Source organism: Snodgrassella sp. CFCC 13594 (genome assembly GCF_001590725.1).
Lineage (GTDB): Bacteria > Pseudomonadota > Gammaproteobacteria > Burkholderiales > Neisseriaceae > Snodgrassella.
This window is the reverse complement of record NZ_LQXR01000001.1, coordinates 288358-346028: the sequence shown is the minus strand read 5'-3', so window position 1 is coordinate 346028 and position 57671 is coordinate 288358. Positions and strand designations below refer to the sequence as shown.

48 protein-coding genes and 5 pseudogenes (2 of these 53 only partly in view) are annotated in these 57671 nt (G+C 49.1%); 35 read left to right on the top strand and 18 right to left on the bottom strand.

The window, feature by feature from the left end:
• The 4 genes and pseudogenes from argA to ppk1 form a co-directional block, all read left to right on the top strand.
• A pseudogene (gene argA / locus A2F46_RS01625) lies at positions 1-664 on the top strand (amino-acid N-acetyltransferase) (it extends 664 nt beyond the left edge of the window).
• A 67-nt stretch (positions 665-731) separates the two neighbouring features.
• Positions 732-1001 (top strand): oxidative damage protection protein, encoded by a 270-nt coding sequence (locus A2F46_RS01620; protein ID WP_066565825.1) that lies wholly within the window; start codon positions 732-734, stop codon positions 999-1001.
• A 64-nt stretch (positions 1002-1065) separates the two neighbouring features.
• The gene (locus tag A2F46_RS01615; RefSeq protein ID WP_066565823.1) at positions 1066-1617 is read left to right on the top strand and encodes a serine acetyltransferase; all 552 of its coding nucleotides are present in this window, start codon (positions 1066-1068) and stop codon (positions 1615-1617) included.
• A 70-nt stretch (positions 1618-1687) separates the two neighbouring features.
• Complete coding sequence (gene ppk1, locus A2F46_RS01610) at positions 1688-3751, top strand: polyphosphate kinase 1 (RefSeq protein ID WP_066565919.1); 2064 nt, start codon at positions 1688-1690, stop codon at positions 3749-3751.
• Between the two features lie 74 nt (positions 3752-3825).
• Here the strand turns inward: ppk1 and A2F46_RS01605 are convergent, their stop codons facing one another.
• A complete protein-coding gene (locus A2F46_RS01605) occupies positions 3826-4683 on the bottom strand; it encodes a YicC/YloC family endoribonuclease (RefSeq protein WP_082783535.1) in 858 nt (285 codons plus the stop codon).
• A gap of 161 nt (positions 4684-4844) precedes the next feature.
• Here A2F46_RS01605 and rph point away from each other — a divergent pair, with 161 nt between their 5' ends.
• Both rph and A2F46_RS01595 read left to right on the top strand, forming a co-directional pair.
• Positions 4845-5591, top strand: coding sequence for a ribonuclease PH (gene rph, locus A2F46_RS01600; RefSeq protein ID WP_066565819.1), 747 nt, complete (start codon positions 4845-4847; stop codon positions 5589-5591).
• Positions 5592-5789: 198 nt separating this feature from the next.
• Positions 5790-7028 (top strand): aspartate kinase, encoded by a 1239-nt coding sequence (locus tag A2F46_RS01595; protein ID WP_066565813.1) that lies wholly within the window; start codon positions 5790-5792, stop codon positions 7026-7028.
• 75 nt (positions 7029-7103) lie between these two features.
• Here the strand turns inward: A2F46_RS01595 and A2F46_RS01590 are convergent, their stop codons facing one another.
• A complete protein-coding gene (locus tag A2F46_RS01590) occupies positions 7104-7493 on the bottom strand; it encodes a hypothetical protein (RefSeq protein WP_197457514.1) in 390 nt (129 codons plus the stop codon).
• Positions 7494-7596: 103 nt separating this feature from the next.
• Between A2F46_RS01590 and A2F46_RS01585 the strand changes: the two genes are divergently transcribed.
• The 8 genes and pseudogenes from A2F46_RS01585 (at position 7597) to A2F46_RS01550 (ending at position 13119) form a co-directional block, all read left to right on the top strand.
• Complete coding sequence (locus A2F46_RS01585) at positions 7597-8451, top strand: 23S rRNA (adenine(2030)-N(6))-methyltransferase RlmJ (RefSeq protein ID WP_066565811.1); 855 nt, start codon at positions 7597-7599, stop codon at positions 8449-8451.
• Between the two features lie 27 nt (positions 8452-8478).
• Positions 8479-8871: a pyrimidine dimer DNA glycosylase/endonuclease V gene (locus A2F46_RS01580; RefSeq protein WP_066565810.1), complete on the top strand. Its 393-nt coding sequence runs from the start codon at positions 8479-8481 to the stop codon at positions 8869-8871.
• A 64-nt stretch (positions 8872-8935) separates the two neighbouring features.
• A complete protein-coding gene (locus A2F46_RS01575) occupies positions 8936-9913 on the top strand; it encodes a class 1 fructose-bisphosphatase (protein ID WP_066565809.1) in 978 nt (325 codons plus the stop codon).
• 176 nt (positions 9914-10089) lie between these two features.
• Positions 10090-10562, top strand: a pseudogene (locus A2F46_RS01570) (peptidylprolyl isomerase).
• Positions 10563-10606: 44 nt separating this feature from the next.
• On the top strand, positions 10607-11098 hold the full coding sequence (locus tag A2F46_RS01565; protein WP_066565808.1) for a peptidylprolyl isomerase: 492 nt from the start codon (positions 10607-10609) through the stop codon (positions 11096-11098).
• A gap of 146 nt (positions 11099-11244) precedes the next feature.
• Positions 11245-11700, top strand: coding sequence for an SsrA-binding protein SmpB (gene smpB / locus A2F46_RS01560; RefSeq protein WP_304437929.1), 456 nt, complete (start codon positions 11245-11247; stop codon positions 11698-11700).
• A gap of 365 nt (positions 11701-12065) precedes the next feature.
• Entirely contained in the window at positions 12066-12419 is a 354-nt protein-coding gene (locus A2F46_RS01555; RefSeq protein WP_066565806.1) for a hypothetical protein, read from the top strand.
• A 25-nt stretch (positions 12420-12444) separates the two neighbouring features.
• A complete protein-coding gene (locus A2F46_RS01550; protein WP_156471521.1) occupies positions 12445-13119 on the top strand; it encodes a hypothetical protein in 675 nt (224 codons plus the stop codon).
• A 318-nt stretch (positions 13120-13437) separates the two neighbouring features.
• On the opposite strand, the gene A2F46_RS01545 is transcribed toward A2F46_RS01550, so the two are convergent.
• Positions 13438-14004 carry a cytochrome b gene (locus A2F46_RS01545; RefSeq protein WP_066565803.1) on the bottom strand — a complete coding sequence of 189 codons (567 nt, stop codon included), beginning with the start codon at positions 14002-14004 and terminating at the stop codon, positions 13438-13440.
• A 248-nt stretch (positions 14005-14252) separates the two neighbouring features.
• Here A2F46_RS01545 and guaA point away from each other — a divergent pair, with 248 nt between their 5' ends.
• The 10 genes and pseudogenes from guaA to A2F46_RS01490 all read left to right on the top strand — a co-directional run bounded on the left by guaA (position 14253) and on the right by A2F46_RS01490 (position 23457).
• On the top strand, positions 14253-15818 hold the full coding sequence (guaA, locus tag A2F46_RS01540; protein ID WP_066565802.1) for a glutamine-hydrolyzing GMP synthase: 1566 nt from the start codon (positions 14253-14255) through the stop codon (positions 15816-15818).
• Positions 15819-16113: 295 nt separating this feature from the next.
• Positions 16114-17318 (top strand): annotated as a pseudogene (locus A2F46_RS01530) (tyrosine-type recombinase/integrase).
• A gap of 73 nt (positions 17319-17391) precedes the next feature.
• Entirely contained in the window at positions 17392-17817 is a 426-nt protein-coding gene (locus A2F46_RS01525) for a replication initiator protein A (protein ID WP_082783532.1), read from the top strand.
• A gap of 549 nt (positions 17818-18366) precedes the next feature.
• A complete protein-coding gene (locus A2F46_RS01520; protein WP_066565796.1) occupies positions 18367-19317 on the top strand; it encodes an IS481 family transposase in 951 nt (316 codons plus the stop codon).
• A 525-nt stretch (positions 19318-19842) separates the two neighbouring features.
• Positions 19843-20220 carry a CopG family transcriptional regulator gene (locus A2F46_RS01515; RefSeq protein ID WP_066565793.1) on the top strand — a complete coding sequence of 126 codons (378 nt, stop codon included), beginning with the start codon at positions 19843-19845 and terminating at the stop codon, positions 20218-20220.
• Positions 20221-20245: 25 nt separating this feature from the next.
• Positions 20246-20491 carry a HigA family addiction module antitoxin gene (locus A2F46_RS01510; protein WP_197457513.1) on the top strand — a complete coding sequence of 82 codons (246 nt, stop codon included), beginning with the start codon at positions 20246-20248 and terminating at the stop codon, positions 20489-20491.
• Between the two features lie 237 nt (positions 20492-20728).
• On the top strand, positions 20729-21064 hold the full coding sequence (locus A2F46_RS01505) for a helix-turn-helix domain-containing protein (RefSeq protein ID WP_197457512.1): 336 nt from the start codon (positions 20729-20731) through the stop codon (positions 21062-21064).
• Positions 21065-21158: 94 nt separating this feature from the next.
• Positions 21159-21728: a DarT ssDNA thymidine ADP-ribosyltransferase family protein gene (locus A2F46_RS01500; protein WP_066565787.1), complete on the top strand. Its 570-nt coding sequence runs from the start codon at positions 21159-21161 to the stop codon at positions 21726-21728.
• On the top strand, positions 21728-22372 hold the full coding sequence (locus tag A2F46_RS01495; RefSeq protein WP_066565786.1) for a DUF4433 domain-containing protein: 645 nt from the start codon (positions 21728-21730) through the stop codon (positions 22370-22372). Before A2F46_RS01500 ends, A2F46_RS01495 begins: the two co-directional genes overlap by 1 nt.
• On the top strand, positions 22372-23457 hold the full coding sequence (locus A2F46_RS01490; RefSeq protein ID WP_066565785.1) for a macro domain-containing protein: 1086 nt from the start codon (positions 22372-22374) through the stop codon (positions 23455-23457). Before A2F46_RS01495 ends, A2F46_RS01490 begins: the two co-directional genes overlap by 1 nt.
• Here the strand turns inward: A2F46_RS01490 and A2F46_RS12005 are convergent.
• From A2F46_RS12005 to A2F46_RS01450, 6 genes and pseudogenes are all read right to left on the bottom strand, one after another.
• A protein-coding gene (locus A2F46_RS12005) for an IS5 family transposase (RefSeq protein WP_156471531.1) occupies positions 23454-24256 on the bottom strand; the annotation gives its coding sequence in 2 pieces (ribosomal slippage) (positions 23454-23929 and positions 23929-24256; 804 coding nt in all). The two genes, A2F46_RS01490 and A2F46_RS12005, sit on opposite strands and share 4 nt — an antisense overlap.
• Before the next feature lie 747 nt (positions 24257-25003).
• Complete coding sequence (locus tag A2F46_RS01470) at positions 25004-25435, bottom strand: MliC family protein (RefSeq protein ID WP_231867670.1); 432 nt, start codon at positions 25433-25435, stop codon at positions 25004-25006.
• Positions 25436-25789: 354 nt separating this feature from the next.
• A complete protein-coding gene (locus A2F46_RS01465) occupies positions 25790-26533 on the bottom strand; it encodes a peptidase (RefSeq protein WP_066565777.1) in 744 nt (247 codons plus the stop codon).
• A 130-nt stretch (positions 26534-26663) separates the two neighbouring features.
• On the bottom strand, positions 26664-27452 hold the full coding sequence (locus A2F46_RS01460) for a transglutaminase family protein (RefSeq protein WP_066565775.1): 789 nt from the start codon (positions 27450-27452) through the stop codon (positions 26664-26666).
• Complete coding sequence (locus A2F46_RS01455; RefSeq protein WP_066565773.1) at positions 27449-28051, bottom strand: hypothetical protein; 603 nt, start codon at positions 28049-28051, stop codon at positions 27449-27451. The genes A2F46_RS01460 and A2F46_RS01455 overlap by 4 nt, the downstream gene beginning before the upstream one ends.
• Positions 28048-29501 (bottom strand): annotated as a pseudogene (locus A2F46_RS01450) (circularly permuted type 2 ATP-grasp protein). The gene A2F46_RS01455 and the pseudogene A2F46_RS01450 overlap by 4 nt, the downstream one beginning before the upstream one ends.
• 520 nt (positions 29502-30021) lie before the next feature.
• Here A2F46_RS01450 and A2F46_RS01445 point away from each other — a divergent pair.
• The 3 genes and pseudogenes from A2F46_RS01445 (at position 30022) to mfd (ending at position 37378) form a co-directional block, all read left to right on the top strand.
• Positions 30022-31260 (top strand): multifunctional CCA addition/repair protein, encoded by a 1239-nt coding sequence (locus tag A2F46_RS01445; RefSeq protein ID WP_066565770.1) that lies wholly within the window; start codon positions 30022-30024, stop codon positions 31258-31260.
• 118 nt (positions 31261-31378) lie between these two features.
• Positions 31379-33829, top strand: coding sequence for a [protein-PII] uridylyltransferase (gene glnD, locus A2F46_RS01440; RefSeq protein WP_231867668.1), 2451 nt, complete (start codon positions 31379-31381; stop codon positions 33827-33829).
• A 146-nt stretch (positions 33830-33975) separates the two neighbouring features.
• Positions 33976-37378, top strand: a pseudogene (mfd, locus tag A2F46_RS01435) (transcription-repair coupling factor).
• A 184-nt stretch (positions 37379-37562) separates the two neighbouring features.
• Here the strand turns inward: mfd and A2F46_RS01430 are convergent.
• The 3 genes from A2F46_RS01430 to argB form a co-directional block, all read right to left on the bottom strand.
• Positions 37563-38870 (bottom strand): NAD(P)/FAD-dependent oxidoreductase, encoded by a 1308-nt coding sequence (locus A2F46_RS01430; protein ID WP_066565765.1) that lies wholly within the window; start codon positions 38868-38870, stop codon positions 37563-37565.
• A 92-nt stretch (positions 38871-38962) separates the two neighbouring features.
• A complete protein-coding gene (locus A2F46_RS01425; protein WP_066565763.1) occupies positions 38963-39544 on the bottom strand; it encodes a pseudouridine synthase in 582 nt (193 codons plus the stop codon).
• Positions 39545-39635: 91 nt separating this feature from the next.
• Positions 39636-40544, bottom strand: coding sequence for an acetylglutamate kinase (gene argB, locus A2F46_RS01420; protein ID WP_066565761.1), 909 nt, complete (start codon positions 40542-40544; stop codon positions 39636-39638).
• A 220-nt stretch (positions 40545-40764) separates the two neighbouring features.
• Between argB and A2F46_RS01415 the strand changes: the two genes are divergently transcribed.
• Positions 40765-42084, top strand: a complete 1320-nt coding sequence (locus A2F46_RS01415) for a threonine/serine exporter ThrE family protein (RefSeq protein WP_197457511.1) — start codon at positions 40765-40767, stop codon at positions 42082-42084.
• Between the two features lie 83 nt (positions 42085-42167).
• Positions 42168-43994 (top strand): autotransporter outer membrane beta-barrel domain-containing protein, encoded by a 1827-nt coding sequence (locus tag A2F46_RS01410; RefSeq protein ID WP_066565757.1) that lies wholly within the window; start codon positions 42168-42170, stop codon positions 43992-43994.
• Positions 43995-44138: 144 nt separating this feature from the next.
• On the opposite strand, the gene A2F46_RS01405 is transcribed toward A2F46_RS01410, so the two are convergent.
• Positions 44139-45011: an ABC transporter substrate-binding protein gene (locus tag A2F46_RS01405; RefSeq protein ID WP_197457510.1), complete on the bottom strand. Its 873-nt coding sequence runs from the start codon at positions 45009-45011 to the stop codon at positions 44139-44141.
• Positions 45012-45209: 198 nt separating this feature from the next.
• On the opposite strand from A2F46_RS01405, the gene A2F46_RS01395 reads away from it, so the two are divergent.
• A complete protein-coding gene (locus tag A2F46_RS01395; protein ID WP_066565754.1) occupies positions 45210-46034 on the top strand; it encodes a phytanoyl-CoA dioxygenase family protein in 825 nt (274 codons plus the stop codon).
• 324 nt (positions 46035-46358) lie between these two features.
• On the opposite strand, the gene A2F46_RS12425 is transcribed toward A2F46_RS01395, so the two are convergent.
• A complete protein-coding gene (locus A2F46_RS12425; protein ID WP_066565752.1) occupies positions 46359-47303 on the bottom strand; it encodes a lysozyme inhibitor LprI family protein in 945 nt (314 codons plus the stop codon).
• A 464-nt stretch (positions 47304-47767) separates the two neighbouring features.
• Here A2F46_RS12425 and A2F46_RS01385 point away from each other — a divergent pair, with 464 nt between their 5' ends.
• Positions 47768-48019 (top strand): DUF333 domain-containing protein, encoded by a 252-nt coding sequence (locus A2F46_RS01385; protein WP_066565750.1) that lies wholly within the window; start codon positions 47768-47770, stop codon positions 48017-48019.
• Between the two features lie 192 nt (positions 48020-48211).
• Entirely contained in the window at positions 48212-48730 is a 519-nt protein-coding gene (locus A2F46_RS01380) for a ClbS/DfsB family four-helix bundle protein (protein ID WP_066565748.1), read from the top strand.
• A gap of 100 nt (positions 48731-48830) precedes the next feature.
• Here the strand turns inward: A2F46_RS01380 and A2F46_RS01375 are convergent, their stop codons facing one another.
• The 3 genes from A2F46_RS01375 to ettA form a co-directional block, all read right to left on the bottom strand.
• Positions 48831-49697: a LysR substrate-binding domain-containing protein gene (locus A2F46_RS01375; protein WP_197457509.1), complete on the bottom strand. Its 867-nt coding sequence runs from the start codon at positions 49695-49697 to the stop codon at positions 48831-48833.
• Positions 49698-49716: 19 nt separating this feature from the next.
• Positions 49717-50535: a D-serine ammonia-lyase gene (locus A2F46_RS13335; protein WP_304437928.1), complete on the bottom strand. Its 819-nt coding sequence runs from the start codon at positions 50533-50535 to the stop codon at positions 49717-49719.
• A gap of 897 nt (positions 50536-51432) precedes the next feature.
• Positions 51433-53103: an energy-dependent translational throttle protein EttA gene (gene ettA / locus A2F46_RS01365; protein ID WP_156471529.1), complete on the bottom strand. Its 1671-nt coding sequence runs from the start codon at positions 53101-53103 to the stop codon at positions 51433-51435.
• A gap of 191 nt (positions 53104-53294) precedes the next feature.
• On the opposite strand from ettA, the gene A2F46_RS01360 reads away from it, so the two are divergent.
• The 3 genes from A2F46_RS01360 to A2F46_RS01350 all read left to right on the top strand — a co-directional run bounded on the left by A2F46_RS01360 (position 53295) and on the right by A2F46_RS01350 (position 57253).
• Positions 53295-53936 (top strand): DedA family protein, encoded by a 642-nt coding sequence (locus A2F46_RS01360; protein ID WP_066565909.1) that lies wholly within the window; start codon positions 53295-53297, stop codon positions 53934-53936.
• A 110-nt stretch (positions 53937-54046) separates the two neighbouring features.
• Positions 54047-55960, top strand: a complete 1914-nt coding sequence (gene mutL / locus A2F46_RS01355) for a DNA mismatch repair endonuclease MutL (RefSeq protein WP_066565746.1) — start codon at positions 54047-54049, stop codon at positions 55958-55960.
• Positions 55961-56143: 183 nt separating this feature from the next.
• On the top strand, positions 56144-57253 hold the full coding sequence (locus A2F46_RS01350) for an aminotransferase class I/II-fold pyridoxal phosphate-dependent enzyme (protein WP_066565742.1): 1110 nt from the start codon (positions 56144-56146) through the stop codon (positions 57251-57253).
• 161 nt (positions 57254-57414) lie between these two features.
• Here the strand turns inward: A2F46_RS01350 and A2F46_RS01345 are convergent, their stop codons facing one another.
• Positions 57415-57671 carry the end of a dioxygenase gene (locus tag A2F46_RS01345; RefSeq protein ID WP_066565741.1) on the bottom strand. Its footprint extends 553 nt past the window's final position, so the window shows 257 of its 810 coding nt (coding positions 554-810); its start codon lies beyond the right edge, outside the window — the gene reads right to left on this strand; it ends in the stop codon at positions 57415-57417.

Below are 57671 nucleotides of genomic sequence, written 5' to 3'. Positions count from 1 at the left end.
TTAGCCAAATGACTTCTGCTGAGGCAGAGACTTTGTTGCAAACCGTGCCCCAGAAAGCCGATGTCACACGCATGCTTAAGGCAGCCGTATACGTATTGGAGCATGGCGTACGCAGAGCACATATCGTTTCAGGCTGAATGACGGCAGCCTGATTCAGGAATTGTTTACCCGTCAGGGCCGCGGCACGGCATTGGCCCAAAATCCATTTATGCGTGTGCGCGCCGCAGACAATCATGATATTGGCGACATCATCCGCTTGATTACCCCATTGGAAGATGCGGGTATCCTATTGCCTCGCAGCCGCGAATATTTGGAAGATCACATTGGCGAGTTTTCGGTGTTGGAACAAGACTGTCACGTGTATGGTTGCGTGGCGCTCAAATTATTTGCTGATAGGCAAGTGGGCGAATTGGCCTGTTTGGTGGTCTCCCCAGACGCCCAAGATGGCGGCTATGGCGAGTTATTGCTGGACCATGTGATTGCACAAGCACAAAACAAAGGCATGCACACACTGTTTGCACTCAGCACCAACACCGGCGCTTGGTTTGATGAGCGTGGCTTTCAGGCAGCCTCGTTTGACGATTTACCACAAGAGCGCCAGCGCCAATACCTACAAAACCAACGTCGCTCACAAATTTACTGTCTGCCGTTAGCAGCGCCATAACTGGGCGTTAACAGCAAAATCTTTTACAATAAAACCATTTAACCTCATCACACCATAAGGAATCACCATGACGCACATGGTTCATTGCGTAAAACTCGGCAAAGAAGCACCGGGCCTAAAATTTCCGCCATTACCCAACGACTTGGGTAAACGTATTTTTGACAATGTCTCACAAGAAGCATGGGAAGGCTGGTTACGTTACCAAACCATGCTCATCAATGAAAACCGCCTGAGTTTGGCCGACTCCAGAGCTCGCCAATACATCGCCCAGCAAATGGAAAATTATTTTTTTGGCGACGGCGCCGACAACGTGAGCGGATTTACCCCGCAAGCCTAATATTCAGGCAGCCTCATGGCTGCCTTTGTGTTTGATTTCACGCCCCACACGATGATCTTAGCGTATGCACACATTCACCTATATCAAAAGCGATTTATATCGCTACAGCGGCCGACTGAATTGGGTCGCCTTCACCAAAAACTATGTATTCAACCGAGGTTTTAATTTTTCGGTTTGGTTGCGCTTAACAGCCGGTGGTGGTTTGGTGGGTATACTGGCATACCCCATCTATGCATGGAAAAAACGGCGTTACGGCATCAGCATCAGCCATAAAACACGCATAGGTTATGGCCTGTATATCGGCCATGGTGGGCCATTGATCATCAATACCAGCGCCATCATCGGGCACAACGTTAATCTATCTCCCTACACCGTTATTGGCGCCAATGAGGGTCAGGCCGCACACATCGGCAACGGCGTCTATATCGGCCCTAACTGCTGTATTGTTGAACAAGTGCGCATCGGTGACGACGCCACTATTGGGGCCGGCAGCGTGGTCACCAAAGACATTCCAGCGCAAGCCACAGCCGCAGGCAACTATGCCCGGGTCTTAAATCTCCACCAACCTGGGCGCTATATTGGGCATCGATGGCCAATAGAAGACCAAGCTTCTTAGTTCGTCACACCTTTGTCACACTATTTTGCGATAACCTTTCCTCATCCTTATTTTGAAAACCGCCGACACCATGTCTGACACACAACCTCACTTACTTTGCCGTGAATTAAGCTTATTGGCTTTTAACCGACGCGTTTTGGCACAAGCACAAGACCACCGCATTCCGCTGTTGGAACGCCTGAAATTTTTGTGCATTGTTTCATCCAATTTGGATGAGTTTTTTGAAGTGCGTATGGCTTGGCTGCGGCGCACATGTGTATTGTCACCCCATACTCCGCTGGCCAACGGCGATCTACCCGCCACTGTGGTGGCCAATGTAACCGCAGAAGCGCACAGCATCATTGCCGAACAGTACCGTCTATTCAATGAGGAGTTGATTCCGGCTTTGCGTGAGGAAGGTATTTACTTTTACCCACGCCGCGACTGGAGCGCCGAACAACAACAATGGGTAGCGGATTATTTCAAACGTGAGCTTCTGCCCATTCTGACCCCCATCGGCTTGGATCCTTCACACCCATTTCCGCGCCTGCTCAATAAGTCACTCAACTTCGCTGTCGAACTGGAAGGCAAAGATGCCTTTGGCCGCACTGGCGGCATGGCAATTGTGCAAGCACCAAGAATCCTGCCACGGGTATTGAAAATGCCTAAAGAATTGTGTGAGGGTCATGACGGTTTTGTGTTTTTATCATCCATACTGCACGCTCATGCCCACACGCTATTTACAGGCATGACGGTAAAAGGATGTTATCAATTCCGACTCACGCGCAACAGCGACTTGAGTGTGGAAGAAGAAGACGTAAAAAATTTACGCACCGCCATCGTTGGTGAATTGCGTGACCGCCAATATGGCGAAGGCGTGCGCTTGGAGGTAGCCGACAATTGCCCAGCTCATGTTTATGATTTTCTGCTCAGCCAATTCCAGCTTGGCCATGATGAGCTTTACCGTGTTAATGGCCCCGTAAACTTGGTACGCTTGATGGCGGTACCCGACATGGCGGATCGTGCGGATTTGAAATTTTCACCGTATTACCCCAGCATTCCCAAAATACTCAATAAAAATCGGGTTTTGTTTGATGTCATTCGCAAGCAAGATGTCTTGCTCTACCACCCCTACCAATCGTTCGAGCCTACCGTTCGCTTGATTCAGCAAGCCGCAAAAGATCCTCAGGTGGTGGCCATTAAAATGACCATTTATCGCACCGGTAGTAATTCCGATTTGGTTAAGGCGTTGATGACCGCCGCCGTGGCTGGCAAGCAAGTCACCGTTGTGGTGGAATTGATGGCGCGCTTCGATGAGGAAACCAATGTCAATTGGGCAAGCCAACTGGAAGCCGCTGGTGCACATGTGGTTTACGGCGTGTTTGGCTACAAAATACACGCCAAAATGGCGCTGATTGTGCGACGAGAAGAAGGCATACTCAAACGCTATGCGCATTTGGGCACCGGCAATTACCACCAAGGCACCTCCCGCCTCTATACTGACTTAGGGTTAATGACCTGTGACGAAGCCATTACAGCTGACGTCAACACCGTATTTATGGAAATCACCGGCTTAGGCCAACCCAATCATCTGCGCAAAATCGCACAAAGCCCTTTTACCTTACATAAAATGCTGCTCGACAGCATTGAGCGCGAACAGACAGCAGCCTTGGCAGGCAAACCTGCACGCATCATCGCTAAAATGAATGCACTGGTAGAACCAACGATTGTTGACGCGCTTTATGCTGCCAGCCAAGCCGGCGTGTCGATTGATTTGATTGTGCGCGGGATTTGCGTCTTGCGCCCAGGCGTACCTGGGCTCTCTGAAAACATTCGCGTGCGCTCAATTGTGGGCCGTTTATTGGAACATGCTCGGGTATTTTATTTTGAACATGGCGGCGAGCCCAAAGTATGGATTTCCAGTGCTGATTGGATGGGCCGAAACTTATTTCGCCGTGTAGAAACGTGCACGCCAGTTGAAAACCCGCAAATCAAAGATCGCATCATTCGAGAAACATTGTTACTGGCTTTGGCCGATAACCAGCGATCTTGGCTCATGCAAGCCGATGGCAGTTATGTGCGCGCGCCAATCATTGACGGGGAAGATGTCGTCAATATGCAGGAAATACTGCTCCAAGAATACGCCAGTCATTAAGCAATATTCTAAAAACAGGCTGCCTGAATGGTTTCAGGCAGCCTGTTGGTATGTGGTGAAACCAAGTACCGTCTTTACTCAATGTTTTGCACTTGTTCACGCATTTGTTCAATCAATACTTTCAACCCTACCGAGGCTTGTGTACATTCGGTGGCAATGGCTTTGCTGCCCAAAGTATTGGCTTCGCGGTTGAGCTCCTGCATCAAAAAATCCAAGCGTTTACCTACACTGCCCTTGTGTTCGGTCACCAAACGGCGCACTTCAACCAAGTGTGTTTGCAAGCGGTTTAATTCTTCATCCACATCGGCTTTCTGCATAAACAGGACAAATTCCTGTTTCAATTTGTCTTCATCCACTTGGCCCACTGCTTCGCGCAAACGCGTTTCGGCCTTGTCAATGTGCTGCTGTAATAAGTGGGGAAATAATTGCATGACTGCCTGAACAATATCGGTCATGTCATCCAGTCGCGCCAGTAAATGCTGTTGCAATTTTTCGCCTTCTCGCGTGCGCGCCGCATTGAATTCGGTTAGCGCCTTGGCTAGCAAAGTATTAACACCGTCAGCCAATATCGCTTCGTCTTCGGCGGGAGCTGACAGAACACCGGGGAAATGCAAAATATCTGCAATACCCAATTTGGCCAAACCCTTATATTGTTTGCGCAACAATTCATTGGCCTCAGCCAATTGGGCGACCAGCGCATGATTGATTTGCAAAGTCTCTTGTGTGCTGTGCACATTTTGTACCTGAATGCGGCATTCCAATTTTCCTCGGGCCACCTGCGCTCCAATGATTTCACGCAAACGCCCTTCCAAATAACGCAAATCATCGGGCATGCGAAATTGCAAGTCCAAATAGCGGTGGTTGACTGCGCGCAATTCCAAACTGATCTGGCGATGGCCAAATTGGCCGGATGCATTACCATAGCCTGTCATGCTGTGCATGGTATCTCCTTTAATCATGGGTGAATTTATTGATAGGGTGTCGGCACAAATGGATGTTTTGCCAACTTGGCTATGGTACGTCAAACATTGCGTACGGGCAAAATACACGCGCGCCAGTGCTATAATGGCAACCTGAAAAATAAGGACTCATTATGGCCCATCTACAACACTACCAACGCGCAGGCCGCGCTGCGGATGCATTGCGCAACGTACACATCACTCCTCATTTTCTGCCTCATGCGGATGGCTCTTGCCTGATTGAATGTGGCGGCACCAAAGTGATTTGCACTGCCACCATCGACGAGCACGTACCACCCTTTTTGCGGGGTCAAGGGCAAGGCTGGGTTACCGCCGAATACGGCATGCTGCCTGCATCCACTGCAGGGCGCATGCGCCGTGAAGCGGCCGCAGGCAAGCAATCGGGCCGAACCCAAGAAATTCAGCGCTTAATCGGTCGTGCATTGCGCGCAGTAGTAGACATGACGCAATTGGGCGAGCGCCAAATTCTGATTGACTGCGATGTCATCCAAGCCGATGGCGGCACGCGCACGGCCAGCATTACAGGCGCTTTTGTGGCGTTAACCATGGCAGTTGAAAAATTGCGCGATGCTGACATGATCATCAACAACCCCATTCGTGAAGCCGTGGCTGCGGTATCGGTGGGTATGGTGGCGGGTGTGCCTTTATTGGATCTGGATTACCCAGAAGACTCTGGCTGCGATTCTGACATCAATGTGGTTATGACTGCAGCAAGCAAACTGATTGAAATTCAAGGCACGGCAGAAGGGGCGCCATTTAGCCTGAATGACTTACAAGATTTGATTTCGCTGGCACAAAAAGGCATCAGCGAATTGCTGCATGCACAACAGGCGGCCTTGCAACAACTCCGAGCCGACTGAGCGCATTTAGCCTATCGTAACCATGCTTCAGCCGATGCTCCTTTGATTTTTGTGGCATCGGCTTGTTTTTGGCGCATAAAAATGCTAAAAATAGACGTTTTGCTTTACTGGCAGCGGCCATTGTGATGCTCTGTTTCAGGCAGCCTGCATGCCGCACCATTTTGATTCTCCATTCCAACCAGAAAGTTTGCAGCAATCATGGCGTTAATTGTACAAAAATATGGCGGCACCTCAGTCGGCTCGGTAGAACGCATCAAAAATGTGGCGCGCCGTGTGGCCAAAACGCGCGCCGCAGGGCATGAAGTGGTGGTGGTGGTATCGGCCATGAGCGGTGAAACCAACCGTTTGGTGGCACTGGCCCACGATATTCAAGAATACCCGGACCCACGTGAAATGGACGTGGTGCTCTCTACCGGCGAGCAAGTCACCATTGGCCTTTTGGCCATGGCCTTGAAAAGCATAGGCGTGGATGCCAAAGCTTATACAGGCTGGCAAGTCCCAGTGAAAACCGATTCCGCGCACACCAAAGCGCGCATTGACCATATTGAAGACACCAATATGCGGGCTGATTTGGATGCAGGCCGTGTAGTGATTGTGGCTGGCTTTCAAGGGGTTGACGAGCACAACGACATCACTACCTTGGGGCGTGGCGGTTCTGATACCTCAGCCGTGGCGTTGGCTGCGGCGCTAAAGGCTGATGAATGCCAGATTTACACCGATGTCGATGGCGTGTACACCACCGATCCGCGTGTGGTTCCTGAAGCACGCCGGTTGTCGACGATCTCTTTTGAAGAGATGCTGGAATTGGCCAGCCTGGGCAGCAAGGTTTTGCAGATTCGCTCAGTCGAGTTTGCAGGCAAATACAAAGTGCGCTTGCGTGTATTGAGCAGCTTGCAAGAAGAAGGCGAAGGCACCTTAATTACTTTTGAAGAGGATCACCACATGATGGAAGAAGCCGTTGTAGCCGGCATTGCTTTTGATAAAAACCAAGCTCGGGTGAATGTACGCGGCGTCCCCGATAAACCGGGTATTGCGTATCAAATCCTCGGTGCGGTGGCAGATGCCAATATTGAAGTCGACATGATCATCCAGAATGTGGGCGCAGAAGGCACCACCGATTTCTCATTCACGGTGCCGCGCGGTGATTACCACCATACTTTAAATATTCTGCACGAAGTGCAGAAAAATATTGGCGCCACTGAAGTAGATGGTGATGACACGGTATGCAAAGTGTCCATCGTTGGTATGGGCATGCGCTCACACGTGGGCATCGCTTCCACCATGTTCCGCACATTGGCAGAAGAAGGCATCAACATCCAGATGATTTCCACCTCCGAAATCAAGGTTTCCGTATTGATAGACGAAAAATACTTGGAATTGGCCACGCGGGTTTTGCATAAAGCGTTCCATTTGGATCAAGAACCAGTGAAAGCTTGATTTCAGGCAACCTGAATCAGAAAACCGCCTGCGTACACAGGCGGTTTTTCAATGTTTAGACCCAAATGGCTCAGCTTACATAAACCAGCCATCTGGGGTTACCGATTTATTATCAATGAGCTTGACGATGCCCACCACCATACGGAATATGTACCACACATACACCAAAGCCAATATCACCAAGCCGATACCGACCACCGACAAAATCATGCCCACGATGCCACCCACCAGCGTTCCCCAAAAAGTTTTGATGAGAAAACGCATGTGGTCATAATAAAGAGTACCTTGCATTTCATCGCGTTTAACATAAGCCAAAATCACGCCAACCAGCAAAGTTAACCCCACAAACAGAGCTGAAGCATACAAAGCATAAGTAACATACATGTAGTTTTTTTGTGAAGAATCAGGCAACTGGTTGCTTGAAGCATCAATGATGGTGGGGCGGGTAAAATCTTGCTCGGCCATATACTTTCCTTTTTTCTGCGTTTGCATGCCCATCATGGGGTGCAAATGAGTACAATATAGCGGCTTCCCTTTCACCATCGCAAGGCCATTTACAGGGCTTCACATGCTTAGCTATCGACATGCTTTCCATGCCGGCAACCATGCCGACATATTGAAACACTTCATCTTGTATTACGTGCTGTCTTATTTCAACCGCAAAGACAAGCCGTATTGGTACATCGATACCCATGCCGGAGCGGGCTTATACGATTTAAGCAGCCATGAAGCACAAAAAGTGGGTGAGTTTCGAGAAGGCATACACCGTTTGCGTATCGGCTCGCAACTGCCGGAGACCTTGACGGCATTTCGCCAAACACTGGATGCAAGTCTGCCCGGCCAGCACAAAGACATCCATTACTGTGGATCACCTTGGCTGGCTCAGGCCTTAATGCGCCCGCAAGATCGATTGCGCCTGTTTGAATTGCACCCCACTGATGCAGAGCGCTTGCGCCTCAATATGCGCAGCATTGCTGAAAGCCATCGCGCGCAAGTATTTTGTGATGATGGTTTCAAAGGCCTATTGGCCATGTTGCCGCCGCCCAGCCGCCGGGCAGTGATACTGATTGACCCGCCTTACGAGCAAAAACACGATTATCAACAAGTCATTGAAACATTGAAATCAGCTTTGAAAAAATTCGCTACTGGCTGCTATTTGGTGTGGTATCCGTGTTTAAGCCGAGCAGAAAGTTTAAAGCTGCCTGAAAATCTCATCAAATTGATGCCCAATAATTACCTTCAAGCTGAGCTTTACGTCCACCACCCTCGTGCAGATGGCTTTGGCATGCATGGGAGCGGCATGTTTGTGATCAACCCACCTTATGACTTAGTCAGCATATTGCAAAACACCCTACCTGAATTGGTGACACTATTGAGCCAAGATGATGGTGCACGCAGCGTACTACAAAGTCAAATTGCTTAATTCACCCACACAATTACCTTGAACACCATGACCCGCATCAATCTGGTTCCCCCGCAAGAATTATGCGACCAACATTTATTGGCCGAGCATCGAGAGCTCACTCGCATCCCCAATGCCGTCGCCCGTGGCCGTTTCCATCTGGCTGGCCAACCAACAGACTACAAATTGGGCACCGGACATGTGCGCTTTTTCTTTAACAAATTGCGCTTTTTGCAGCAGCGTTATGCCGGATTACATGCTGAATGCTTGGCACGGGGGTTCCGTGTACACAACATTTGGCCAGCTGACTTACCTAATGACCCTGAGCTGTGGCTAGACTACCAACCCACTACAACGGCATTGGCCCTTAACCGCGAACGCATTCAGGAGCGCATGCCTGCCAAGCCACGTTTTACACCTCATGTCCACGCTGCTTCATAAACACCAAGCGTGCCCTATCCGATGACTGCTTTGCTATAATAAGCGCAAAACCAAGGATTGAATCATGACCGTTTTACTCAACGATTACTTGCAACAGCAATTGCAACAACACGGGCTGCCTGAAAAATTAGGCAGCGTTATCAGTAGCATCAGCAATGCCTGTCTCAACATCAACCATGAAGTGCGCTTAGGGGCGCTAGACAACATACTGGGCAGTGCCCACACTGGCAACATTCAAGGTGAAGAGCAGAAAAAATTGGATGTTTTATCCAACCAATTGATGATCAATGCTTTGCGCGCCAACCCGGCAGTAGCTGGATTGGCCAGTGAAGAAGAAGAAACATACGTGGCGGCGCATGAGGAAGGTGAATATTTGGTGCTGTTTGATCCATTGGATGGGTCATCCAATATTGACGTGAATATCTCCATCGGCACCATATTTTCAGTGTTGCAGAAACCGGCAGGTGAGCTTAGTACCCAAAGCTTTTTGCAACCAGGTAAGGACCAAGTAGCCAGCGGTTATGTTTTGTATGGGCCTCAAACCATTTTAGTACTGACATTAAAACACGGCATTGCCCTGTTTACCCTCAACGAAGACAACCAGTTTGTGCAAACCGCCCGCGATCCGAAAATACCGGCGGATACACAAGAATTTGCCATTAACATGTCGAATCAACGTCATTGGGAAACGCCAATGCAAGCCTATATTGCCGAATTATTGGCAGGCAAAACAGGACCGCGCAACAAAGATTACAACATGCGCTGGGTGGCTTCCATGGTGGCTGAAGTCCATCGCATTTTAGTTCGAGGCGGCGTTTTCACCTACCCCAAAGACCACCGCGATGCACAAAAGCCCGGTAAATTGCGCCTAATGTATGAGGCCAATCCCATGAGTTTATTAATGGCCCAAGCAGGTGGCGCTGCCACCAATGCTCATCAAAATATATTGGACATTCAACCAGAAGGTCTACACCAGCGCGTGGCCGTCATTTTGGGCAGCCGCAACGAAGTGGCCTATGCTACCGCCAAGCATCAAGCTTAACTCGCGCTTGAAATGGCTGTTGTTGCCTATACATCTGTGTGTTCTGCTGCCATGAAGCAAAGGCACACGAAAAAATGGATGGTTATGACCCGATTTATTGCTTTTGGTTTGGCCTTGTTGCTGGCTATGTACCTTTATTTGCAGCCGCTGCGCCACGCGCGGTAGTGGACACCAATATGGGTAAAATCATCTTGGAATTAAATGAGCGCCAAGCGCCGCAAACCGTGGCCAATTTTGTGCAATACGCCAAACAAGGGTTTTATAACAACACGTTGTTTCATCGCGTGATTAATGGATTCATGATTCAAGCAGGTGGCCTAACCACGCAAATGGCGCTCAAAGCCACCAATAAGGCCATTAATAATGAAGCCAATAATGGATTAAGTAATCAGCCTACACCGTCGCCATGGCCCGCGGTGGCAACCCCAACTCTGCTACCAGCCAATTTTTCATTAATCTTGCCGACAATATCCATTTAAATCATCGCGCCAATACCGCGGCTGGCTGGGGCTATGCTGTATTCGGGCGCGTTATCGGCGGGATAGATGTGGTGCAGCGCATTGCACGCCAAACCACGCACGACTGGGGCATTTACCAAAACGTACCCGTCAAACCAGTCATCATCAACCAAATCACCATCCTGAATTGATTCAGGCTACCTGAAATACTCAACCCCTATATCAAAGGACAACCATGATTAAATTAACCACCAATTACGGCACTATCGGTATTGAGCTGGATCACGAACACGCACCCAAAAGTGCAGCCAACTTTGAACGTTATGTCAAAGAAGGCTTCTATGATGGCACCATTTTCCACCGCGTCATCAATGGTTTCATGATTCAAGGCGGCGGCTTCGACCAAGACATGAAACAAAAGGATACCCACGAACCCATCGACAATGAAGCCGATAATGGTTTGAAAAACGATAAATACACCGTGGCCATGGCGCGTACCATGCAGCCTCATTCTGCCACAGCCCAATTCTTCATCAATGTTAAAGACAATGACTTCCTAAACTTCACTCAACCCAACCTGCATGGCTGGGGTTATGCGGTATTTGGTAAGGTCACCGAAGGCCAAGATGTGGTCGACAAGATCACCGAAGTAACTACGGGCAACCATGGCCCGCATCAAGATGTGCCAACCGAAGCCGTGGTGATTGAAAAAGCAGAAATCGTTTAAGCATTCTGCCTTCTGATTGCAGAGGTACTCAAAGCCACACAGGCTGCCTGAATGGTTTCAGGCAGCCTATATTTATTGCATTTATCAAGTATTGGGCGTACAGCCCTTTAATGCGGTTTCTGTTAGAATAGGCGCATTCACAGGAAATCACGGTCATGAGCATCACCCAAAACAAAAAAGCCTTTCACGATTATTTTGTCGAAGAACAAATCGAAGCCGGTATTGTATTGGATGGTTGGGAAGTCAAAGCCATCCGCGCCGGCCACGTGCAGCTCAAAGAAAGCTATATCCGCTGGAAACACGGCGCTTTTTATCTGATTGGCAGCCACATCACCGCCCTGCCCACCGCATCTACCCATGTCAAACCTGACCCCACGCGCGAACGAAAACTTTTGCTCAACCAGACTGAAATCAATAAGCTGATTGGCAAAGTGGAGCGCAGTGGCTATACCTTGGTGCCCATTAATTTGCACTTCAAACGTGGCTACATCAAACTGGATATGGGTTTGGCTAAAGGTAAAAAATTACACGACAAACGCCAAAGCAGTAAAGAAAAAGACTGGGCACGTGAAAAACAACGTTTGATGAAACAAACCCGCTAACTGATCAGCGCAACAATATTTTTACTCAGCAATCTACATGGGCAATGGCAAAAATAGTTTGGGCTATAAAGCGCCTATTTATTCTGTGGATTACCCAAACATATTGGCTACCACCAAACTGATCATCAATACTGCTTATAACAGCATGCGGACAGTACGATATAAATACACGGTGATAAACAAAAAATGCCTTGGCTGAGTCAATTCACAGGCTTCAGGTGATTTCATGGTTGCTCAATTACTGAGGGTAGCATCCAATCATTTAATTATTCGATTACATCAATGCCAAGACAGCAACCATGCATCACCTTGTGCTGCGCTTGCTGATTCGTTGGCTATTTTTATCGCTCATCTCAGGCTCGCTTATGAAAACACCTTCATTGACATTCCCCTTGTTGCTCATCATTATCGGAGCTTTGTGGCTTCTCAAGAGTACCGACATTTTACCTGCCACCACGACATTAGTAGCGGCAGGATTGGTGGTTGCAGGAGTGGCGGTATTGGTATTGGATGGCATCAACCGTCAATCCGTAGTTTCTGGGCCCATGCTGATGTATGTGGGCGCAGCCACCTATGCTAAAAGCGAAGGCTGGTTGGGCTACTCCCCATTAATGGCTCTGGGCATGGTGGTATTAGGCTGTTTATTGCTGCTTGCACGCAGCGCCTTCGTCCACAGTAAACACGCTCAGGCAGCAGCATCAATCAAAACTGAACAGTAACTATTCAGTCAATTTATGCCCATTATTGGCCAATTACCCAGAAATTAATCCATTACATATGAACCATTATTATTCCACTTCTCTACAATGGGCTTACCTAGCCTGTTTATTTTTTTTGACCGCCACCTGTATTATTTTCATACAATCCATTCCTTTGTTTTTATTCGATGAAAATGGTTGGGTAGAAAATTTGCAAATTGTGATCTTGTGCTTTGGCGCCATTATCTGCTGGCATACGGCCCTTCATCAAAACAATTCTTCTGATAAACACCTTTGGTATGGTTTTATATTGATGTTTTGTCTAATGATTGTGCGAGAATTAAACGCTTTTCGTGGATTATTGTATGCGGAAAACAGCATGCTATTAGGACTATCAAACCGTACATACAGCCGATTGATTATGTCTGCCATCGGCTTATTAATTTTATATTTATTCTCTAAGAATCATATTGAAAAATTGATACACAGCCAACCTCTACCTTGGCAAGCTGGATTATTATGTTTGTTTTATATCGGTTTACAATACCTAGGGGAGCATGGTTTGTTTACTTTAGGTGAACGCGGTGTCATTATTGAAGAGATAAGCGAAACATTCATCTATTTGACGGCTGTACTCACTATGCACACCTACGCCATAGCCTGCACACATCGAGAAAATCCAAAGTCTGCGGCTGCTTTGTTGGCCCACCCACAGCGATAATACTGAAATCATCCACGTCCCTACATCAAACCATATTGTTGATACTCACTTAGCCCACTAATGGTTGTGTTCGACACAATGGTCAGCTTCCTATTTCACAGCCGACCATAGAAGACTATTTTTGTGATTGGCCTACCTCTATATTGGCTTATGGCTGGCACGGCCTGCAATGCGGTGTCATTGTATTTTCAAGCCTTGGTGTTCACTAGGAAAAATGAGCCAGCTCAGCAGAGGCCTGTTACTCGATTGTGTGTAGCATCTCATTGATGACGAATGCCTGCTTTGATCCAACAAGGCAGGCAAAGTATTTCATTGAAATTAGCGTTGTTTTCTTTCAGGCAACATGCTCAGTAACACACTGTCTTTATCAATGAAATGATGTTTGAGTGCAGCCAGTAGATGAACTACTACAACCAATCCAGCAAACAGCGCCAACCACTCATGCACAGGCCGAGCCCAAGCCACGATGCTAGGATTGGCCTGCACCAGCTGCGGGATATTAAATAAATACAACACCGGCACCGGATGTCCAGCCGACCAACTAAATACACAACCACTAATCGGCACCAACACCAACAATAAATACAACAAATGATGGGCACCATGGGCCATTTTTTGCATTAATGGCGACATATTCTCCGGCAATGCTGGTGCAGGATGGGTATAACGCCAAAAAATTCGAATCACCACCAAAAATAAAATGGTGGACGCGATGTTTTTGTGCAAAGTAATGACCGCCCCTCTCGAACCACCATCACCATAACTCATGAATTCAGTACTGTAAAAACCAATCAGCCAAGCCACTATAAAAATAGCAGCCATCAACCAATGCAGTATTCTGGCAGTGGTCGTGTATCGAGGGATATGGTTATATTGGTTAGTCATGTTGTGTCCTTTTTCTGTATTGGCAAGATTGGTTTTTATTCAATTTGGGTCATGTTCATAATCACAGGCCTATTCTATCGGAATGCACACAAAAAAAAGAAGTCGCTTTCAGTGGTAATGCTTTTCTTAATAAGAGAGCATGGGAAAACAAGATCCCAATCACACAAGTGTGATTTAAACCGTTCAGGTTGCCTGAAAGTGTTAAAATAGCCGCCATTCCCAATTCCACCACAACATACATCTGCACCATGAACCAAGACAAAATTCTGATTCTGGATTTCGGCTCTCAAGTAGCCCAGCTCATTGCCCGCCGAGTACGCGAAGCACATGTTTACTGCGAGTTGCATTCCTTCGATATGCCCTTGGCTGACATCAAAGCTTTTGCCCCCAAGGGCATCATTCTTTCTGGCGGCCCCAATTCGGTATACAACTCCGATTATCAAGCCGACCCTGCTATTTTGGATTTGGACATCCCAATACTGGGTATTTGCTATGGAATGCAATGGATGGCACACCAATTGGGTGGCCAAGTTTCACCAGGTAATCAGCGTGAATTCGGTTACGCCATAGTCAACACAGAGCCCAATGCACTTACTGAAGGCCTGTTTGATGGGCAGCTCAGTCAATTGGAAGTATGGATGAGCCACGGCGACAAGGTCAGTCAACTCCCCAAAGGATTTGCGTGTGTTGGCCATACGCCCAGCTGCCCCATAGCCATCATGGCCGATGAGCAGCGGCACTTTTACGGCGTGCAATTTCACCCAGAAGTCACCCACACCAAGCAAGGTCGCGAGCTCATTAACCGCTTTGTACTCGGCATCAGCCAAGCCCAACCCAGCTGGACCATGCCCAACTACATTGATGAAGCCGTGGCCAAAATTCGTGCTCAAGTGGGCAGTGACGAAGTTATTCTAGGGCTTTCAGGCGGTGTGGACTCTTCAGTGGCCGCAGCCTTGATCCATAAAGCAATTGGTGATCAACTCACCTGCGTGTTTGTGGACCATGGTTTGCTGCGCCACCAAGAAGCGGAAATGGTGATGGACATGTTTGCTCGCAATTTAGGGGTCAATGTGATTCACGTTGATGCAGCGGCCGACTTCATGGGCAAGCTTGCAGGCATAACGGACCCGGAACAAAAACGCAAAATTATCGGCGCCGAATTTGTTGAAGTATTCCAACGTGAGGCAGGAAAACGAGCGAATGCCAAATGGTTGGCACAAGGCACGATTTATCCCGACGTGATTGAAAGCGCGGGTGCCAAAACCAAAAAAGCCCACGCCATCAAAAGCCACCACAATGTCGGCGGGTTGCCTGAAACCCTGAATCTTCAATTATTAGAGCCTTTACGCGATTTATTTAAAGATGAAGTGCGTGAACTGGGCGTGGCATTGGGTTTGCCACGTGAAATGGTGTACCGTCACCCATTTCCTGGCCCCGGCTTGGGTGTGCGTATTCTGGGCGAAGTAAAACAAGAGTTTGCCGACTTACTGCGCTTAGCCGACCATATTTTCATCGAAGAATTGCGCAATACTTGTGATCAAGACGGTGTGTCTTGGTATGACAAAACCAGCCAGGCTTTTGCTGTATTTCTACCGGTCAAATCAGTGGGTGTGATGGGCGATGGGCGCACTTATGAATACGTAGTAGCCTTGCGCGCCGTCATCACCAGCGATTTCATGACCGCACATTGGGCACACCTGCCATATGATTTATTGGGGCGCGTATCCAACCGCATCATCAACGAAGTGCGCGGCATCAACCGCGTTACCTACGACATTAGTGGCAAACCACCTGCCACCATAGAATGGGAGTGATCCCGCGTCTGGTATGACCAGGCACCACATGGCATGAAAGTTCCGCTAAGCCCGCGTAATTTCGGGCTTTTTTGTTTTTTGAGTAGCATTGCTTGGCAGCTTCAAGCATTTTTTTTTCATGGTATCAAACTTGGTATCATGAGCTGTCGATACCATGAGTCGCGCCGATACCATGCCATGTTTATTCACATGGTCATGGTATCTAAAACATACAAACTATTGTTTTATATTGATTAATTTTGATTTTTGGAGTGGTTTTAAATCATGGTATCAGAATGGACATGGAGCCCCTCTGATGCTGACCGATACCAAGCTGCGCAACCTCAAGCCTCAAGACAAGCTGTACAAGGTGAATGACAGGGATGGCCTGTATGTGGCCGTCACGCCCACCGGCACCATTTCGTTCCGCTACAACTACGCCATCCACGGCAGGCAGGAGACGATTACGTTCGGGCGCTACGGCCTGGGCGACATCACGCTGGCCGAAGCGCGTGAGCAGCTGGGTGAAGCCAAGAAGATGATTGCGGCGGGCAAATCGCCAGCCAAGGAGAAGGCCCGCGACAAGGCGCGTGTCAAAGATGCGGAAACCTTCGATGCCTGGGCGCAGAAATGGCTACGTGGCTACCAGATGGCTGACTCCACCCGCGATATGCGAAGGTCAGTTTATGAGCGAGAGCTACTGCCAAAATTCGGCAAGATGAAGCTGGACGAGATCAACCATGAAGACCTGCGAGCCTTGACCGATGCCATCGTGGAGCGTAGCGCACCGGCCACAGCCGTTCATGTGCGTGAGGTCGTGCTGCAAGTCTATCGTTGGGCTATCGAGCGCGGCCAGAAGGTTGAGAACCCGGCGGAATTGGTGCGGCCAGCCAGCATTGCCCGGTTTGAACCACGCGACCGCGCGTTGACGCCGGACGAGATCGGCCTGATGTACCAATACATCGAGCGCATCGGCACGACACCATCTATCCGCGCTGCAGCCAAGCTCTTGCTGCTGACGATGGTGCGAAAAAAGTGAACTGACCAACGCCAAATGGAGCGAGATTAGCTTCAGCGAAGCGTTGTGGACGATCCCCCAAGGAGCGGATGAAGCGCCGTAACCCGCATCTGGTCTTCTTGTCCCGGCAGGCGCTGGATATTTTTATCGCTCTGAAAACCTTTTCGGGCGGCTCTGAGTACGTGCTGCCGTCGCGTTACGACATCGACGCGCCGATGAGCAGCGCCACACTGAATCAAGTGCTGACGTTGACCTATAGGCTGGCGCAGAAAGAAGGCAAGTCATTGAGCAAGTTTGGCCCGCATGACCTGCGACGCACCGCCAGTACCTTGCTGCATGAGGCCGGGTACAACAGCGATTGGATCGAGAAGTGTCTGGCGCACGAGCAGCGGGGCGTGAGGGCGGTCTACAACAAGGCTGAGTACCGCGAGCAGCGGACGGCCATGTTGCAGGACTGGGCGGACATGATTGATGAGTGGGCAGGAAGGGGCGTGAGGCCCTAGAGTGTGGTTGCGTAGCCTGTGAGGCTTGTTCAGGCCGGTTTGGCGTAAGGGTCAAGCTTCTTGATGGCTTCCGATGGGGCTTTGTTACATGCCTTGCACCATTCCACGAATTCGGCCAAGTCGATGTACTGCTCGCCTCGCTCTACCTTGGATACATAGCTTTCGTCTACGCAAACCCTTGGATCGGCGTATCTACGAGCTGGCACGCAAGCACTGCGGGGAGCAACCACGCTGGCGCATATCGTTGGCGGTGTTGCATCAAAAAAGTGGCAGCACGGGCCCATTACGTCGTTTTCGCTTTGACCTGAAGATGCTCGCCGAATCTGGCAACCTGCCAGACTACTTGATGGCTGTTGACGTAAAGCGCGATATGGTCACGTTTTACGCCAATGGCCCAAAAGGCAAGTTGGCTGAGGTGAAGGACATGCTGGCTGGACGGTCACATGCATCGCTGGCAGCGCATCAGAAGATACGTTCTCCTAGATCGAGAGGGCGCTGACTCCATGCCGACCGCTTGATGGCTCGTCCAGGTAGGTTGTTTTGGCACTGTGGATAAGCTGAGTTGCCCTGTGAATCACATCGTGCTTTTAGGAACGCTAGCCTGTGGATAGTATCGTGCTTTCAGGAACGCCAGTATCGTGCCTTTAGGAACAAAAGTCTTGAATATTTAAATTAAATCAATTGTTTATGAATCCGTAACGCGCGCGCGGTTTTAACTTTTTTATATTATTTAACGCGGCGGCCTAGCGCTGCTCCGATGTTACGCGAGGAAAAATCACTGGCTACTTGCCATTGCCTTTTACTGACCAATGCAGTGCAGTCAAACCTGTGAGTTCAGGGCTCTCGTAGCTCAAGCCTCAGGTTTGTAAAAAAGCACCAAAAGGAGTGAGTCTGACTATGCCTGCAATAGGGCTGTCCCCACGGGTTGAGTGGCAGCCGCTCCAGTGCGGCTTGCTCCGTGCTTGTAAGGCCTGGAGGCCTTGGCCCCTAATTGTTTAGTCCCGAATTTTAATGGTGCAATATTCTCACCTGATTGGAAGGAAGCACTATGGGACAAGTTCTACACGCAAGCGCCACGACGACTGAGGCAGTGCGTCGAGCAATACAAAATAGTCAAGAGAGCCTAAGAGCGCTCTCCAAGCGCTACGGCATCAATCAGAAGACGGTGGCGAAGTGGAAGAAGCGGACCTCGGTAGCCGATCTGGTGACAGGACCGAAGACGCCTTGCTCCACTGTTCTGTCGCTTGAAGACGAGGCAGCAATCGTGGCCTTTTGTAGGCACACCCTGCTGCCGCTGGATGATTGTCTCTATGCCCTTCAGCCGAGCCTGCCGCATCTCACGCGCTCATCCTTGCATCGCTGCCTGCAGCGTCACAGCATCTCCCGGCGGCCCGAAGTCGAAGCAGACAAGCCCTCCAAGAAACGGTTCAAGAGTTACCCCATCGGCTATTTCCACATCGACATCGCAGAGATGCAAACAGCCCAAGGCAAGCTCTATCTGTTCGTGGCTATAGACCGGACCTCAAAGTTCGCGTTCACCGAGCTTCATGTCAAGGCCGGCAAGATGGTGGCGGCGCAGTTCCTGCAAAATCTGATCAAGGCGGTGCCCTACGCCCTTCATACGGTGCTGACCGATAACGGGATCCAGTTCACCAACCGGACTTGTGATCGGTACGCTTTCGAGCACATCTTTGGTCGGGTCTGCGTCGAACACGGTATCGGGCATCGCCTGACCAAGATCAAGCACCCGTGGACCAATGGACAGGTCGAGCGAATGAACCGGACCATCAAGGAGGCCACTGTCAAACGCTTTCATTATGACGATCATGCCCAACTGCGACAGCGCCTGGGCGACTTCATCGCTGCCTACAACTTCGGCCGTAGGCTCAAGACCCTCAAGGGCCTGACGCCCTACGAATTTATCTGCAAACAGTGGACATCTGACCCTTGGCGGTTCAGGATTGATCCGATCCATCTAATGCCGGGACTAAACACCTAATGTACGGATATACCCTTGCAGTCCGGTGCAACGACACTTTTTGAGTTTGAAAAATAGTCTTGAGACGATATTGGCCGAATTTTTGACGTTGTTCCCGTACATTGGGGACCGTGTTGCTCCTGCCGCAAGACAGAAGCAGAAGGGACAGGTCGAATATCGCTGCGCGGATAGGCTTGTTGGATGCTCCGATCGGTTGCTCGCACGGATGGGCCGCTAGTCGGAAGGTCAGAATATTCCATCAACCTCTGGCGAGAAGGTGATTTTCTTTTGGTGTATGCGATTTAATGCAATTTAGTGCGACGGAATGCGAGCATACGCGAATAAATGCGAACAAACGCGATTTTGTGAGATTCCGCGTTTCAACAGCCGTGATCGCAAATAATCGCGTTCAAGCAAACGGCAATATGTGTTTTGTGGGCCCACAAGCTTTGCTTGTGGTCTCACAACACCGAACTTACTCGCGTGGGCTCGATGTTTACTTGCTCTGCGAGGCATACGGGCGCTACCGCACCTAGAGAGGCATGAATGGAAGAAAAGATAACAAAATCTAGAACCTATGGAACAAGGCCGAGGGGGCATTACATTAAGGTTTTTGTCACCTCGAAGGAGTTGGCTGAAATTCAAGAAAAATCAACTAAATCTGGCTTATCTATGTCAGCGTTTCTTCGGACTGTCGCATTGAATCAGAAAGTACGTTCTGCTTTGGATCTTGATGCTGTGGTTGATATAGTTAAAGTCAATGGCGATCTTGGGCGAGTTGCAGGGCTACTGAAGCTATGGTTGGCAGAAAAACGCGGCCAGGGCGCATCGCCTATTGCTGTTGAGTCGCTGATGAATGACTTTCGGATGCTGCAAAAGCAAATGGCAGACTTGATGCACAAAGCCGTCCGTGGTCCGCGATAGCTGATGTTGTTTTTGGAGGAATGTTATGGGAATGCACAATCCGCCCCATCCTGGTCAACTGATTCAACATGAAGTAATTGTCCCGCTAGGCCTGTCGCTCGAACAAGCAGCGGATAAATTCCAAGTCGATGTCCAGTACCTTGGTGCGGTGTTGGCTGGACAAGCGGAGTTGAGCACAGAATTAGCCAAGGGCTTGGAAGATGCGGGAGTCAGTACTGCGCGTGCTTGGCTGGCGATGCAGTCGGCGTTTTATCGTTCTAGGGCTGTATAGGGTTGTTGTCTGTACAGAAAACGGTGATATTCCAAACTATCGCTGTGTGTGCTGGCTTTGACGGTTCAAACTGGCTTCCGGCTGTTAAGAATTCCATCAACTTTTCAATGTTCAGTCAAAGCTCCCATGTTGGACGTCTTGGTATAGGGGAGGCGGTTGCATGTCTACAAGATGCTGCCTGCATCGACTGTCGGTGACAGTTAGTATGTTCGTGTGATAACATCACACGGTCACAACATGGGTAAAAAGATGCGCACGGTGATCGGTGTCCGTTCAGGTAAACCGGCAGTAAGCAGTAACGATCAGCCAACTCCTACCATCTGGTTCGACACATGGAGGCAATTGGCTGGTGTGCTCTCTGATGAAAATCGCGCATTGCTGCGACTGATGCACGAGCGAGAGCCCCAGACAGTACTGGAGTTGGCCGAACTGTCCGGGCGCGCAGCCAGCAATTTGTCGCGCACCTTGCGTACGATGGAGGGGTATGGGCTAGTCCGGCTGAACAGAAGCGCGGAGACCCGATCCGTCCGCCCAGAAGCTTTGGCCATCGAATTCTTGGTGCTGCTTGATTGAACCGTGTAGATAACTAGAGCCAAGTAACAGACCGACGGCTACCGTCCGCCAGACTCACACTTGTCCGTCGCAACTTACGAAATAGAGGTTTCAGATGCCTGATATTAAAGAGCAGAAGCTCATTTATCACCTGACCAGCCTTGAAAACATGCCCAGAATTCTTAAAATCGGGCTATTGCCCCGATCACACCTTCAAGATTTTGAAGACGTTGCCGATCAGGAAATTATTGAGGGCAGAAGGGAGCATGGTCTCGAGAATTACGTGCCATTTCATTGGTTTGCTCGAAACCCGTTTGACGGTCGAGTACAAGCAGATCGCTCTGATGAAGAGTTTGCGCTTATTGCCATTCACCGCAGAGTGGCGCAAGGCGAAAACTGGAAAGTCATTCCGCGCCACCCTTTGGCAAATACGGCACCTCAATTGTTGGATTATCTGCCTGGATTTGCTGCAATTGACTGGGGGACAATGAACATTCGGGACTATCACGATCCCGAATGCAAGAGCATATGTATGGCAGAGTGTCTTTCTCCTGGGCCAGTGCCTGTGAGTAAATTTTTCAAAATTTACGCGCCCAACAAAGCAGTGTCTGAAGCAATCTTGGAAATGATTGATGACCTGAACCTGACGCTGGAAGTAGATGTAAATCCAAGGATGTTTCTCTGATGCTCTATACCAGCCTCAATCCAGAAAAAGCACTGATCTGGCGGATTGTCCACCGTGACAATCTGCCCTGGATTCTGGACAATGGCCTGTATTGCGGCAACAGCTCGGTGAAGGCACCAGGCTGGCTGAGTATCGGCAACCCGGAGCTTATAGACAAGCGCGCCCATCACCCGGTACGGCTGCCGCCAGGTGGCTTGCTGAACGACTATGTACCGTTCTACTTCACACCCTTCTCGCCGATGCTGCGCAACATCCACACCGGATGGGGCGGCATCCAGAAGCGGCCAAACGAAGAAATCGTGATCTTGGTGTCCAGCCTACACCACATTGCCAGGCTGGGCTTGCCGTTTTTGTTCACTGACAGCCATGCCTATTATCAGTGGGCGGATTACTATTCGAACTTGGCCTACCTCGATAAGATCGACTGGCCATTGCTACAGCGCAGGGACTTCAAGCGTGACCCGGAAGACCCTGCCAAGTTCGAGCGCTATCAGGCCGAGGCGCTGATTCACCAACACTTGCCGGTGGGCGGACTTCTCGGCATCGTGAGTTATACGGAACCATTGAAACAACGCATCGAACAGGAGATTCAGGCCCGTAATCTGAACCTGCCGGTTTATGCCCGAACAGGGTGGTACTTCTGATGATTACATTCACTCAAGGCAATTTGTTGGAAGCCCGCACCGAGGTGCTGGTCAACACCGTCAATACCGTCGGGGTGATGGGCAAGGGCATCGCGCTGATGTTCAAGGAACGCTTTGATGAGAACTTCCGCCGCTATGCCTCCGCTTGTAAAGCTAAGGAAGTGCAGACCGGCAAGATGTTTGTAACGCAGGTGCACGAACTAGACGGGCCGCGCTGGATCGTCAACTTCCCCACTAAGCAGCACTGGCGTGCGCCTTCGCGCATGGAGTGGGTGGTGGAAGGCTTGCAGGATCTGCGGCGCTTCTTGATCGATCAACAGGTCCAGTCCATCGCCATCCCGCCGCTGGGTGCGGGTAACGGTGGTCTGGAATGGGCTGATGTGCGTGAGCAGATTGAATTAGCATTGGGCGATCTGGACATCGACATTCTGGTGTTCGAGCCCACCAAACAATACCAAAACGTGGCCAAGCGTGCTGGCGTAGAAAAGCTGACGCCCGCCCGTGCGCTGATCGCCGAACTGGTGCGCCGGTACTGGGTGCTGGGCATGGAATGCAGCATGCTGGAGATTCAGAAGCTGGCGTGGTTTCTGGAACGCGCCATTGAGCGTTACAACCCCGGCGACAACCCGCTGGACCTGCAATTTACACCACACAAATACGGTCCCTACGCCAACCGGCTCGACCACCTGCTGAACAATCTGGATGGCAGCTACCTGCACTCCGAAAAGCGCATCAGCGATGCCAATCTGCTGGATGTAATCTGGTTCGACGATGAACGCAAGGCCTTTGTTCAGATCTATCTAAAGAGCGAAGCCAAGGCCTACACGCAAGCTCTAGAATTCACGGCAGCACTGATCGATGGCTTTGAATCACCCTTTGGCATGGAACTGCTGGCGACCGTGGACTGGCTGCTGGCCCGCGAAGGCGTGGCACCCAACGTTTCGGCCTTGCGTGAAGGGCTCCGCCATTGGCGAGCTGGACCGGGCGCTGCCGCCCGTAAGGACCGCCTCTTCGATGACCGAGCACTGGGCATTGCCCTTGAGCGGCTGACGCAGCCTGCGACAGCGCTGGCTTATAGCGGCTAACAAAACTTCTCTGCGAAGCGCAAGCAGATGACCGCGCAAGCCAGCCGCAACAGCGCGAGATGTGTATCTAGCTGCCGCTCGAATCGGATGCGTAACTTGCCAAAACCTGCGAGCCAGGTGTAAGTGCGCTCGACGACCCAGCTGTGTTTTCCCAGCCGCTCCTTGCTCTCAACCCCTCGCCGAGCAATCCGATCCCCGATGCCGCGCTTCTTCAAATGTGCTCGGCAACGCGGATAGTCGTAACCTTTATCGGCATGCAGTTTGTCCGGGCGCTGGCGTGGCTGCCCTGACAGGCCACGCACGCTGGGCAAAGCATCCACCAGCGCCTCGAACACCACCGAGTCGTGCCGATTGGCTCCCGTGACGGTCAAGGTCAGCGGAATACCTCGTCCGTCCACGATCAGATGGCGTTTGCTACCGGACTTACCTCGGTCAGTCGGGTTCGGCCCCGTCGCTTGGCCCCCCGGGGGCTGGCAACGCTCGCCCCATCGATGCTCACACGATGCCAATCGATCTGATCGCACTGGCGCAGTCGTACCAACAACGCGTGATGCAGTTTTTCCCAGACGCCGGCCTGCTGCCAACTGCGCAAGCGACGCCAGCACGTCATGCCGCTGCTATAGCCCAGTTCCTGGGGTAGGTCTTCCCAAGGAATGCCCGTCTGCAGAACGAAGAGGATGCCGTTGAAAGCGGCACGGTCGTCCAGTCTCGGACGACCGCCGTGCGGTGAAGGCTTGGACTTGGGCAGCAGCAGCTCAAGCTCGGTCCACATTTTTTCACTGATGACCATACGCTTCATGGCGCGAATCATCGCATTTTCTGGCTTTTGTTAGCGACTCTTAAGGGGGGGAGCTAATACACAGAGGACGAATGGCTTTTTTGCTACAGCTGACTGAGTTGGGCTTGGTAGTGATCAACCGGGGAAATCTCGTGCCGTAGGAGCAGCACTCGGCCTGCATGCCAGGGCGCGGCCCAATTACCGGTACAGCAAAGAGTGGGCGGTTTTCCGAATGTAAAGCACTGAGCTGGGTTTTTGAGTGCAGATGTTGATGCCGAATTACCTCACTAAGAAAACATGGTATTTATCATGGCATACGATGAGTTATCGCATATCAACTCGTTGAAAATAAACAATATTTTTATGTCGTTCACCATAGAGTGGGAAATTATCCATCGTTTACCCCTGTTTCTAATCGTTTCAAAACAGCCTGTAAACCCTGTTCAATACATGGTTTTCTTGTTTCTAGATGTTTCAACCAATGTCATATAAATAATGGTATTTCATAGGATATAAATTACAATACCCAAAATCATGCATGAAATAAGTAGGAATACCCTTCGATGGCGAACATCCGGCAAAATGCTAAACGACAAGGGCTCAAAACATTGAAGCCCAAGAATAAACCACGCAAATTGGCTCACCATGGCGACGATCATGTCCAATTACGATTATTGATGAATTGTTAGGCTATGGCTTCATCCAAATCTGAAAAAATCCCTTGAATGATCAAGGGATTTGGTTGGAATTGATATTCCAATGGTGAACTTACTGAACAGCGCAATTAATTACTATGTCTTTTTTGCCTTCCCGATAAGTCCAAGTCCCTGCCTTGTCATCTTTAAACAACCAGCGAGTTGAATCATCTTGATCATCAGATGCCAATATAACGCCAGAAGCTGATCTCACCCGATGCATATTGACATCGACCCCATCCAATACCAGGCGCGCTTTAACATCAGTACGCTGATAAATATCGGAAGGACGGATAAATGTAACCTTTTTTCCATTATCACAAATGTATTGGGTGGTCACCATCCCAGCGCCCTGCTGTGCCTCTGCTTGAACATGATCACGGTCGCCCGTTGTACAAGCAGATACGCCAAACAACAATGCCAATGTTGTGAAGCATGATAATTTTTCCATTTCATCTCCTGTTTGTGCGGAATTATTTGGTAAGCTTTTATTATGACGATACAAATGACAAAGAGTTCAATCAATATACAGCAGCATTGAGCAAAGGCAGCCCATCTAAACTCAATGCCTGCATACCATCAACGTAATGATGTCCGTGAATGGATAAATGAATCATCGCCCTCATCAATTCCATCGCTTAAGACAAAATCCGCTTGTAAATATAAATCTCGAGGGTGCATTCTCTACATGGAGCAATGCTGTTTACAGCAACTGGCAGCGGAATAACCTCAAAATACAGAGAAGAATCGACTCAATAAGCTATGGCAAATGAACTAGATGATGCAAGCAACACGCACAACTGAACCTTAGGTTCGAATGCTGACGCCCAAACACTAAAATAGAGATTACAAACGGATATTAATCTAAATATTCTAACGGTGGTGTATCAAAGCCACGCAAAATATCCAATAACCCTTGTGACCATTGCGAGCGGATGGTGTGAAAATAAGCGTCATCTTCAGTAATGCGTTTGCCCTTGGGCATGACCAAACTATCGGTTCGATAAACCATTAAATCAATCGGAAAACCAACCGATAAATTGGAACGAATAGTGGAATCAAAAGACACTAACGTAGCCCGAATCGCATCGTCTAAATTGCTATCGAAATGAATGGCACGATCTAGGATAGGTTTGCCATATTTGCTCTCACCAATTTGGAAAAACGGGGTATCACGAGTGGCATAAATACAGTTGCCTTCGTTGTATACCATGTATAAACGTGGCTCATGGCCTTTGATTTGCCCCGCCAAAAGAAAGGTGCTGCCAAAGCCACCACCATCTTGCACCATAGCGGCTTTTTGCTGGGTTTGATAGGCTACCTCAGTTGCATAGCGCCCAATCATGTCTGCCGCTTCGGATAATGATGGGATATTCAATAGATGAGTACCATCATCCTGACGAATATCACGACGCAAACGGTTGACCACTGCTTGAGAAGTCGCCAAATTACCCGCTGTCATGAGAATCAGCACCCGTTCACCATCTATGCCAAATGTGTACATTTTCTTAAAAATAGAAATATGATCGACACCCGCATTGGTGCGCGTGTCGCTGGCCAAAACCATGCCGTCTTTCAAGCGGATACCGACACAATATGTCATGAACAAGTCCTTGTATGGGGTTGGCCACGCTTCAGGCAGCCTCAACAATGAGGCGCTATTGTAATCGCATTGTCACAATATGGCAGCAAGTACAATAAAAAAACAGCAGCATCATGCACCATCAATCTTATTATTGCTGGTCTGACAATACTTGCACATGATAATCCATGCGTTCGGGGCCACCACCTACGCGAATACCCCGCACCGGTGCGGCATCGTTATAATCCAAACCGATGGCAATTTGCACATGATGCGACGGCGTAAAAATTTGGTTGCTCACATCAAACACATACCAATTCCCATCCAAGTAGGCCTCTGCCCAGGCATGACTGGCCAAATGCTGCTCCGATTCCGTATACAAATAACCAGAAACGTAGCGTGCGGGAATACCCAACGCACGGACGCCAGCCAAAAACACGTGCGTATGATCTTGGCACACGCCCTTACCCAATAAAAAAGCATCACTGGCCGAAGTCGCTACTCCAGTGCTGCCTTGGGTATACGGCATGCGCAGCAAAATATCGGCGCTGTATTTTTCCAAAGCGGCGCGGCTCACACCATCGGCAAGATGCATTTCCGCCAAAGCCCTGATTTGACCCGTACAGCGTGTTAATTCGGTATCCCGCAGAAACAATTGCGGGGGGATACGCTTGTCTTCAACGCAGTTACGACTTTCATCAATGTCCACTTCCCCACTGGCCTGTATCAGCAGATGCTCATGTGGCTCATGCAAGCTGATGACGGTACAAAAATTGCCAAAGCCATCAAATAGCTCACTGCCCAAGCGTGGTAGTGTTAGGCGCCAAGACAAAATTTGCTGACCATTAAAGCTTTGTGGTGTCACCCGCAGCAATTGAATACTGCGTTTGGTGGGCGTGTCATAGCTGTAGCGCGTTTCGTGGTTAATGTTGATTTTCATACCCCATCCTCAAACAATTCATTCAAGCGGTCTAACCAATGGCGAAATTGACGCACATCCATGTTAAACACCATGGCCTGAGCTGGCTGTTTGAGTTCATCCCAAGCAGTATTTTCAGGCAACCCAGTAGCCACCAGTGCCAGTTGACGAAAGTGAACAGGATGATTGTCACCAAAACGGATGTGTTCATCCAAAGTTTCGACCGCATCCCCCAATTGCCAAAATAAACTCACCATGGGTTCTTGAGCCTGCATGGCCATATGGCAGGCTTGCAATTGAAAGCAAGCGGCACGCTGGCTGCCAGATTGGCGCAAACGATTAACGGTATTGAATAAATCATACGCATCTTGATCAATCACCCCGCGCACCGTTTGCACATTGTCATTCACGCGCTCAAAGTATTCAGGCAACTCGCGGGTGCGCATGTGATCAGCCAAATCACCTTGGTCACTGCTGTGAACATCCAAACCCATGGCATTTAAATACGTTTGAGCGTTGACACCATCGGGGCTGAAAAACCGCTGATACAACCGCACTGTGCGCTGCATATACCGGCCCAACCAAAACAGATCACCGGCAGTGGATAAGAGCAAAGTCATACCGCGCCCCCTTTCTCTGAGTTCATGCTGTCGCCGCGCAAAATCCACGTGTCTTTCACACCACCGCCTTGTGATGAATTCACCACCAAGGAACCTTCGCGCATGGCAACCCGTGTCAGCCCACCCGCCGACAACCGCACTTTATTGGGGCTGGACAACACGAATGGGCGCAAATCAATGTGGCGTGGCGCAATACCTTCTTCAACACAAGTAGGACAAGTGGATAATGCCAACGTGGGTTGGGCAATGAAATCTTCAGGAGCCGCTTCAATCCGCTTACGATAAAGGGCAATTTCCTCCTTCGTTGACTTAGGGCCAATCAACATGCCATAACCACCGGAACCTTGTGCTTCTTTCACCACCAATTCATCTAAATGCGCCAATACATAAGCCAAATCATCGGGTTTCCGACACATCCAAGTCGGCACATTATGCAAAATTGGCTCCTCACCCAAATAAAAGCGGATCATATCCCCCACATACGGATAAATGGATTTATCATCTGCAACCCCAGTACCCGGTGCATTGGCAATCATGACATTGCCGGAACGATAAGCCGCCATCAATCCGGGCACACCCAAAATAGAGTCCGATCGAAACGCCAAAGGATCCAGAAAGGCATCATCTAAACGCCGATAAATAATATCCACTTTCTGGCGACCTTGAACGGTACGCACATAGACCCGATTATTCTCGACATACAAATCATAACCGTGCACCAAAGCGGCGCCCATCTCGCGAGCCAAAAAAGCGTGTTCGTAATAAGCACTGTTGTAACGCCCAGGCGTCAGCACCACAATATACGGTTGATCTTTGCCACAGCATTCGGCCAAACTGACACGCAACATATTTGGATAACCATCAACGGGCAACACCTGTTCGCTGTCGAGCACCCCCTCCAGCAAGCGCTCGCTCACATAACGACTTTCTATCATATACGACACCCCAGAAGGGGTGCGCAGATTGTCTTCCAAAACGTAATATTCGCCATCGCCATGCCGAATCAAATCTATGCCACTCACGTGCGCATATATGGGCTGTGGCAAACGAATGTCCATCATCCAAGGTTCATAGCAGTCATTCACCAATACCTGCTCTAAAGGCACGATGCCTGCGCGCACAATGTCCCGACTATGATAAATATCGTGGATAAACGCATTGAGGGCACGAATACGCTGGGAACAGCCATTTTCCAGCATTTGCCACTCTGATTGAGTAATGATGCGCGGAATAATATCGAAAGGAATAACCCGCTCAGTATTACTGGCATCGCTGTACACCGTAAACGTTACGCCTTTGCGGTAAAACATCGCCAAAGCTTGTTGATTTAAGGTTTCCAGCTTTTCAGGCCATTGCGCTGTAACCACGCGGCCACTTCTCGATAAGCTGGGCGAACGCTGCCATCTTCGGCATACATTTCGTTGTAAAAAGCCGCTACTGCTGTATTCATTCAATACTCCTTGTCAACAAGCAACGATGTAGGCTGTTTCATTGTTACATCTTTTAAATTTTTACAACAAGATGCAATTGTTAATATACAACAGAAAATGTCAATTTCAGTTTGATTATGCATTTCAAACGTCATAAAACAAAATAATTACCCCCATTAAATTCATCATAATCTTGCTTATTTTATTTTATTTTTGAATATTTATAGATAAATAAATTTATTTTTCAATATATATCATCCTCAAATGGCAAAAATAACGCATTTTGACTGTGAATTTTCAAAGCAGCCATTAAGATGCAAAATTGCGCAAAGCAAGCTGGTTCATAGACAACAATGCCTTTCAGGCAACCACTATCAAAAGATTACATCTTTACATTTAAATTTATAAAATGTAATTAAATTACATTATGGAAGAAAAATTAAGATTCATTGCTACTTCAGCCAAAAAGCCCAATACAACCACACCACCCATTAACTTTGCACTATATTTAAGGCACAATAGCTCCAAACAGGAGCTGATATGAACGTATATTTAGTGGGCGGTGCCGTGCGCGATCGCTTATTAAACAGACCCATTAGCGACCGCGACTGGGTCGTAGTGGGCAGCAGCGGCGAAGACATGATTCAAGCTGGCTATCGACCAGTAGGCAAAGATTTCCCAGTTTTTCTGCACCCGCAAACCCATGAAGAATATGCATTGGCCCGCACTGAACGCAAAGTCGCTGCCGGCTATGCAGGGTTTTCCTTTGATGCCCACGCCAATGTCACGCTTCAAGAAGATTTGCAACGCCGCGATTTAACCATTAATGCCATGGCCGAAGACCAACAAGGCAATTTGATTGACCCATATGGTGGACATGCCGACTTGCAAGCAGGCGTGTTACGGCATGTCAGCTTGGCTTTTACTGAGGACCCAGTGCGCATTTTGCGCACTGCCCGCTTTGCTGCTCGGTTTGATTTTCAGATTGCCCCTGAAACCATGACGTTAATGCGCACCATGGTCGACAACGGTGAAGTTAACGCTTTGGTACCTGAGCGAGTCTGGCAAGAATTGTCGCGCGGCCTAATGGAAGCTCATCCGGCACGCATGATCGAGACTTTACGCGCTTGCGGAGCCTTAGCTATTCTGCTGCCAGAGGTAGATGCTTTATTTGGGGTACCGCAGCGAGCTGAATACCATCCAGAAATTGATGCTGGGATTCACACCTTGATGACACTCAACTATGCAGCGCAACATCAATACACATTAACCGAGCGCTATGCGGCTTTATTACATGATGTAGGTAAAGCCAAAACACCAACAACACTATTGCCCCGACATCACGGCCATGACTTAGCGGGTATTGAATTGGTAAAAGCGGTGAATACACGCTGGCATGTGCCCAAGCATTGCGCGCAGTTGGCACTTTTGGTATGTGCCTATCACATTCGTATTCATGCTGTGAGCCAATTGCGCCCCGCCACCGTTTTGACTATTTTGCACAAAACCGATGCGTGGCGTAGACCTGATCGCTTTGCCTCACTTTTGCGCGTTTGTATAGCAGATGCCCGTGGCCGACTACATAAGGAAAAAACAGATTATCCGCAACAAGACCATTGGCTCAATTTACTGCTTGCCGCTCGAAATATAGACACTGCCATGCTGGCCAGCACCATTTCTGATCCCCAACAATTGGCCACAAGCATTGACCAAGCCCGCTTGTCCAGCATTACACCACTACAAAATGCATACCGCCAACACCACTCGGAAACCCATTAACCATGCACAATAATCAGTCATTGATACAAGCCGTGGCCCAGGAATTGCAACAAAAAAAGCAAACCATAACCGAACAATATTTAGCGCGGCGACAACCTTTGCTTTTTTTCGCCGCCATGTGGCAATTTTAGAATCGGCATTGGGTGCATTGTGGCAAGACTATTTTCAAGGCCAAAATATGTGTTTGATGGCCATTGGCGGGTTTGGGCGTGGCGAAATGTATCCCTTTTCAGACATGGACATTGCCTTGGTCACGGCTACGCCACCGGATGAAGCCACGCAAGAAAATATTGCTGAATTTATTCAGGTATTGTGGGACATGCACATGCTGCCGGCGCCCAAAGTTGGCAGCTTAGTCCAATTGTGTGAAAGCGCACGCGAGGATTTAACCAGCGATACTGCATTTTTAGAAGCTCGGTTTATCTGCGGCAACCACAGATTGGCTCAACAATTTGTCAATCAACTCAATTTACAACGTGACGTGGCCTCCTTTATTGAAGGCAAACTACTGGAACAACAACAGCGCTATGCCAAAGCCCAAGGTGCAGGCAGCCTATTGGAAGCCAATGTCAAAACTGCGCCGGGCGGGCTGCGTGACGTGCACACCCTGGTGTGGCTGGCAAAAGCGCAAGGCTTAAATGCCCAAGTGAATAATTTGGTGCAGCAAAACATCGTCACACGCACGGAAGCTGGGCTGCTCACCCACAGCCACAAACAATTGGCCAAAATCCGCATTGACCTACACTTGGCTGCAGGCCGACCAGAAGAACGGCTGATTTTTGACCTACAAGCACAGGTTGCACTGAATTTAGGATTTACCGACGATGTCAAATACCGCGCCAGTGAAAAACTGATGCGGGCTTTTTACCGTGCCACCAAAACCATCAAACAGCTCAGTGGGATTTTATTACCAATGTTACGCGGCCGTGTCTATTCTGCCCTGCCACGCATCGTGGTAGACATTGATGAGGATTATTACCAGGTAGGCAACTTGCTGGCCGTAAAGGATAAAAAGCTATTTCAAAAGAAACCCACTCACCTTTTTAAAGCCATGTATATCGCCCAGCAACACAATGACATTGTGGGATTGGCCCCGCAAACATTGCGCAGTTGGTGGCGTGTGGGTCAAAAAATCGGCAGCGAATTTTACGACAATCCAGTGAACCGTGATCGTTTCATCGGCTTTTTCCGCCGTGGTGATGGACTCACTCATTTACTGCGGTTTATGAATTTGTATGGCATCTTGGGCCGCTATCTGCCGGCATGGGGCAAAATCGTGGGGCTTTTACAGCATGATTTATTTCATATTTACCCTGTGGACGACCATATTCTGATGGTGGTGCGCAATATGCGCCGCTTGGCTATGGACGCACACAGTCACGAACTGCCGTATGCGTCAGGCTTAATGCATTCCTTTGAGCGCAAGCATATTCTCTATCTCGCCGCTTTATTTCATGATATTGCCAAAGGCCGTGGTGGCGACCATGCCGAAAAAGGCGTTGCCGATGCGCGCCAATTTGGCGAAGATCATTTCTTATCAGAAGAAGAAACCGAGCTGTTGGCGTGGCTGGTGCAAGAGCATTTATTGATGTCGATAACAGCGCAAAAGGAAGACATTCAAGATCCGGAAGTGGTGGCTAAATTCGCGCGGGTGGTACAAACCCATGAACGCTTGGTGGCATTGTACCTCCTCACGGTAGCCGACATCCGCGGCACCAACCCTAAAATATGGAACAGTTGGAAAGCCAGCTTGTTGGAGAGCCTGTTTCAGGCAACCTTGCGACTGATTTCTGGTGAAAAGCGAGATCGTGCCGTGGTGGTCAACAACCGGCAACAACGCGCCATTAACGAGTTGGCGCGTTTGAATGTGAGTGCAGCCAAGCAACGCGAACTATGGCATTTATTGGGTGAGGCCTATTTTGTTCGCCATGAAATACAAGAAATCCTGTGGCAACTACCTAAACTCGTTAACCACGAACATGAGGCTCAAGCCCACACCCAATTGCTGCCCAATACCGACACCATGCAAGTGATGGTGTATATGCCCAACCGGCCCAAGCTATTTGCTGGATTAAGCTATATTTTCAGCCGCCACGAACTCAATATTTTAGCAGCACGGGCTTATGTTACTGAACACAACTACATTCTCGACACATTCATCCTGCAGATGCCCAATGCCAGCTTGCCTCAGGATTACCAACGCATTCAACATAAAGTGGAACACTCGTTAGATCAGTTTGTGAAAGGTGAGCTCACGCCCCACATAGACGCCCCCGCCAAGCCATTGGGGCGGCGGAGCCGCCATCTGCCCATCGCGCCACGGGTGAGTATTTATGAAGAAGACAATGCGGGCTGGTATATTTTGGAAATCATCACCTTTAACCGCCGCTATTTATTATCGAATATTGCCGAGGTGATGTCAGATTTTGGCATCAGCATTCGTTATGCCAAAATTGCCACCTTGGATGAGCGTGTCGAAGACAGCTTTTTGATTTATGCCCCCAAGCTAGAAGACACTCAACAACGTTTGGCCTTGAAGACCGCTCTATTAAAAGAAATCAGCCAATAAACACCTTGTCGGCAGCGCTGGCAAGCCATTAAAATGAGTCTCGGTTGCTTGTGTAACCACAGAATAGCCCCATCTCAGATGAGTATTAAGGCTGCCTGAAACCTTTCAGGCAGCCTATTGCCGTTATTATTTGCACACGGATAGCCATGTCAGCCATACCTTCTCTTTTCCCCGTACCCCAAGCCCATCACAAAGCCATTTGGCTGATTTGAGCGCAGGCAGTTTGCCTTATTACTGAGCGAGCAACTGCCTCACAGCCGTACCAAAATCGTGCTGACCGCCGATACCGAGCAAGCATTGCGCCTACAAGCAGCTTGGCATTTTTTCGATCCCAGTGCCAACGCTGTGTTTTTCCCAGATTGGGAAACATTGCCTTATGAACATTTCTCGCCTCACCAAGATTTGGTGTCTGAGCGACTGGCTGCCCTCTGGCAATTAAAAAATGGGCAAGTAGACGTGTTATTGCTGCCAGTGGCCAGTGCCATGCAAAAAGTGGTGCCACCGCATTTTTTAATGGGCCGTACCTTTTGGCTGAAAACAGGTCAAAACCTCAAGGTGGACGCACTCAAACACAACCTTATCGAAGCCGGTTACAACAATGTGTCACACGTCGTGGCCAGTGGTGAATTTGCCATTCGCGGTGGCATCATTGATTTGTATCCAATGGGCAGCGATACACCCTATCGTCTTGATTTATTTGGGGATGAAATCGACAGCATCAAAACCTTTGATGCCGACACCCAACGCACCTTAGCCAACGTAAACGAAATCCGCTTATTGCCCGCGCATGAATTTCCCACTGATGCCGATGCACAAAAGATTTTTCGCAGCCGTTTTCGCGAAGAAATTCAAGCCGATGCCAATCAAGCAGCCGTATATAAAGCAGTATCCAACGGCCAATACGGCGCCGGTGTGGAATATTATTTACCGCTGTTTTTTGAAGAAGATTGTGCCAGCGTATTTGACTATGCGCCCACAGATGCTTTGCTCATTTGCTTAGGCGAAATACACCAACAAGCAGCCCAATTCTGGCAGGAAGTAAAAAACCGCTATGGGTTGGCACAAGGCGATGAAACCTACCCACCATTGCCGCCGCAACATTTGTATTGGAGTGAAGACCAATTTGGCGCACGCATCAAACCTTATGCCCAAATTTGGCCAGAGTGGCAAACCCAAAATGCACAAACGCTACCCAATGTGGCAGTTGATCGGCGTTCGCCTGAACCCCTCACCGCTTTAAAAGCATTTCAGGCAGCCTTTGGCGGACGGATTTTGTTATGTGCTGAGGGTTTGGGGCGCCGAGAAACCATGTTGGGGTTTATGCAACAAAATGGTTTAACCATGACGCCTGTGGCTGACTGGCAAGCTTTTCTGGATAGCAATGCACCATTGTGTCTTACGGTAGCGCCCATTGCTTTTGGCTTTCAGCTACCCGAGCGAGCATTGGCGGTGGTCACTGAAGCGGATTTGTATCAATACGTGGTGCGCGGCAGACGCACGCGGCGCAAGCACAATGCCATTTCCGACGGCATGCTGCGCGATTTGGCTGAAATCAATATCGGCGACCCAGTGGTTCACGAGCAGCATGGCATAGGTCGCTACATGGGCTTGGTGAATTTAGACTTGGGTGAAGGCAATACTGAAATGATGCTTTTGGAATATGCTGAAAATGCCCAATTGTATGTCCCAGTGTCGCAGTTGCATTTGATTTCACGTTATGCGGGCCACGCACACGAAAGTGTTTCACTACACAAACTGGGTCATGGCGCGTGGAATAAAGCCAAACATAAGGCCGCCGAAAAGGCACGCGACACAGCGGCAGAGTTGCTCAATCTTTATGCGCAGCGCGCGGCGCAAAGTGGTCATCAATTTGCGTTAAACGAACAAGATTATCAAGCTTTCGCCGATGGCTTTGGTTATGAAGAAACCGAAGATCAAGCAGCGGCCATCGCTGCTACCTTAAAAGATTTAACCGCAGACAAGCCGATGGACAGGCTGATTTGTGGAGATGTGGGGTTTGGCAAAACAGAAGTGGCTCTGCGCGCGGCTTTTGTGGCGGCGATGGCAGGCAAGCAGGTGGCGGTTTTGGCCCCCACTACCTTGTTGGTTGAACAGCATTTCCAAAATTTTGTGGATCGATTCGCTGATTTCCCCATCAAAATTGCGCAGCTCTCCCGCTTCAACAGCAGCAAAGAAACCCGAGCCACACTGGATGGCTTGGCCAAAGGCACGGTAGACATCGTCATCGGCACGCATAAATTGGTTCAGCCAGACATGGTGTTCCATAATTTGGGGCTGGTGGTGATCGATGAAGAGCACCGCTTTGGGGTGCGCCAAAAAGAGCAACTCAAACGCTTGCGCGCCAATGTGGATGTACTCACCCTTACAGCCACACCGATTCCGAGAACCTTGAGTATGGCCTTAGAAGGCTTGCGCGATTTCTCTTTGATCACCACCGCACCCAACCGACGTCTGGCGGTGAAAACCTTTGTGCGGCCTTTTGAAGAAGGCTTGATTCGAGAAGCGGTGTTACGTGAATTAAAACGTGGCGGCCAAGTATTTTTCCTGCACAACGAAGTCGAAACCATGGCCAATGCCTATGAGCGTTTGGGCGAGTTGTTACCAGAAGCGCGTATCGGCGTGGCCCATGGCCAATTGCGCGAGCGTGAACTGGAGCAAGTGATGCGTGATTTTTTACAACAACGCTACAATGTCCTATTGTGCTCCACCATCATCGAAACGGGCATCGACATTCCCAATGCCAATACCATCATCATCAATCGCGCAGATAAATTCGGCCTAGCACAATTACATCAACTGCGTGGACGCGTGGGCCGGTCCCACCATCAAGCTTATGCCTATTTGCTTACGCCCGAATTTGTGAGTAAAGATGCCCAAAAACGATTAGAAGCCATCGAAGCCGCCGATGATTTAGGCGCTGGTTTTACGTTGGCCATGCAAGACTTAGAAATTCGTGGCGCTGGTGAGGTTTTGGGCGAAGGTCAATCAGGCGAAATGCTGCAAGTGGGTTTTACGCTCTACACCGAAATGCTGAAACAAGCGGTGCGCGATTTGAAAAAAGGCAGAGTGCCCGATCTGGATGCGCCGCTGGGCGTAACCACCGACATCAAATTACACAGTCCGGCGCTCTTGCCTGAAGATTATTGTCCTGATATCCATGAACGTTTGGTGTTGTATAAGCGATTGGCCACCTGCGAAACCGAGGCACAAATCGATGCGGTACACGAAGAATTGATTGATCGCTTTGGGTTGCCTGAAGAACCGGTCAAAACCTTAATTGAAAGCCACCGCTTGCGCTTGGTCGCCAAGGAAATGGGTATAGATGCGATTGATGCCACTGAAGACGTGCTCACTTTAGCCTTTGGTCGCCACCACCACATCGACCCCGCTCAAATCGTGATGCTGATGCAAAGCAACAAAAATTATCGCTTGGCTGGGCCTGATCGCTTGCGTGTGACGGCGGTGATGGAAAACGTGGCGCAACGCATACACACCATCAAAACCGTGCTCAAACAGTTGCGTGCCTAACTGGGCACGATGTAGCAACGCCACCCTCTGGCACCGAGCAAACCAATAGGCTGCCTGAATCTATTTCAGGCAGCCTATTGGCTATAAACAACAAAAAGATCAATGAAAGCCATTGGCGCTGCATGCACCCAACTGCAAATATACACACCGACCCACTCAGCCACACACCAATGCAGAAACAACATCAATGCAATTTCAAACGTCCCGACACACGACTTTGTGCCAGTCGGGCAATGGCCAATAAGCCAGTTTTCCAATAGCCCAAAATGGCGGCATGGTGTTTTAAATGCAAAGACATGTACATCCACTTGGCAATCAAGCCTTCAATAAAGAAATTACCACCACTCAAACTGCCCATTAAATTACCAACCCCTTGATTGTTGCCGAGCGAAACCAATGAGCCATAATCTTTATATACAAAAGATTGAGTGAATGGCCGCTGTTTGTATTCATGCCACCATTTATCAGCCAAATACGAAGCCTGCTGGTGCGCCACTTGGGCACGTGCAGGCAAAATTTTATCATCATGCCATGGACAGGCAGCACAATCACCCAAGGCATACACACCTGCAAACGGGGTTTGCAGGTGTGTATCAACTTCAAATTGATTCAAGCGGTTCACCGGCAAGCCATAATCGGCATTGCTTTCCGCCGCTTTAATCCCAGCGGCCCACACCACTACATCGGCATGGATGCGTTGCGGCTCTGCATCTGGCCGCAATTTATCTGCCATCAACACAAAATCGGTACCCACTTCAACCGCCCGATGGCTCTCATAAATAGACACGCTTTTGGCGCGCAACGCTTGAGCTGCCTGAACGGAAATGCGTTCAGGCAATCCTGCCAAAATACGGGGTGCAGACTCAATCAGGCTAATGTGGATATCGAACTTCTGGCTGGAACCAAAAATGGGCAAAATTTCGTGATACGCTTCCAACATTTCTGCGGCCAGCTCCACACCGGTAGCCCCGGCGCCCACGATCACCACGTCCAGATTTTTGTTGTCTCCATAAGCGGCTTTGGAAAAGAGATTGAGCAGATGCTGTTGAAAATCAACAGCATCCAATGAGTGTTCCAATACATAAGCATGTTCGGCTGCGCCGGGTGTATTGAAAAAATTGGAGCCGCTGCCGATAGCCAATACACATTGGCCAAAACGGATGTTCCGCTCTGGAATGATAGCCGCCTCATTTTCATCATCGAATACGGCTTCCAGCGTGAGGCTTTTGTTCTCGGGATCAAAATCCAACAACTGACCACAAGCAAAACTGAAATGATTGCTACGCGCCAAAATGCTGTATGAGAGGCCCTCCTGTTGCGGATTGAGGGTGCCAACTGCTACCTCGTGCAAAGTCGGTTTCCAAATGTGGTAGCTGGATTTATCGATGAGCAACACTTTATCGTGTCCTTCTCGACCAAAATGACGCCCCAAACGGGAGACCAGTTCCAAACCGCCGGCACCACCACCCACCACCACGTAATCGTAATACATAATTTATCCTTAGCTGCCCACAGCCGATATTCTGACGCAGTTAGGCTGCCTGAAATGTGTGTTTTGCCAGTATAGTCGCTGCACTAGCCATGTCAAAGTCCATGCCATTGCGGCATCGGTATACGTCGACATTCCCCTAAAGCCAATTTTAAATCCAACACATTAAACGGGCCAATGCCGATCCGCACCAAGCGCAGGCAAGGCCATCCAGCCCGCGCGCACATGCGCCTGACTTGTCGATTTTTACCTTCACGTATGCGTATTTCCAGCCAAAAATCAGGCACCGTTTGGCGCACACGAATGGGCGGCTCACGTGGCCACAAAGCCGCAGTATCGGTATGGTGCAGCACCCTTATGTTGGCAGGCTGCGTTACAAAATCACCCAAATCCACGCCTTGGCGCAACATGGCCAAACCCGCATCATGGACACTGCCCTCAACCTGCGCCCAATAGGTTTTTTCCATTTTGTATTTGGGATGAGCAATTTTGGCTTGCAACTGACCATCATCGGTGAGCAGTAGTAAGCCTTCGCTGTCTGTATCCAAGCGCCCCGCTGGATAAACATCAGGAATAGGCACGTATTTTTTTAAGCTGGGGTGTTTTTCGTGTTCACCAAACTGACAAATCACCCCATAAGGCTTGTTCAAAACCCATACCAAAGATTCGTGGCTCATGACTTTTCGTCCTCGGGCTGCCTGAAAAAGAAACCAAGCACCTGTTTATCATGCTTGGTTGTTGGCTGTTGTGATGCATGCACAGTTGAACTCAAGGCATTTTGTCTTGGCCCAAAATCATCGAACCCACCCCTTGATCGGTGAAGATTTCCAGCAACAACGCATGAGGCACTCGCCCATCGATAATATGGGTAGCTTTAACACCGTGGGTTGCGGCTTCCAATGCCGCGCTGATTTTCGGCAACATACCCCCATAAAGGGTGCCATCAGCCACCAAATCATCCACTCTACTGGGTGTCAGATTGGTCAGCAAATGCCCTTCTTTGTCCAATACGCCAGCAATATTGGTCATCATGATGAGTTTTTCTGCATGCAGTTCTTCCGCCAATCGGCCTGCCACCACATCGGCATTGATGTTAAACGCTTCGCCTTGTCTACCCACACCAATAGGCGCCACCACCGGGATATAGCCACGTTCAACCATACCTTCAATAAGCGTAGTATCTATGCTTTCCACTTGGCCTACTTGGCCAATATCCACACCATTTCGCTCTGGCGTATTGATGAACATTTTTTTTGCTTTGATGAAATGACTGTCCCGGCCAGTCACGCCCACAGCTCGACCACCATGTTGGTTGAGTAATGATGTGATTTCTTTATTAACATGCCCACCCAATACCATCTCAACGATGTCCATGGTTTCACCATCGGTTACCCGCATGCCTTGAACAAACACACCTTCTTTACCCACTTTTTTAAGCAAATCATTGATTTGTGGGCCACCACCATGTACCACAACAGGATGAATACCCACCAATTTCAACAACACCACATCTTTGGCAAAATTTTCTTTCAATGAAGGGTCCGTCATGGCATTACCACCATATTTAATGACAATGGTGCTGCCTGAAAACTGACGGATATAAGGCAATGCCTCAGCCAAAATATTGGCCTTTAGGCTGGCTTCTACGGTATCTACCGTGGCTCTTTTTTCACTCATGAAACATCCCCAAGTTGAATCCAATCAGATTGGAAGGCAATCGCAGCGTGTGATGCTGTCAAGCAGTGATTATACTGCCATCACACTAAAAATGTGCTCATTGGCGACGTTAATACCTGCTGATGGCGGCACCAACAATAAGCTTTCTCGCAACTGCCTCAATGCCATCATGGGGTTTATAATAGTACTATTAACTTATTTTTTTATTGCAATACAAATAATGTCTACTTCCCACACCACAGCCCAATCAAGCAATACTTTCTCCGAATCCATGCTCAACCGAAAATCCGATATTGTGCTGCGGGTGGGCAAAATATGCTTGGCATCGGGTACCGGCAGTTATCGAGTGAAGCAATCCATGGCGAAAGTGGCCCACATGCTGGGCGTGGTCAATCAAGCCCACGTCACCCTCACTGAAATTGACTCCACTTGCCGCCAAGGCAATCAATTTAAAACTGAAGTCTGCACGCTATATTCCGTTGGCGTCAACAACCACCGCATTCAACAAATCGAGACCCTCATCATCGATCTGGAAGCCAATCCAACACAATGGTTCAAACCTAATTTCCTTGACGAACTGGATCATCAGCTCAGCCGCATCGAACAGCAGCCAGGCTTGTATCGGCCTTTAATGTCGGGCTTATTTTCCGCCATTGCGTGCTCATCATTTACCTTCTTGGTGGGTGGCGGTTTCATGGAAATGCTTGGTGTCTTTTTCGCAGCGGGCCTAGGCCACTTGGTACGTCGATTGTTGATGGACAAACACCTCAACCATTTTTTTGCCACCATGGTGGCAGCAGCAGTGGCCGCGGCTTTGTATTTCCTGATTTTCTCCGTGATCAAGCACGTTTATGGCATCAATTCCCAACACGAGGCTGGTTACATCGCTTCCATGTTATTTTTGATTCCTGGATTTCCACTGATTACAGGCGTATTGGATCTGGCCAAATTGGATTTTTCTTCCGGCATCCAACGCATTGGGTATGCTGTTGCCATCATTTTTTGTGCCACCTTCTCCGCTTGGTTGGTGGCTGTTTGCGTCAATATGGAGCCTCAGCCTTTACTCACCCCACACTTAAACGATGGCCTATTGTTTGTGTTCCGGCTATTGGCGAGCTTTTTTGGAGTATTGGGCTTTTCCTTGATGTTTAACAGCCCAATGCGCACAGCCACAACCGCAGCCGCCATCGGTATGATAGCCAACACATTGCGTCTGAGCAGCATCGATTGGTGGCATGTACCTCCACAAGCAGCAAGTTTACTGGCGGCCTGTCTTGTAGGTTTATTGGCCTGTGTATTCAGTCAAATCCGTCATTGCCCACGCATCGCGTTATCGGTGCCGGCCGTGTGCATTATGGTGCCGGGGGTATATATGTTCCGTGCTGTATATTATCTGGAACAAAACAACATTTTGAATGCCATCAATTGGTCAATACAAGCCTTGCTAATCGTGGTGGCATTACCCATGGGTTTGGCATTGGCACGCATGTTTACTGACAAAGAATGGGCCTATACCTCAGGGCCCAGTAAAAACAGCTGAAATAAGTAAGATTCGTTCTTGTATCCTTTCAGGAACATAGCCACAACAAGCTAACGGCCCCCTAGCGCACAAGAGAATATTTTGTGATTGGTGACTGCACCACCGATCTTTGCGGCAATACTCAAACCACCACTGCACAAAATGTTACGCTGAATAACGCTGGTACCGTGGATGTTTCCGGTACGGTTGATTTCACCGGTTCTGACATTACCAACACAGGTACTTTTGATGTTAAGGATGCCACCGTTACTGGTGGTACGATTGACAACACAACGACCGGCAACATCAATCTTTCAGGCAACAATACCATTAGCAGCGATGTCATCAATAATGGCAACACCAATGTCAGCAGCGGCACCACCACCATTACCGGCAATATTTCAGGTAATGGATCATTAACCAAAGACGTATCGGGTGAGTTGATCACCACCGGGAGCAATACCTATTCTGGTGATACCAGTGTATCTTCATCAACGTTAGCAGCAGGTGCAGCAAATACATTAAGTCCCAATTCAAATTTCACCATCGACGCTAATGGCATTTTAGATTTGGCGGGATACGATCAAACCATTGCTTCCTTAGCCAATGCAGGAATCGTTAAATTAGGTAAAGACCAAGCAGGTACCACCTTAACCGTTAATGGTGATTACGTGGGCAAAGGCGGCGTATTGGCCTTGAATACTGTATTGGGTGATGACAACAGCACAACTGACAAATTGGTGGTTGGTGGCAACGTTAGCGGCAACACCACAGTTCAAGTCACCAACGTTGGCGGATTGGGTGCGCAAACAACGGGCAATGGTAGTGAAATTGTCGACGTCGGCGGCACCAGCACCAACGATGCATTTACCTTGGCTGGTACCCATGTGGATGCAGGCGCTTATGAATATTATTTATACAAAGGCAATGCCACTGGCACAGGTGAAGATTGGTACTTGCGCTCACAAGCGCAAAACAACGCCACCGCATATCGCAAGGAAGTTCCTTTGTATTCAGCCATCGGTGCCCAATTGCGGGAAGCTGATCGTTTAATGCTGGCAGATATGCACAAGCGCATAGGTGAAACACCTTCTGTGGATGACCGTGCTGCCTGGGGACGGGTGATTAGTGGCCGCAGTAAAATCGAGCAAAATGGTGCGGCCAATGCACAAACCAGCGGTAATTATACAGGCTTACAATTGGGTAGCGATTCATGGCGCAGCCATGGCTGGCGATTGGGCGCCTATGCAGGCTATTTACAAGGCGATTTAGATGTAGATGGCAACGCCGGTGGCGTGAATGGTTCTGTGGGTAGCAACACCACCAAATCCTATTTCTTGGGTGCCTATGGCAATCGCACTTGGGATGATGGCACTTACGTGGATTTGGTTTTGCAAGGTGGTCGCCACCGTGTCACTGTTGAACCCAACAATGGCAATAACAGTAAATTGAAAGGCAATGGCGTAACTGCTTCAGTTGAAGTTGGCAAACCATTTGCCTTGGGTAACAGCAATTGGAAAATTGAGCCACAAGCACAAATCATGCACCAATGGTTGGATCTGGATGACAGCGATATTTCTGGTGTAACCACGGTTAGCCATGACCACAATAATGCATGGCTGTTCCGCGTGGGCGCGCGCATCCAAGGTGAATACGCGGTCGGCCAAGGTAAAATGGAACCCTATGCTCGTGTGAATTTTTACTATTCACCGAATGGCGGTGACCGGACCACCTTCACCACCTCTTCATCTGCCAACACTTTAAGTTCTGGCGGTCACCACGGCAGCACAGAATTGGCATTGGGCACCACCTACGCTTTGAATGATGCAGTCAAAATATACGGCGAATTGGGTCACACTTGGTCTAATGGTGGCGACACTCACAACAGCGCACCAATCAATGGTTCTGTGGGCGTCAAAGTGTCCTGGTAATCAGTCATTAAACCCATCCACTATTCAGGCAGCCTTTGGGCTGCCTTTATTTTTGTGAATTGAGTTTGTTATCAACATGCGCATCAGGCAGGAAACATGAAAAAGCCCGACTCATGCCGCCGGGCTTTTGAAACCATATTGGCCTTATTTGATCGCGTCTACATCGGCTTGCGTGGGTTCCTTCAAACCATATTGTTGCAACAATTTGGCATAATCACCTGAGTCTTTGTATTTTTGCAAAGCAGCGCTGATGCTGTCAAACGTAGCCTTGTCGCCTTTTTTCACGGCAATCCCGCTCACCACAGGGAAGAATGTTTCCGTGGTACTTAAAGCCACTTTTCCTTGCAATTTATCTACCGCGCCTTTCAACACAGCCGCATCATCATATTGAGCATCAACAGCGCTGGCCAACAAAGCCTGAGTGGCTTGAGGCGAAGTTTCAAATTCACGAACGGTAATGGCACCTTTACCAGCAGCCTGACAGGTTTCCTTAGAGATGGTATTCAACTGTTGCACAAATGCAGTGCCTTTTTGAGTGCCAATGGTTTTGCCACACAAATCGGCTTTGCCTTTCGGCTGATAGCTAGAGCCCGCTTTTACAATCACGCCTTCATCGGTTTTGAAGTATGGAATCATATCCACTTTTTGCATGCGTTCCGGCGTCATATACAAAGCAGAGATTAACAGATTAAATTTGCCCCCTTCCAAGCCTGGAATCAAATTGGTGAAACGCGTGTCTTGATAGCTGACTTCACTGCCCATGTTTTTGGCAATGGCATTCATGAGCTCGATGTCAAAACCTTTGGGTTCGCTGCCATCAAGGTATTCATAAGGTGGGAATGTCATGTCGGAACCCACCACCAATTTCGTGGCTGCTGCGGGTGTGCTGGTGGCTGCAGCGCTTGCCGCAGGGGCAGAACCGCTGCTGTCTTTGGCTTGCTGTGAGCATGCGCCCAAGACAGCACACACCATCAATGACAAGGCAGTACGACGACGGATTAAAGACATCATGTTCATGAGGCATCCTCTCTGTTTTGTGTAAGTGGTTTCAAATTCAAGGTGTTTTTCAAACATGATGTCACTGTAAAAGAAACGACATAAAATTGTAATTTTGAATTTCTGAGCTTGCCCTTATCCAAATCCGATTCAATGACTTCGTGATGCATCCATATAATCAGCTGGTCCAACACGTACTTTTGTAACGGAGAATACACCATGAATTACCGCGTTTCTGAAGATTCGATTGCATCATTCCAGCGCGACGGCGCCGTGTGTTTGCGCGGCTTGTTGTCTGCTGATGCCATCACCACTTTAAAAACTGGGGTGGAAAAAAACATGCAACAGCCCAGCTCACGCGCTAAGTGGTACAGCAAAGAAGGTGACAGTGGCCGCTTTTTCCAAGATTTTTGCTGTTGGGATCGCATCCCCGAATACCATCATGTGGTGTTTGATAGCGATTTAGGCCCTACTGCTGCTGCGCTGATGGGCAGCAATAGCGCGCGATTAAACCATGATCACATTCTGGTAAAGGAAGCAGGCACTTCACAGAAAACACCTTGGCACCAAGATCAGCCCTACTATAATTTAGATGGCCATCAAAATATCAGTTTTTGGATACCTGTAGATCCAGTACCCCGTGAAAGCACACTAGAATTTGTGGCAGGCACCCATTTGGGCCCTTGGTTGATGCCGCGTGGATTTAAAGACAATGACGCCAAATGGTTCCCTGAAGGCAGCTTGGCCGAATTGCCAGACATTGAAAGCCACCGTGAAGATTTTCCCATTTTGGGCTGGGCGCTTGAGCCTGGTGATGTGGTGTGTTTCAACATGCTTACCTTGCATGCTTCACAAGGCTCCAAAAATACCCGCCGCGCCTATTCAGTACGAGTCACTGGCGATGACATGGTGCATGCCCCACGCCCATGGAAAACCTCGCCCGAATTCCCAGGATTGAATGAGGAACTGCCAGCCGGATCACCCTTGGCCCATCCGCTGTTCCCTTTACTCTGGCCCAAAGAAGCGCAGCAACACGCAGCTTAAATACTCAAGCTTAGGTGGGTCGCTTTTTCAGGCAAGCTTAAGGCTGCCTGAAAAAGCCTGACCTAAGCAGTTAATCCCAAAGCGGCTATTAAACAACACCGCAACGCAACAGAAATATTGGCTTTGATTTTCTATTTAAACACCCTTTGGCTTGTGGAAAACCAGTCAGTGTAACCAAATACTCGTCCTTAATCTGTGTTTACCCGCTTCGCTTAAGTCATGACCCAATAATCCGTTCAAGAGCATACTGTCACTGGGGCAGCATCAACCGGCATAACGCATGCCAAGATTGTATTGAAAGGCATGGCACCAGCCATGCTCTGCTTATATTTTATAGCCTTTCAATTCATTATTCTTGGCTTTCACTGCATTGATCAAGCACATATTGTAATCAATTTTAATCTGAACTTGAGAATCAGAAGAAGATGCATCGGCGCAGCGATCATTGGTTTCCTTCGCCCATTGATCAAAATCTTGACCCAATTGTTCTTGAACGGTTTCAGGCAGCGCATTCCATGTGCGGCCCAATGCAGACAACGCGCTATCGGATTGCGCATCCACCGCAGCCAATTTGGCTGCTTTCACTTTCGGCAGCATCTGCACCTGCGCCGTTTGTAATGCATCGATGCGTTCATTAATCATATTGGTTTCACAAGTTAACCGGTCAACCTCAGCTTCAGCAGCGGATGTATTGGGTGCCTGCGTACAATCGGCCTGTTTTTGCCGTATCCAAGAAGCTTGGCCTGATTTCAACACAGATTTCAAATCATCATCCAATTCACTCCATACCGTATTGAGCTGTGTGTCTGCAGTGGTATAAGTTTGCTTGGCATCAAAAAGCGCTTTTTGTAAGGCTTCAGGGGAAAGTCCGTCTGCACGCTCACTTGCTTGATGGGCCTCGCTCGCTGCACTCGCGGCAGTCACCACCGGATTAGGCAATGCTTTGGGTTGGTTGTATAACCACACAACCACACCAATAGCGGCCAATGCAATAATGCCCAAACCCATCAAAACGATGTTGGTATTGTTTTTAGCCGGCGCGGCCATCATCGGCGGCTGGCTCGGCGCTGCTGTCGAAGAAACAGCCGGCAGCACAGCATTACGCTTGGCAGTATCATCCTCACTGAGGTGAGGTGATACTGGCTCTTTGTGTTGAGCCCCCGCCAATACAATGGCCTTTTGTTGCTCATACTCTTCTTTCGTTAGCGCCCCCTTTTCATACAGCTCAAACAAGCGCGCCAATTCGTCCGCCATTGATGGCTTATCCATTGATTCATCCTTTTTATGGTCCATCAAACTGATGTTTCATTACTTTAATATTGAAGACAATCGAATCGGCATGGCTACCAAGCATGATTACTCGGCTACTTGGGTTTCCCATCCGCGTATTACACTACCAATGCATTTCAATTAAATCTATTCGTGCTTGAGTTGGACACACTGAGCCACCCCATTAACGCTCACGAACACCATTTATCCAGCCAAACTTAGGCCCATTGGAGTCGGATATTATCACAACCTGAATTCAATCCGGCAGCAACGGATGGAGATGATCCATGCCACACAAACTCCGTTTGATTCTGCATCTGCACGGCTGTTGTTGATGCCATCAATCGGCTAGAATAGAATTCACAACATGTGCCGGCAGATTCGGCTGTTCGCTTCTGTTGGGCAAATATCCATAACGACATGGCAAATATTGCTATGTCCACTCAATATCAAGGAGTTTGTTCATGAAAAAAACATCATGGTTGTTGTTGGCCGTACCCGTAATGACCTTGGCCGCCTGCAGCAGTGACAAACAACCGCTACTCAATATGGCTAACCCAGCGGCCAAATTCTGTGTGGCACAAGGCGGTTCATTGGCGCCCCAAACTGATGCCAAAGGCAATCAATCGGCAATGTGCCACTTACCAGATGGTCGCGTGGTGGAAGAATGGGCTTATTTTCGCGAACAAAACTCAGCCAAGCCCGCTCAAAAATAAACCACATTAGCCACCGCACATTCAGGCAATCTGAAAAGGCTGCCTGAATGTGCTTAGCTGATGAGAAATACCGTGTATTCGGCACACTCACATCTGATTAGCCATCTGTCTTCTTGCCCACTCTGCACCCCATCAATCCATCTCAATTCCCAAATAAAAACCCTTTGAAATTAATCTAAAAGATAAAAATAGATGAAAACATATCAAGATAAAGCAGAGTTAATCCAAGCAATTCAAAATAAATATCAAAAATATATTGCTGAATTTGCAGAGATTCCCGAAAGCATGAAAGATATCCATTTCGAAACAATTGATCGCAGCCCCTCAGAAAATTTATCTTACCAACTGGGTTGGATTAATTTACTCTTGAAGTGGGAAAGACTGGAGCAAAGAGGGATCGAGGTGATTACACCTGCGATTGGCCACAAATGGAATCAGCTTGGCAAGCTATACTTAAATTTCTATCAACAATATGGCAATCTAACATTAGATGAACAAGGTCAACAGTTAACCCTTGCAGTAAATCAACTATGCGCTTGGCTTAACGGCTTGCCGGAAGCAACCATTTTCAAACCTCAACAACGGAAATGGGCGACCACACAAGCACAATGGCCGATATATAAATGGGTACATATCAATACTGTCGCCCCATTTTCAAACTTTAGAACAAAAATTAGAAAATGGAAAAAGCTCAGTCATTTAATCAAATAATGATTACTCTAATTGGATACGAGACACAATGCCGCTTGATCCAACAAAAAAGCCTTGAAAACCTGCGCGATCAATGACAAATCATGGCGGCGTGGGTATATCAAATAATAGCCATAGGACGATAAAGGCACAAAATCACCCCAAGCTTCACCAATAAACCACTATCCAAATAGGGGCTCACCAACTGTTCCCGGCCTATCGCCACGCCTACATGATTCAAAGCCGCAGTGAGACACAAATCAGCACTGTCAAAAGTAAAACAGCGCGTAGGCAAAGCCCCTTTTTGGGCAGCGTACTGCCACCACATCTGCCACTCTGCATCATGGACTGCATGCGGCCAAGCAAACGCATCATGCAACAACACGCAATCAGTTAAGCGCTCTGGGTATTGATGCACATGATGTTGGGCGGCATATTGGGGGCTACAAACAGGTGTCATGCGCTCACCCAAGAGCTGCTCACTGTTGAAGCCCACAAAATCGCCACCGGCGTATTCAATGGCCAAATCCATGTTATGCAAACGAAAATCAATCGGATCATTACCCGTGCGAACATCTACACACACTTCTGGATAATATTGGGCAAACACGGCCAATCTAGGCATCAACCAGCAGCGCGCGAACGATGGACGCGCATAAACTGCAATCCGTCCAGCAATATTTGCTTCGCTCATTGGCTGAAGCGCATTAGCCAAATGAGCCATGGTTTCGTTTAGAATATTAAAAATACGCAAACCATCTTGGGTCAGCGCAATGCGCCGTGTTAAACGCACAAAAAGCCTAAATCCCAAAGCCGATTCTAATTTGCTGATGCGGTGGCTCACCGCACTGGCACTGATAAACAAAGTATTCGCGGCCTTTTGGAAACTCAACAAGCGCGCCACCACAAAAAAAGTATGCAGATGCGCAAATTGCGTACTATCTAACCTGCTGCGCAAGGGATCATGGTCATCAAAAACATCCAACATAGCATGCTTCCTCATCAACCTAGCGACGCAAAATCATGGCGCCTTTGGTAATATAGGCCTTCATTTCGTCTTTTGGCACCATGCTGCCGCCCGTGGCCCAAACCAAATGCGTGGCTTGTTGCATATGTGCAGAAGGCAAACCCAAGCGGGCGCGGTAGGCGGTGGCCACATCAGACAAAACGTGCACCATGCCCGGTGCACCCGCTATCGCCGAAGGCTCCAATTGTCGGCCTTCAGTTTGGTATAGCAAGGCCAACAAGGCATACAACTCATCGTCTGCTACGGTGATGTAACCATCAATCAAACGCTGCATTGCTTTGCCCACAAAACCCGAAGGCCGCCCTACTGCCAAACCATCAGCTGCGGTCACATTATCAATGCCGAAATCCTGTACACAAACAGCATCATGCAAACCTGTATATACGCCCAACAACATACACGGCGAATGCGTCGGCTCGGCAAAGATGCAATGCACCGCATCGCCAAACATCAGCTTGAGACCAAACGCCACGCCACCTGGCCCACCGCCCACGCCACAGGGCAAATAAACAAATAAAGGATGCGTGGCATCCACCACTACGCCGGCTTGTGCCAACTGTGCTTGCAATCGGCAAGCCGCCACCGCATAACCCAAAAACAAGTTGGTTGAGTTTTCATCATCAATAAAATAGCATTGGGCATCGCTTTCTGCTTGGCGCCGCCCTTCTGCCACCGCCAAACTGTAATCGGAGGCATATTCTTTAACATCCACACCCTGTGCTCGCAATTGATCCTTTTTCCACTGGCGCGCATCGGCAGACATGTGTACTGTGACCTCAAAGCCCAATCTGGCAGCCATGATGCCAATCGACAAACCCAAGTTGCCGGTAGAGCCACAGCGATTTTGTGTTGCCTGAAGAAGGCGCGGAAGCGCTCGCTGTCGAGCACTGCATAGTCATCGGTTTCAGCCAACAGTCCTGCCTGAAAAACCAAGCATTCGGCATGTTGCAAAACTTCATAAATTCCACCACGCGCTTTGATGGAACCCGAGATCGGGAGTTCATTGTCTAGTTTCAGCCACATGGCACCACTAAGCGCAGTTTGATAACGCTGCTCAAGGTGCTGCTGAAACGTGGGCACAGCGACCACGGGCGACTCAATCATGCCCATGCTGGGCGCCGTTTCAGGGAATGCACGAGCAATGAATGAGGCAAAACGGCCTAATCTTGCTTCGGCATCGCGCACATCAGCTAGGCTCAACCCCACATCGGCCAAACCGATATCAGCAGGTGCAATTCGTGGGTTAAACCAGGCCATGGGTGCCAATGTTTGCAATGACGCAATCAAAGGGTATTGAGCCAACCGTTGTTGCTGTGTTTTGCCAGCCACCATGGTTTTGTGTTGCAAAGACCGAATATTCATGGGTGTATCCCAAATGAGCGATGAATGCCGACATTGAAACAGATGAATCCCGGTGTGACAAAAGATAAATATTCACTCAATGGATGAAATGGCCTCAGGCGTATATGCGCCAATGCATGCTGAAATCATTATTCGCCATGTTTGTTGAATCATACCGGCCTAGAACAAAAGTGAGTGCCAGCAAGCCTCTTTGCTTGTGTACGATGCACAAACCAATTGCATTACATAAGAGGTCGGCCATCAGCATCCATCAATCCGCATATTCATGCCAGCACAAATAATTCAGGCAGCCCCAAGGCTGCCTGAAACCAAAATCACGCGGGATTAAGCCGATTTAACGGATCACCGGTTTGTAGCGAATGCGTTTGGGCTTAGCCCCTTCTTCACCCAAGCGACGTTTTTTATCAGCTTCATATTCTTGATAATTGCCATCAAAAAACACCCACTTAGAATCGCCTTCCGCTGCCAAAATATGCGTGGCAATGCGATCCAAAAACCAGCGATCATGCGACACCACCAATACGCTGCCGGCAAACTCCAACAAGGCGTCTTCCAACGCACGCAAGGTTTCCACATCCAAATCGTTAGAAGGTTCATCCAGCAACAATACATTGCCGCCCGAAATCAAGGTTTTGGCCAAGTGCAAACGCCCGCGCTCACCGCCAGAAAGCTTGCCCACAATTTTGCTTTGGTCACTGCCTTTAAAATTAAAGCGCCCCAGATATGCCCGCGCAGGAATCTCAAATTGACCCACCTGCAATATGTCGCGGCCTTCAGCAATCTCATCAAACACGGTTTGGTCATCATGCAAGCCGTGACGACTTTGGTCCACCACAGACATGTGTACCGTTTGGCCGACTTTGACTTCACCACTGTCTGGTTGCTCAGTACCGGTAATCATTTTAAACAACGTTGATTTACCGGCGCCATTGGGCCCAATGATGCCCACAATCGCACCCGCCGGAATCTGGAAACTCAAATCATCAATTAATAATTTATCACCAAACGCCTTGCTGACGTGATTGAACTCAATCACATCATTCCCCAGTCGCTCAGCCACTGGGATAAAAATTTCCTGAGTTTCATTACGTTTCTGGTACTCATAGTTGGACAACTCATCAAAGCGAGCCAACCGTGCTTTCGATTTCGCTTGGCGCCCTTTGGGGTTTTGGCGAACCCACTCCAACTCTTGTTTCATGGCTTTGATGCGAGCGGCCTCAGCTTTGGCTTCATGCGCCAACCGATCCTCTTTTTGTTCCAGCCACGAACTATAATTGCCTTTCCACGGAATACCGTGGCCACGATCCAGCTCCAAAATCCATTCAGCGGCATTATCGAGAAAGTAACGATCATGGGTAACCGCCACCACGGTGCCTGGGAAACGCACTAAAAATTGCTCCAACCACTCCACCGATTCGGCATCCAAATGGTTGGTCGGTTCATCCAACAACAACATATCAGGCTTACTCAACAACAATTTACACAAAGCCACGCGTCGCTTTTCACCACCCGATAATTGCCCAATGAGCGCATCCCACTCAGGCAACCGCAAAGCATCAGCTGCAATTTCCAATTGCAATTCAATATTATCGCCAGCACCCGCAGCAATGATGGCTTCAAGTTTGGCTTGTTCTTCCGCCAAAGCATCGAAATCGGCATCTGGATCGGCATAGGCGGCATACACTTCATCTAGGCGTTTCTGTGCATCAGCAACCTCACCGAGCCCCGACTCCACCTCTTCGCGCACGGTTTTATCAGCATCCAATTGCGGCTCTTGCGGCAAATAACCAATTTTGATGCCGCTCATGGGCACCGCTTCGCCTTCAAATTCTTTGTCCACCCCAGCCATGATTTTCAAAACGGTGGATTTGCCTGCGCCATTCAAACCCAGCAAACCAATCTTGGCACCTGGGAAAAATGACAAAGAAATGTCTTTAATAATTTGTTTTTGCGGCGGCACGGTTTTGCTCACCCGCAACATCGAATATACGTATTGGCTCATAATCTCTGGGTCATCAAAGGGTTGATGGCAACACGCAGCCCAAGGCTGCCTGAAAGGAAATTCAATTCTATCATCGAATAACGCATCAGCGAGCTTATGTTGCCAACCCATTACATACAAACAATTGCCGCACCACCGCGCGAATCCGTTAAAATAACGGATTAAACCTCAACCTTCATTCTTAACTCATGGACATCATCACCGCCCTGATTGATTTCATCTTACACATCGACCAACACTTGCAAGAACTGGCAGGACAATATGGCGTATGGATTTATGCCATTTTGTTTTTCATTATTTTTTGTGAAACCGGTTTGGTGGTCACGCCTTTTTTGCCCGGTGATTCATTGTTGTTTGCGGCGGGGGGTATTGCCGCCATTGGCAAAATGGACATCCACCTCATGGTAGCCTTATTGTTGATAGCTGCCATATTGGGCGACGCCGCTAATTTTGCCATTGGCAAATACTTTGGCGCCAAGCTATTTGCCAATCCGCACTCTAAAATTTTCAAGCAAAGCTATTTGCAAAAAACCGAAGCGTTCTATGCCAAACATGGCGGCAAAACCATCATCATTGCCCGATTTGTACCCATTGTGCGTACCTTTGCCCCTTTTGTAGCCGGGATGGGCCACATGCATTATGGCCACTTTTTGAAATACAACATCATTGGCGCCATTGCCTGGGTTTTACTGTTTTCCTATGCCGGCTATTTTTTTGGTCAACTGCCCGTGGTGAAAGAGAACCTATCCTTAGTATTGGCCGCCATCATTGTGATTTCTTTGTTGCCAGCCGTCATCGAAATTGTGCGCCACAAAATAGCGGCCAAACGGGTTTAACTGGCCGCAACCATTCTGCTGCACACTGGTTTGCCTGCCAGCATGGCACGTGATACCGTTTAGTATCTTTTTATGTTCAGGCAGTTTAAGGCTGCCTGAAGGCTAATCTCATGACCCACATTGCTCTATTACCTGATCACTTGATCAACCAAATTGCCGCTGGCGAAGTGGTCGAACGCCCCGCTAATGCCCTGAAAGAACTGATAGAAAATAGTATTGATGCGGGCGCCACTCAAATTGATGTTGGCTTATGGGGCGGCGGCATCAAACGCCTAAACGTGCGCGACAATGGCTGCGGCATGGTGGCTGAAGACGTGCCTTTGGCCTTACACCGCCATGCCACCAGTAAAATTCGTAGCTTGGCCGATTTAGAATCGGTTGCCAGCATGGGCTTTCGTGGTGAAGGCTTGGCCAGCATCGCATCGGTCAGCCGCCTTACCCTCACCAGCCGTCACGCCAACGCCACCCACGCCACTCAGATTTATGCCGAAGATGGGCATTTGAGCGCACCCAAAGCAGCTGCTTTACACACAGGCACCAGCGTAGACATCCAAGAGCTGTTCTTCAACACGCCAGCCAGACGTAAATTTCTCAAATCAGAAAATACGGAGTATGCCCATTGCCTAACCATGACTGAACGACTGGCTCTGGCACACCCCAATATCGGCTTCAACTTGACCCACAACGACAAAACCATTCTTGCCCTGCCTGCCGGAGACGAATGCGCACGGGTGGCAGCCATAGTGGGCAGTGATTTTCAGGCAGCCTGCTTGAGCGTCGACAGTGGCGCTGGGCCCATGCGCATCCATGGCTATATCGGCAAACCCACATTCATACAAGGCAAGAGTAGCCAGCAATATGTGTTTGTCAACAAACGCTTTGTGCGTGACAAAGTGGTTTTACACGCAGTCAAACAAGCTTACCGCGATGTTTTGCATCAAGCGATGACACCTGCATTTGTACTTTATTTGGACATACCGCCAGCTGAAGTAGACGCCAACGTCCACCCCACCAAAACTGAGGTGCGCTTTCGCCACAGCCAAGCCGTACACCAGCTGGTATTTCATACCCTCAATAAAGCATTGGCTGCCACCGATGCCACCCGTACGGAATCCGTGAGCCAACCTGGAGCGGTATTGCAACAAGTGATGGCGCAACAACCCGCAGAAGTACAACACTTATTTGATCAAGCGGCGCCGCTTCTACACAATAGCCGCACACCTGAGCCTTACCACCGGGCGCCCGCGCCAACACAGCGGCCGCTGAACTTGCGTGAATCACAACATGCGCTGGCCACGTATGCCGAGCTCTACCGCCAAGACGCGAGACCAAACAGCGCATCGACGACCCCAGAAAATGATTTAGAACTGGCTAATTGGGAAGCCAATCATGGCTTGAATAGGCAACCCGCCCCAGCAGCAATGAGCGTAGAATCCGCGCCGCCATTGGGTTATGCCATGGCCCAATTGCTCGATATTTATATTTTGGCGCAGGCCCAAGAAGCGTTGATTCTGGTGGACATGCATGCCGCCGCAGAGCGCGTGAACTACGAAAAAATGAAGCACCAGAGAGATGAAACAGGCGCTGTGTGTAGCCAGGCCATGTTGATTCCTGTCACGTTTCAGGCCACACACGAAGAAATCGCGGCGGCCGAAGAACACGCTTCAGTTTTGCATACATATGGCTTGGATGTATCGCAATTGGGCAACCACACTTTAGCGGTGCGCACGGTGCCGGCCATGCTGGCCAAAAGTGACGTCGCCACCTTAGTCAAGCAGGTGTTGGCGGAATTGGCAGATGTGGGTTCCAGCCGTACGGTATTGGAGCGCGAAAACCACCTATTGGCCATGTTGGCTTGCCACGGCTCCGTACGTGCTGGCCGCAAGCTCACCTTGCCAGAAATGAACGCACTGCTGCGTGACATGGAAGCCACCGAGCGCGCCAATCAGTGTAATCATGGCCGCCCCACTTGGATTAAGCTGCGACTACAGGATTTGGATGCGCTGTTTCTGCGCGGCCAGTAAGCGAATACCACATTGAGTGGCGCCGATAATCGCTGCATAGCCATGCCCTAACACTAAGATATCAGCAACGAACGCTGTATAAAATTCTGTGCAGTCGATTAAAGGCCGTTGTATATGGGCCAGCAGTGTTATCAAAACTGGCCTGAGGCTGCCAGAAACCCCACCATACTCGATTAAATTACCATGCCCACACAGCCGACATTAACCCCTTTCATCGTGATGGATATTGTGCGCCAGGCCGCACAATATGAAGACGCCGTGCATTTCGAAATCGGCCAACCAGACTTAGCCCCCGCGCCTAGTGTGCGCCAAGCCATTACCGAAGCAGTGGCGCGCAATCGCTTTAGTTATACGGAGAGCTTGGGCCTACCTGCATTGCGAGAACGCATTTGTCAGCACTATGTCGATACCTACAATGTCAACATCAGTCCCGACCAAGTCTTGCTCACGCCAGGCACCAGCGGCGCCTTTCTGATTGCCTATGGGCTAACCTTGGGCAAAAATGATGTGCTGGGCTTAACCGACCCCAGCTATCCTTGCTACCAGAACTTTGCCGCTTTCCTTCATGCACGCACCCACAGTTTTCCAGTTGAGGCAGATGAACAGTACCAACTTCATCCTGATGCCTTGCATGATGCCTCTCTTCAAGCCTTGCAAATTTCATCACCCGCCAACCCTACCGGCAATGTTTACACGCCAAATAGGTTGGAAGCCTTAATCCACACATGCGCCGAACGCGATTGTGCTTTTATATCTGATGAGCTATACCATGGTTTGGTGTATGACACACCCGCAGCGACAGCCCTCCAATTCAGCGATGAGGTGTATGTAATTAATGGGTTTTCCAAATATTTTTGCATGCCAGGTGCTCGGTTAGGTTGGATTATTGTGCCTAAAAAACAAGTCCGCGCCGCCGAAATCATCGCCCAAAATCTGTTTATTTGTGCCCCCACCCTCAGCCAATACGGCGCCCTGGAAGCATTTGACCACAGCTACCTGGCTTGGGTACGTCATGAATTTCAGCAACGGCGCGATTATTTGTATGCCGCATTAGCCGATGTGTTTGATATTGCTACACCGCCACAAGGTGCTTTTTATCTTTGGGCTGATATTGGCCGCTACAGCCAAGACAGCCTTACTTTTGCTCAACAACTATTGTCCGATACCCATGTCGCTACCACACCCGGCGTAGATTTCGGGCACCATCACACCCATCATTTCCTGCGCTTTGCTTATACTCGTGACATTGATCATATGGCCAAAGGCGTGGCGCGCATCAAAAGCTGGCTTTAAACCCGAGCCAAAACTAAACCTTTATCTAAACACCATCAAGCCTTGTCTAAATAAGTCGCTTGCCCATGGGCAATATGTCAATAGCCTGCCACAGCATGGGCAGGCTATTGACGCATTAAACGGCATGAGGCAGTGCACCTCCATTCATGACCACATCCTTTTCAGGCAGCCATTTCACCACCAATCTCAACACATGTCATGTCAAGAGATCCGCCTACAAATTGTTGATTAAAAATCCGAATATGCTCATTCTCCTCGCGCAGAGCCAATACATACAGCAAAGGCAAAAAGTGCTCAGCACTGTTCACGGCTTTGGCCACATCTTCACCCAAAGCAGCAAAATCCGCCAAAGCCGCGATATCATTTTTGATCACCAAGTCCAACAATGTTTTTTGCGCCCGGCGCGCCCAATCAAAAG

Excerpts from the sequence above, each read along its gene's own strand:
- A2F46_RS01620 (WP_066565825.1), top strand. The coding sequence starts at position 732 with ATGACGCACATGGTTCATTGCGTAAAACTCGGCAAAGAAGCACCGGGC.
- A2F46_RS01615 (WP_066565823.1), top strand. The coding sequence starts at position 1,066 with ATGCACACATTCACCTATATCAAAAGCGATTTATATCGCTACAGCGGC.
- ppk1 (WP_066565919.1), top strand. The coding sequence starts at position 1,688 with ATGTCTGACACACAACCTCACTTACTTTGCCGTGAATTAAGCTTATTG.
- A2F46_RS01605 (WP_082783535.1), bottom strand. The coding sequence starts at position 4,683 with ATGACAGGCTATGGTAATGCATCCGGCCAATTTGGCCATCGCCAGATC.
- rph (WP_066565819.1), top strand. The coding sequence starts at position 4,845 with ATGGCCCATCTACAACACTACCAACGCGCAGGCCGCGCTGCGGATGCA.
- A2F46_RS01595 (WP_066565813.1), top strand. The coding sequence starts at position 5,790 with ATGGCGTTAATTGTACAAAAATATGGCGGCACCTCAGTCGGCTCGGTA.
- A2F46_RS01590 (WP_197457514.1), bottom strand. The coding sequence starts at position 7,493 with ATGGCCGAGCAAGATTTTACCCGCCCCACCATCATTGATGCTTCAAGC.
- A2F46_RS01585 (WP_066565811.1), top strand. The coding sequence starts at position 7,597 with ATGCTTAGCTATCGACATGCTTTCCATGCCGGCAACCATGCCGACATA.
- A2F46_RS01580 (WP_066565810.1), top strand. The coding sequence starts at position 8,479 with ATGACCCGCATCAATCTGGTTCCCCCGCAAGAATTATGCGACCAACAT.
- A2F46_RS01575 (WP_066565809.1), top strand. The coding sequence starts at position 8,936 with ATGACCGTTTTACTCAACGATTACTTGCAACAGCAATTGCAACAACAC.
- A2F46_RS01565 (WP_066565808.1), top strand. The coding sequence starts at position 10,607 with ATGATTAAATTAACCACCAATTACGGCACTATCGGTATTGAGCTGGAT.
- A2F46_RS01555 (WP_066565806.1), top strand. The coding sequence starts at position 12,066 with ATGAAAACACCTTCATTGACATTCCCCTTGTTGCTCATCATTATCGGA.
- A2F46_RS01545 (WP_066565803.1), bottom strand. The coding sequence starts at position 14,004 with ATGACTAACCAATATAACCATATCCCTCGATACACGACCACTGCCAGA.
- guaA (WP_066565802.1), top strand. The coding sequence starts at position 14,253 with ATGAACCAAGACAAAATTCTGATTCTGGATTTCGGCTCTCAAGTAGCC.
- A2F46_RS01525 (WP_082783532.1), top strand. The coding sequence starts at position 17,392 with ATGGGGCTTTGTTACATGCCTTGCACCATTCCACGAATTCGGCCAAGT.
- A2F46_RS01520 (WP_066565796.1), top strand. The coding sequence starts at position 18,367 with ATGGGACAAGTTCTACACGCAAGCGCCACGACGACTGAGGCAGTGCGT.
- A2F46_RS01515 (WP_066565793.1), top strand. The coding sequence starts at position 19,843 with ATGGAAGAAAAGATAACAAAATCTAGAACCTATGGAACAAGGCCGAGG.
- A2F46_RS01510 (WP_197457513.1), top strand. The coding sequence starts at position 20,246 with ATGGGAATGCACAATCCGCCCCATCCTGGTCAACTGATTCAACATGAA.
- A2F46_RS01505 (WP_197457512.1), top strand. The coding sequence starts at position 20,729 with ATGGGTAAAAAGATGCGCACGGTGATCGGTGTCCGTTCAGGTAAACCG.
- A2F46_RS01500 (WP_066565787.1), top strand. The coding sequence starts at position 21,159 with ATGCCTGATATTAAAGAGCAGAAGCTCATTTATCACCTGACCAGCCTT.
- A2F46_RS01495 (WP_066565786.1), top strand. The coding sequence starts at position 21,728 with ATGCTCTATACCAGCCTCAATCCAGAAAAAGCACTGATCTGGCGGATT.
- A2F46_RS01490 (WP_066565785.1), top strand. The coding sequence starts at position 22,372 with ATGATTACATTCACTCAAGGCAATTTGTTGGAAGCCCGCACCGAGGTG.
- A2F46_RS01465 (WP_066565777.1), bottom strand. The coding sequence starts at position 26,533 with ATGACATATTGTGTCGGTATCCGCTTGAAAGACGGCATGGTTTTGGCC.
- A2F46_RS01460 (WP_066565775.1), bottom strand. The coding sequence starts at position 27,452 with ATGAAAATCAACATTAACCACGAAACGCGCTACAGCTATGACACGCCC.
- A2F46_RS01455 (WP_066565773.1), bottom strand. The coding sequence starts at position 28,051 with ATGACTTTGCTCTTATCCACTGCCGGTGATCTGTTTTGGTTGGGCCGG.
- A2F46_RS01445 (WP_066565770.1), top strand. The coding sequence starts at position 30,022 with ATGAACGTATATTTAGTGGGCGGTGCCGTGCGCGATCGCTTATTAAAC.
- A2F46_RS01430 (WP_066565765.1), bottom strand. The coding sequence starts at position 38,870 with ATGTATTACGATTACGTGGTGGTGGGTGGTGGTGCCGGCGGTTTGGAA.
- A2F46_RS01425 (WP_066565763.1), bottom strand. The coding sequence starts at position 39,544 with ATGAGCCACGAATCTTTGGTATGGGTTTTGAACAAGCCTTATGGGGTG.
- argB (WP_066565761.1), bottom strand. The coding sequence starts at position 40,544 with ATGAGTGAAAAAAGAGCCACGGTAGATACCGTAGAAGCCAGCCTAAAG.
- A2F46_RS01415 (WP_197457511.1), top strand. The coding sequence starts at position 40,765 with ATGTCTACTTCCCACACCACAGCCCAATCAAGCAATACTTTCTCCGAA.
- A2F46_RS01405 (WP_197457510.1), bottom strand. The coding sequence starts at position 45,011 with ATGAACATGATGTCTTTAATCCGTCGTCGTACTGCCTTGTCATTGATG.
- A2F46_RS01395 (WP_066565754.1), top strand. The coding sequence starts at position 45,210 with ATGAATTACCGCGTTTCTGAAGATTCGATTGCATCATTCCAGCGCGAC.
- A2F46_RS12425 (WP_066565752.1), bottom strand. The coding sequence starts at position 47,303 with ATGGATAAGCCATCAATGGCGGACGAATTGGCGCGCTTGTTTGAGCTG.
- A2F46_RS01385 (WP_066565750.1), top strand. The coding sequence starts at position 47,768 with ATGAAAAAAACATCATGGTTGTTGTTGGCCGTACCCGTAATGACCTTG.
- A2F46_RS01380 (WP_066565748.1), top strand. The coding sequence starts at position 48,212 with ATGAAAACATATCAAGATAAAGCAGAGTTAATCCAAGCAATTCAAAAT.
- A2F46_RS01375 (WP_197457509.1), bottom strand. The coding sequence starts at position 49,697 with ATGTTGGATGTTTTTGATGACCATGATCCCTTGCGCAGCAGGTTAGAT.
- A2F46_RS13335 (WP_304437928.1), bottom strand. The coding sequence starts at position 50,535 with ATGGCTGCCAGATTGGGCTTTGAGGTCACAGTACACATGTCTGCCGAT.
- mutL (WP_066565746.1), top strand. The coding sequence starts at position 54,047 with ATGACCCACATTGCTCTATTACCTGATCACTTGATCAACCAAATTGCC.
- A2F46_RS01350 (WP_066565742.1), top strand. The coding sequence starts at position 56,144 with ATGCCCACACAGCCGACATTAACCCCTTTCATCGTGATGGATATTGTG.